This is a genomic window from Psychrobacter sp. PAMC 21119 (assembly GCF_000247495.1).
Lineage (GTDB): Bacteria > Pseudomonadota > Gammaproteobacteria > Pseudomonadales > Moraxellaceae > Psychrobacter > Psychrobacter glaciei.
In genome coordinates, this window is the sequence record NZ_AHVZ01000011.1 from 115,343 (window position 1) to 173,013 (window position 57,671).

The 57,671-nt window shown below is 44.2% G+C and carries 39 protein-coding genes, 2 tRNA genes and 3 rRNA genes; 20 read left to right on the forward strand and 24 right to left on the reverse strand.

What is annotated here, in order from left to right; genetic code table 11:
* Window positions 1–93: 93 nt before the first annotated feature.
* The 6 genes from rrf to RH96_RS04425 all read right to left on the reverse strand — a co-directional run bounded on the left by rrf (window position 94) and on the right by RH96_RS04425 (window position 6,810).
* A 5S ribosomal RNA gene (gene rrf / locus RH96_RS04400) occupies window positions 94–208 on the reverse strand.
* Between the two features lie 189 nt (window positions 209–397).
* A 23S ribosomal RNA gene (locus RH96_RS04405) occupies window positions 398–3,256 on the reverse strand.
* A 357-nt stretch (window positions 3,257–3,613) separates the two neighbouring features.
* Window positions 3,614–3,689 (reverse strand) — tRNA-Ala (locus RH96_RS04410).
* A 9-nt stretch (window positions 3,690–3,698) separates the two neighbouring features.
* Window positions 3,699–3,775 (reverse strand) — tRNA-Ile (locus RH96_RS04415).
* 92 nt (window positions 3,776–3,867) lie between these two features.
* Window positions 3,868–5,407, reverse strand: a 16S ribosomal RNA gene (locus RH96_RS04420).
* Together the 16S, 23S and 5S rRNA genes with 2 tRNA genes alongside form the textbook arrangement of a ribosomal RNA operon.
* A gap of 737 nt (window positions 5,408–6,144) precedes the next feature.
* Complete coding sequence (locus RH96_RS04425) at window positions 6,145–6,810, reverse strand: DNA glycosylase (protein ID WP_051000712.1); 666 nt, start codon at window positions 6,808–6,810, stop codon at window positions 6,145–6,147.
* A 303-nt stretch (window positions 6,811–7,113) separates the two neighbouring features.
* On the opposite strand from RH96_RS04425, the gene upp reads away from it, so the two are divergent.
* Window positions 7,114–7,773, forward strand: a complete 660-nt coding sequence (gene upp, locus RH96_RS04430; protein ID WP_010197794.1) for a uracil phosphoribosyltransferase — start codon at window positions 7,114–7,116, stop codon at window positions 7,771–7,773.
* A 131-nt stretch (window positions 7,774–7,904) separates the two neighbouring features.
* Complete coding sequence (locus RH96_RS04435; protein ID WP_010197796.1) at window positions 7,905–8,657, forward strand: SDR family NAD(P)-dependent oxidoreductase; 753 nt, start codon at window positions 7,905–7,907, stop codon at window positions 8,655–8,657.
* Window positions 8,658–8,681: 24 nt separating this feature from the next.
* On the opposite strand, the gene RH96_RS04440 is transcribed toward RH96_RS04435, so the two are convergent.
* Window positions 8,682–9,350, reverse strand: coding sequence for a hypothetical protein (locus RH96_RS04440; RefSeq protein ID WP_010197798.1), 669 nt, complete (start codon window positions 9,348–9,350; stop codon window positions 8,682–8,684).
* A gap of 236 nt (window positions 9,351–9,586) precedes the next feature.
* Here RH96_RS04440 and RH96_RS04445 point away from each other — a divergent pair, with 236 nt between their 5' ends.
* Together RH96_RS04445 and RH96_RS04450 are read left to right on the forward strand one after the other, a co-directional pair.
* On the forward strand, window positions 9,587–10,558 hold the full coding sequence (locus RH96_RS04445; RefSeq protein ID WP_010197800.1) for an alpha/beta fold hydrolase: 972 nt from the start codon (window positions 9,587–9,589) through the stop codon (window positions 10,556–10,558).
* Window positions 10,559–10,735: 177 nt separating this feature from the next.
* Window positions 10,736–11,572, forward strand: a complete 837-nt coding sequence (locus tag RH96_RS04450) for an alpha/beta fold hydrolase (RefSeq protein WP_010197801.1) — start codon at window positions 10,736–10,738, stop codon at window positions 11,570–11,572.
* 98 nt (window positions 11,573–11,670) lie between these two features.
* On the opposite strand, the gene RH96_RS04455 is transcribed toward RH96_RS04450, so the two are convergent.
* The 3 genes from RH96_RS04455 to tyrS form a co-directional block, all read right to left on the reverse strand.
* The gene (locus RH96_RS04455) at window positions 11,671–11,910 is read right to left on the reverse strand and encodes a DUF1653 domain-containing protein (RefSeq protein WP_010197803.1); all 240 of its coding nucleotides are present in this window, start codon (window positions 11,908–11,910) and stop codon (window positions 11,671–11,673) included.
* A 31-nt stretch (window positions 11,911–11,941) separates the two neighbouring features.
* Complete coding sequence (locus RH96_RS04460) at window positions 11,942–12,520, reverse strand: GNAT family N-acetyltransferase (RefSeq protein ID WP_010197805.1); 579 nt, start codon at window positions 12,518–12,520, stop codon at window positions 11,942–11,944.
* 86 nt (window positions 12,521–12,606) lie between these two features.
* Window positions 12,607–13,818: a tyrosine--tRNA ligase gene (gene tyrS / locus RH96_RS04465; RefSeq protein WP_010197807.1), complete on the reverse strand. Its 1,212-nt coding sequence runs from the start codon at window positions 13,816–13,818 to the stop codon at window positions 12,607–12,609.
* Window positions 13,819–13,935: 117 nt separating this feature from the next.
* Between tyrS and RH96_RS04470 the strand changes: the two genes are divergently transcribed.
* The 3 genes from RH96_RS04470 to RH96_RS04480 all read left to right on the forward strand — a co-directional run bounded on the left by RH96_RS04470 (window position 13,936) and on the right by RH96_RS04480 (window position 17,760).
* Entirely contained in the window at window positions 13,936–15,312 is a 1,377-nt protein-coding gene (locus tag RH96_RS04470; protein WP_010197809.1) for an anhydro-N-acetylmuramic acid kinase, read from the forward strand.
* A gap of 94 nt (window positions 15,313–15,406) precedes the next feature.
* A complete protein-coding gene (fabF, locus tag RH96_RS04475; RefSeq protein WP_010197811.1) occupies window positions 15,407–16,783 on the forward strand; it encodes a beta-ketoacyl-ACP synthase II in 1,377 nt (458 codons plus the stop codon).
* A gap of 116 nt (window positions 16,784–16,899) precedes the next feature.
* Window positions 16,900–17,760 carry a hypothetical protein gene (locus RH96_RS04480; RefSeq protein WP_010197813.1) on the forward strand — a complete coding sequence of 287 codons (861 nt, stop codon included), beginning with the start codon at window positions 16,900–16,902 and terminating at the stop codon, window positions 17,758–17,760.
* A gap of 88 nt (window positions 17,761–17,848) precedes the next feature.
* On the opposite strand, the gene RH96_RS04485 is transcribed toward RH96_RS04480, so the two are convergent.
* The 5 genes from RH96_RS04485 to RH96_RS04505 all read right to left on the reverse strand — a co-directional run bounded on the left by RH96_RS04485 (window position 17,849) and on the right by RH96_RS04505 (window position 25,448).
* A complete protein-coding gene (locus tag RH96_RS04485) occupies window positions 17,849–19,666 on the reverse strand; it encodes an aminopeptidase P family protein (RefSeq protein ID WP_010197814.1) in 1,818 nt (605 codons plus the stop codon).
* 347 nt (window positions 19,667–20,013) lie between these two features.
* Entirely contained in the window at window positions 20,014–21,582 is a 1,569-nt protein-coding gene (locus RH96_RS04490; RefSeq protein WP_010197817.1) for a peptide MFS transporter, read from the reverse strand.
* Window positions 21,583–21,879: 297 nt separating this feature from the next.
* Entirely contained in the window at window positions 21,880–22,317 is a 438-nt protein-coding gene (locus tag RH96_RS04495) for a hypothetical protein (RefSeq protein ID WP_010197819.1), read from the reverse strand.
* A 138-nt stretch (window positions 22,318–22,455) separates the two neighbouring features.
* A complete protein-coding gene (lnt, locus tag RH96_RS04500; RefSeq protein ID WP_010197821.1) occupies window positions 22,456–24,030 on the reverse strand; it encodes an apolipoprotein N-acyltransferase in 1,575 nt (524 codons plus the stop codon).
* A gap of 518 nt (window positions 24,031–24,548) precedes the next feature.
* Entirely contained in the window at window positions 24,549–25,448 is a 900-nt protein-coding gene (locus tag RH96_RS04505) for a CBS domain-containing protein (RefSeq protein WP_026037131.1), read from the reverse strand.
* A gap of 322 nt (window positions 25,449–25,770) precedes the next feature.
* Between RH96_RS04505 and RH96_RS04510 the strand changes: the two genes are divergently transcribed.
* Window positions 25,771–27,105, forward strand: coding sequence for a DUF4105 domain-containing protein (locus tag RH96_RS04510; RefSeq protein WP_010197823.1), 1,335 nt, complete (start codon window positions 25,771–25,773; stop codon window positions 27,103–27,105).
* A gap of 7 nt (window positions 27,106–27,112) precedes the next feature.
* Here RH96_RS04510 and RH96_RS04515 read toward each other — a convergent pair whose 3' ends face one another.
* Window positions 27,113–27,709 carry a YcgN family cysteine cluster protein gene (locus RH96_RS04515; RefSeq protein ID WP_010197824.1) on the reverse strand — a complete coding sequence of 199 codons (597 nt, stop codon included), beginning with the start codon at window positions 27,707–27,709 and terminating at the stop codon, window positions 27,113–27,115.
* 161 nt (window positions 27,710–27,870) lie between these two features.
* Between RH96_RS04515 and RH96_RS04520 the strand changes: the two genes are divergently transcribed.
* The 5 genes from RH96_RS04520 (at window position 27,871) to mutY (ending at window position 35,906) form a co-directional block, all read left to right on the forward strand.
* Window positions 27,871–28,608 carry a dienelactone hydrolase family protein gene (locus tag RH96_RS04520; protein ID WP_010197825.1) on the forward strand — a complete coding sequence of 246 codons (738 nt, stop codon included), beginning with the start codon at window positions 27,871–27,873 and terminating at the stop codon, window positions 28,606–28,608.
* A gap of 172 nt (window positions 28,609–28,780) precedes the next feature.
* The gene (locus tag RH96_RS04525; protein ID WP_010197826.1) at window positions 28,781–31,927 is read left to right on the forward strand and encodes a DUF2339 domain-containing protein; all 3,147 of its coding nucleotides are present in this window, start codon (window positions 28,781–28,783) and stop codon (window positions 31,925–31,927) included.
* A gap of 131 nt (window positions 31,928–32,058) precedes the next feature.
* Complete coding sequence (ylqF, locus tag RH96_RS04530; RefSeq protein WP_010197827.1) at window positions 32,059–33,015, forward strand: ribosome biogenesis GTPase YlqF; 957 nt, start codon at window positions 32,059–32,061, stop codon at window positions 33,013–33,015.
* Window positions 33,016–33,152: 137 nt separating this feature from the next.
* Window positions 33,153–34,556 carry a hypothetical protein gene (locus RH96_RS04535; protein WP_010197829.1) on the forward strand — a complete coding sequence of 468 codons (1,404 nt, stop codon included), beginning with the start codon at window positions 33,153–33,155 and terminating at the stop codon, window positions 34,554–34,556.
* Window positions 34,557–34,637: 81 nt separating this feature from the next.
* A complete protein-coding gene (gene mutY / locus RH96_RS04540; protein WP_010197835.1) occupies window positions 34,638–35,906 on the forward strand; it encodes an A/G-specific adenine glycosylase in 1,269 nt (422 codons plus the stop codon).
* A 134-nt stretch (window positions 35,907–36,040) separates the two neighbouring features.
* Here the strand turns inward: mutY and RH96_RS04545 are convergent, their stop codons facing one another.
* Window positions 36,041–36,943 (reverse strand): acyl-CoA thioesterase, encoded by a 903-nt coding sequence (locus RH96_RS04545; RefSeq protein ID WP_010197837.1) that lies wholly within the window; start codon window positions 36,941–36,943, stop codon window positions 36,041–36,043.
* A 387-nt stretch (window positions 36,944–37,330) separates the two neighbouring features.
* Window positions 37,331–40,219, reverse strand: coding sequence for an RNA polymerase-associated protein RapA (gene rapA, locus RH96_RS04550; protein WP_010197841.1), 2,889 nt, complete (start codon window positions 40,217–40,219; stop codon window positions 37,331–37,333).
* An 827-nt stretch (window positions 40,220–41,046) separates the two neighbouring features.
* On the opposite strand from rapA, the gene RH96_RS04555 reads away from it, so the two are divergent.
* The 3 genes from RH96_RS04555 (at window position 41,047) to RH96_RS04565 (ending at window position 45,524) form a co-directional block, all read left to right on the forward strand.
* Window positions 41,047–43,359: a sensor histidine kinase gene (locus tag RH96_RS04555; RefSeq protein WP_010197843.1), complete on the forward strand. Its 2,313-nt coding sequence runs from the start codon at window positions 41,047–41,049 to the stop codon at window positions 43,357–43,359.
* A gap of 79 nt (window positions 43,360–43,438) precedes the next feature.
* A complete protein-coding gene (locus RH96_RS04560) occupies window positions 43,439–44,395 on the forward strand; it encodes a response regulator (RefSeq protein ID WP_010197845.1) in 957 nt (318 codons plus the stop codon).
* Between the two features lie 172 nt (window positions 44,396–44,567).
* Window positions 44,568–45,524, forward strand: coding sequence for a D-2-hydroxyacid dehydrogenase (locus RH96_RS04565; RefSeq protein ID WP_010197847.1), 957 nt, complete (start codon window positions 44,568–44,570; stop codon window positions 45,522–45,524).
* Here RH96_RS04565 and RH96_RS04570 read toward each other — a convergent pair.
* Together RH96_RS04570 and RH96_RS04575 are read right to left on the reverse strand one after the other, a co-directional pair.
* Window positions 45,514–47,097: a flavin-containing monooxygenase gene (locus RH96_RS04570; protein WP_010197849.1), complete on the reverse strand. Its 1,584-nt coding sequence runs from the start codon at window positions 47,095–47,097 to the stop codon at window positions 45,514–45,516. The two genes, RH96_RS04565 and RH96_RS04570, sit on opposite strands and share 11 nt — an antisense overlap.
* A gap of 93 nt (window positions 47,098–47,190) precedes the next feature.
* Entirely contained in the window at window positions 47,191–47,904 is a 714-nt protein-coding gene (locus tag RH96_RS04575) for an RluA family pseudouridine synthase (RefSeq protein ID WP_010197851.1), read from the reverse strand.
* Window positions 47,905–48,313: 409 nt separating this feature from the next.
* Between RH96_RS04575 and trxA the strand changes: the two genes are divergently transcribed.
* From trxA to RH96_RS04590, 3 genes are all read left to right on the forward strand, one after another.
* On the forward strand, window positions 48,314–48,640 hold the full coding sequence (trxA, locus tag RH96_RS04580; protein WP_010197853.1) for a thioredoxin: 327 nt from the start codon (window positions 48,314–48,316) through the stop codon (window positions 48,638–48,640).
* A 535-nt stretch (window positions 48,641–49,175) separates the two neighbouring features.
* Entirely contained in the window at window positions 49,176–50,444 is a 1,269-nt protein-coding gene (gene rho / locus RH96_RS04585; RefSeq protein WP_010197854.1) for a transcription termination factor Rho, read from the forward strand.
* Window positions 50,445–50,926: 482 nt separating this feature from the next.
* A complete protein-coding gene (locus tag RH96_RS04590) occupies window positions 50,927–51,166 on the forward strand; it encodes a hypothetical protein (protein ID WP_010197855.1) in 240 nt (79 codons plus the stop codon).
* 134 nt (window positions 51,167–51,300) lie between these two features.
* Here the strand turns inward: RH96_RS04590 and RH96_RS04595 are convergent, their stop codons facing one another.
* On the reverse strand, window positions 51,301–52,188 hold the full coding sequence (locus tag RH96_RS04595) for a neutral zinc metallopeptidase (protein WP_010197856.1): 888 nt from the start codon (window positions 52,186–52,188) through the stop codon (window positions 51,301–51,303).
* Window positions 52,189–52,699: 511 nt separating this feature from the next.
* Here RH96_RS04595 and RH96_RS04600 point away from each other — a divergent pair.
* Window positions 52,700–53,056 (forward strand): hypothetical protein, encoded by a 357-nt coding sequence (locus RH96_RS04600; RefSeq protein WP_010197857.1) that lies wholly within the window; start codon window positions 52,700–52,702, stop codon window positions 53,054–53,056.
* Between the two features lie 220 nt (window positions 53,057–53,276).
* Here RH96_RS04600 and RH96_RS04605 read toward each other — a convergent pair whose 3' ends face one another.
* The 3 genes from RH96_RS04605 to pheS all read right to left on the reverse strand — a co-directional run bounded on the left by RH96_RS04605 (window position 53,277) and on the right by pheS (window position 57,374).
* Window positions 53,277–53,576 (reverse strand): integration host factor subunit alpha, encoded by a 300-nt coding sequence (locus tag RH96_RS04605; protein ID WP_010197859.1) that lies wholly within the window; start codon window positions 53,574–53,576, stop codon window positions 53,277–53,279.
* 245 nt (window positions 53,577–53,821) lie between these two features.
* Entirely contained in the window at window positions 53,822–56,236 is a 2,415-nt protein-coding gene (gene pheT / locus RH96_RS04610; RefSeq protein ID WP_010197861.1) for a phenylalanine--tRNA ligase subunit beta, read from the reverse strand.
* Window positions 56,237–56,318: 82 nt separating this feature from the next.
* Window positions 56,319–57,374, reverse strand: a complete 1,056-nt coding sequence (pheS, locus tag RH96_RS04615; RefSeq protein ID WP_010197863.1) for a phenylalanine--tRNA ligase subunit alpha — start codon at window positions 57,372–57,374, stop codon at window positions 56,319–56,321.
* Window positions 57,375–57,671: the final 297 nt, after the last annotated feature.

Below are 57,671 nucleotides of genomic sequence, written 5' to 3' on the forward strand. Positions count from 1 at the left end.
ATGTTCTAAACAACGAATGTTTGTAAAGAAGCAAACCGCGCACGAAAGAAAAGCCCCTCAACTTAATTGTTGAGGGGCTTTTCAGGAATAGAGAGCTGACGATGACCTACTCTCACATGGACGAATCCACACTACCATTGGCGCTACGATGTTTCACTTCTGAGTTCGGGAAGGGATCAGGTGGGGCCATCGCGCTATTGTCGTCAGCAAAGGGGGTTAGATATGAGTCTGTTGTTTTTATTGTTTGACTATAAATGTTTAGTTTATGGTCGATCAACTTGTAACCTAACTGAATCAAGGTTAAAGGTGATATCGAAATATTCTTTCTTTTATTCTAAAGCTTTCGCTTTACAAGATAGATTAATTAGAGCTTTGATACAAACCACTTGGGTGTTGTATGGTCAAGCCAAACGAGCAATTAGTACAGGTTAGCTACACACATCGCTGTGCTTCCACACCCTGCCTATCAACGTCGTAGTCTTCAACGGCTCTTTAGGGAAATCTAATCTTGAGGTGGGCTTCCCGCTTAGATGCTTTCAGCGGTTATCCCATCCGAACGTAGCTACCGGGCAATGCCACTGGCGTGACAACCCGAACACCAGAGGTTCGTCCACTCTGGTCCTCTCGTACTAGGAGCAGATCCTCTCAAATTTCCAACGCCCACGGTAGATAGGGACCGAACTGTCTCACGACGTTCTAAACCCAGCTCGCGTACCTCTTTAAATGGCGAACAGCCATACCCTTAGGACCTGCTTCAGCCCTAGGATGAGATGAGCCGACATCGAGGTGCCAAACACCGCCGTCGATATGAACTCTTGGGCGGTATCAGCCTGTTATCCCCAGAGTACCTTTTATCCGTTGAGCGATGGCCCTTCCATACAGAACCACCGGATCACTAAGACCTACTTTCGTACCTGCTCGACTTGTGGGTCTCGCAGTTAAGCGCGCTTTTGCCTTTATACTCTACGACCGATTTCCGACCGGTCTGAGCGCACCTTCGTACTCCTCCGTTACTCTTTAGGAGGAGACCGCCCCAGTCAAACTACCCACCATACATTGTCCTCGGTATTGTTATACCTGAGTTAGAACCCCAACATGACCAGGGTGGTATTTCAAGATTGGCTCCACAAACACTAGCGTGTCTGCTTCAAAGCCTCCCACCTATCCTGCACAAGTCAGGTCAAAGTTCAATGTAAAGCTGTAGTAAAGGTTCACGGGGTCTTTCCGTCTAGCCGCGGGTACACAGCATCTTCACTGCGATTTCGATTTCACTGAGTCTCTGCTGGAGACAGCGCTGCCATCATTATGCCATTCGTGCAGGTCGGAACTTACCCGACAAGGAATTTCGCTACCTTAGGACCGTTATAGTTACGGCCGCCGTTTACTGGGGCTTCGATCAAGAGCTTCGCTTACGCTAACCCCATCAATTAACCTTCCAGCACCGGGCAGGCATCACACCCTATACGTCCACTTTCGTGTTTGCAGAGTGCTGTGTTTTTAATAAACAGTTGCAGCAGCCTGGTATCTGCGACTGTCAACAGCTCAAGGAGCAAGTCCTATCACCATCAACAGCGTACCTTCTCCCGAAGTTACGGTACCATTTTGCCTAGTTCCTTCAGCAGAGTTCTCTCAAGCGCCTTGGTATTCTCTACCTGATCACCTGTGTCGGTTTAGGGTACGATTCGTTTATAACTATTGCTTAGAAGCTTTTCCTGGAAGCATGGTATTTGCCACTTCGCTGTACAAGTACAGCTTGCTATCAGATCTCAGCCATATAACAACCCGGATTTACCTAAGTTGTAAGCCTACATCCTTTCACCTGGACAACCAACGCCAGGCTGACATAACCTTCTCCGTCCCTCCATCGCATTATAAACAAGTATCAGAATATTAACTGATTTCCCACCGACTACGCCTTTCGGCCTCGCCTTAGGGGTCGACTCACCCAGCCCCGATTAACGTTGGACTGGAACCCTTGATCTTCCGGCGTGCGAGCTTTTCACTCGCATTATCGTTACTCACGTCAGCATTCGCTCTTGTGATACCTCCAGCATGCCTTACGACACACCTTCACAGGCTTACACAACGCTCCCCTACCACTTGAAAACAATTCAAATCCGCAGCTTCGGCTCCCAGTTTGAGCCCCGTTACATCTTCCGCGCGGGCCGACTCGACTAGTGAGCTATTACGCTTTCTTTAAAGGATGGCTGCTTCTAAGCCAACCTCCTAGCTGTCTATGCCTTCCCACCTCGTTTCCCACTTAACTAGGAATTTGGGGCCTTAGCTGGCGGTCTGGGTTGTTTCCCTCTCCACAATGGACGTTAGCACCCACTGTGTGTCTCCCGGATATCACTCATCGGTATTCGGAGTTTGCATCGGTTTGGTAAGTCGGTATGACCCCCTAGCCGAAACAGTGCTCTACCCCCAATGGTGTTCGTCCGAGGCGCTACCTAAATAGCTTTCGGGGAGAACCAGCTATCACCGAGTTTGATTAGCCTTTCACCCCTATCCACAAGTCATCCCCTGGCTTTTCAACGACAGTGGGTTCGGTCCTCCGGTTGATGTTACTCAACTTTCAACCTGCTTATGGATAGATCACTCGGCTTCGGGTCTATGCCCTGCAACTAAACGCCCTATTAAGACTCGGTTTCCCTACGGCTCCCCTAAACGGTTACCTTGCTACAGAACATAAGTCGCTGACCCATTATACAAAAGGTACGCGGTCACCCTAATAAATTAAGGCTCCCACTGCTTGTACGCACACGGTTTCAGGTTCTATTTCACTCCCCTCACAGGGGTTCTTTTCGCCTTTCCCTCACGGTACTGGTTCACTATCGGTCAGTCAGGAGTATTTAGCCTTGGAGGATGGTCCCCCCATCTTCAAACAGGATTTCTCGTGCCCCGCTCTACTTAATATGTTAACGCTAATGTTTCGAATACAGGACTATCACCTACTACGGTCAGCTTTCCCACGCTGTCTTCTACATTAGCACTAATCGGCTTCTCCCCGTTCGCTCGCCGCTACTTGGGGAATCTCATTTGATGTCTATTCCTAAGGGTACTGAGATGTTTCACTTCCCCTCGTTCGCTTCTCGTACAAGTACGAGATACCTACCTTATGGTAAGTGGGTTTCCCCATTCAGAAATCTCCGGATCACAGGATATTGCCGCCTCCCCGAAGCTTATCGCAGGCTGTCACGTCTTTCATCGCCTCTGACTGCCAAGGCATCCACCATGTGCGCTTCATTACTTGACCATACAACCCCAAGTAGTCTTAACTTATAAATAAGTTTTAACTTCAAAGTGTCATAAAGTCTAATTATGATAACGATATCAGCTAATTTTATACGCTTGATTCAGTTCTCTTTACTTTTTTAATAACTCACTACTGGGATAACAACTGATGTCGTTAAGTAGTGAGTTATTAAGGTTAGAAACAACGCGTGAACACGTGTTCCTAACCCAGACTCATATCTATGTTTTTAAATAGTTCTTACGCTCTCGTCGAGTCATAAGTTCTGTATAAAACAGAAAGAAATAATCGTATGATGTAATATCTGAATTATTTGTTTCTGTTTATGCTCGTTTAATATATCTACTATCGTATTTATTATGGTGGAGCCAAACGGAGTCGAACCGTTGACCTCCTGCGTGCAAGGCAGGCGCTCTACCAACTGAGCTATGGCCCCGTAAATAAATGGTAGGCCTGGGCAGACTTGAACTGCCGACCCCCGCGTTATCAACACGGTGCTCTAACCAGCTGAGCTACAGGCCTGTGTCTGCCTGTAAAGGCAAAGCGCTAATAATAAATACTAGCTAAACTAAAGAACAACTTGTTGTGAATTCTTGCTGACCGAATGCCATCTATAAGGAGGTGATCCAGCCGCAGGTTCCCCTACGGCTACCTTGTTACGACTTCACCCCAGTCATCAACCACACCGTGGTGAACGCCTCCCCGAAGGTTAAGCTATCCACTTCTGGTGCAATCAACTCCCATGGTGTGACGGGCGGTGTGTACAAGGCCCGGGAACGTATTCACCGCGGCATTCTGATCCGCGATTACTAGCGATTCCTACTTCATGGAGTCGAGTTGCAGACTCCAATCTGGACTACGATAGGCTTTTTGAGATTCGCATCACATCGCTGTGTAGCTGCCCTCTGTACCTACCATTGTAGCACGTGTGTAGCCCTGGTCGTAAGGGCCATGATGACTTGACGTCGTCCCCGCCTCCCTCCAGTTTGTCACTGGCAGTATCCTTACGAGTTCCCGGCTTAACCCGCTGGTAACTAAGGACAAGGGTTGCGCTCGTGCGGACGTTAACCCAACCATCTCACGACACGAGCTGACGACAGCCATGCAGCACCTGTATTCTAATTCCCGAAGGCACTCCCGCATCTCTGCAGGATTCTAGATATGTCAAGACCAGGTAAGGTTCTTCGCGTTGCATCGAATTAAACCACATGCTCCACCGCTTGTGCGGGCCCCCGTCAATTCATTTGAGTTTTAACCTTGCGGCCGTACTCCCCAGGCGGTCTACTTATTGCGTTAGCTGCGTCACTAAGTCCTCAAGGGACCCAACGACTAGTAGACATCGTTTACGGCGTGGACTACCAGGGTATCTAATCCTGTTTGCTACCCACGCTTTCGAGCCTCAGTGTCAGTATTATGCCAGAAGGCTGCCTTCGCCATCGGTATTCCTCCAGATCTCTACGCATTTCACCGCTACACCTGGAATTCTACCTTCCTCTCACATACTCTAGCTCAACAGTATCAGATGCAGTTCCCAGGTTGAGCCCGGGGATTTCACATCTGACTTATCGAGCCACCTACGCTCCCTTTACGCCCAGTAATTCCGATTAACGCTTGCACCCTCTGTATTACCGCGGCTGCTGGCACAGAGTTAGCCGGTGCTTATTCTGCAGCTAATGTCATCGTCCACGGGTATTAACCGAGGAGTCTTCTTCACTGCTTAAAGTGCTTTACAACCAAAAGGCCTTCTTCACACACGCGGCATGGCTGGATCAGGGTTTCCCCCATTGTCCAATATTCCCCACTGCTGCCTCCCGTAGGAGTCCGGGCCGTGTCTCAGTCCCGGTGTGGCTGATCATCCTCTCAGACCAGCTACAGATCGTCGCCATGGTAGGCCTTTACCCCACCATCTAGCTAATCCGACTTAGGCTCATCTAATAGCGAGAGCAGTAAACTGCCCCCTTTCTCCCGTAGGTCGTATGCGGTATTAATACGAGTTTCCCCGTGCTATCCCCCACTACTAGGTAGATTCCTAAGTATTACTCACCCGTCCGCCGCTCGACGCCTGATAGCAAGCTATCATCGTTTCCGCTCGACTTGCATGTGTTAAGCCTGCCGCCAGCGTTCAATCTGAGCCATGATCAAACTCTTCAGTTTAATCTTGCTATGTAACCCTTTAAAGAGGCTACTAAACTTGGCTCATCTAATCTGGCAAAATCGCTAAAAATTATGTTCGTAATGAATTAACTTTGAGTTTTTTTACTGTCTTAAATGATAATTTTTATAGTTAGAATGAACTCCGAAAAGGAGCTAAAACCAACTTTATTTTTTAGCATTCTGAATCAGCAAAAATCCACACAAGTTGTTCTTTAGTTATGCTTTTAAATAGTGCTCAATCACTGTCGTCCAGTAACTGATATATTGGGTAACTCTCTTGCTGTTTAGACTTAATCCCTTGCGGGTTAAGCTATCTAGCGAGCCGACTATCTTATCATAATGATTTGAATTGTCAAGCTGTTTTATAATTTGTTTCATCAGGTTAACTGGGTTATTAATGTGTAATCTACACACTAGTTACTTCCAGCTCGTCTTGATGAGGGCGTATTATAGACGCTTTAAATTCTGTGTCAAGAGGTAATTTCTATTTAGTTTGAAGTAAATGTCTCATCACTCATTCTAAACAGCCTTCCCTTTCAACTAGGGCGCATTATACGGGGTTTTAAGACTGGGTCAAGGGGTTTGTCTGCTATTTTGGGGACTATCTAATTTTATAATTAATACCATCTATTTATCAGTTGGTTAGGGCTAAAAATAGTTTTGCCTTTATCAAGAATAACTCTTTTCCTTAAATTTAGTCGGAGCTTCTATATAGAATTCTTCTATATATGATGCTTTTATAGCTTACCTATCTTTTTAAAGAAGTCTTTATAGGCCGCGACTTTTTTATCTAAGGCTAAAGGATAGGCACGTGAGGTTGAAGGCAACCTATATAAGGTAAGATTATTTACATTCACTTTTTGATTGTTATCGTTTTGCCATTGATAGGGATAATCCATATTTTGATTGGTCTTAGGATATTTGGACTTGGCTGGTGGTTCGGCCAATAAGTTAAGCAGTACTTCAGTTGCCTTACCACCTGTGGTAAACAACGTATGAACCTTTGGCACTTGTGGCAAAATATTATCTAGGTCGACAGTGGTCACAACCGTTAAATTTTTATCTGACGCATTACCGGTTTCACGAATCGCTTGTTTTACTGTGGGGCAAGAAGCGATACCACGCTCAAACATAAAGTCGCGGATACGCTCAGGATCAAAGCGCTTCTCGTCCCCTACTCTAAAATAATCTGCATCATCAAAAAATACGCGACCATAGATACGCCACATATCATTATAAAAGTTCGGATAGTGAAAACTCATTGCCCATTTATCGGCAGTCGGAGGAAAGGTGCCCATCATCATCACGGTGGCATCTGGCGGTAACACAGGAGCGAACGGATGGGTTTCTATTTCTACAGCCTTCGTTGTGGATAAGGCGCTAGCACTATTGGCATTATTCATTACATCTTCAGTGTTCGCTGGTTGATTGTTCATAAGATTCTTCATCAGAAAAGCAGTTTTTTTGGTATCATAGCAGGCCTAAACACTACTTCGTATTTAACCATAGTATATAGTCGGCTTAGATAGGCAAATGATAAGTTAATTGGCTTAAACCATCTTTGCTTTGATTGCGATTATGGAAACGCTAAGCTTATGATTACTGTGTTACCTATAGGGTTGAAGTGTAGTAAGTGTTTGTATCTTTTATACTAATAGCAAACGCAGTGACTGCGCAAGCATCAGACCAAAACCAAGAGAGTATTTATGAGCGACTTAAATAGCGGTTTAGAAATTACGGTAATCGATCATCCACTAGTCCGTCATAAACTCAGTTTAATGCGCGAAAAAGACTGTAGTACTTATAAGTTTCGTACGTTGACCAAAGAGCTTGCACGCTTGATGGCGTATGAAGCGAGCCGCGATTTTGAGATTGAAACGTTCCCAATGAAAGGCTGGTGTGGTGAAATCACTGGTGAGCAAATTATCGGTAAAACAGCAACGATTGTACCGATTTTACGTGCAGGTATTGGCATGTTGGACGGTGTGCTCGATTTGATTCCTACTGCTAAGATTTCTGTGGTTGGTTTACAGCGTGATGAAGAAACCTTACAGCCAGTACCTTTCTTTGAAAAATTCGTCAGCCACATGGACAAACGCCCTGCCCTGATCATTGATCCAATGCTAGCCACTGGTGGCTCAATGGTTGCGACCATCGAGATGCTAAAGAAAAATGGCTGCACCAATATCAAAGCGTTGGTATTGGTTGCCGCACCTGAAGGCGTGCGTGTGGTCAATGAAGCACATCCCGACGTAACCATTTATACCGCTGCATTAGACAGTCATTTGGATGAACACGGTTATATTATTCCAGGTCTTGGCGATGCAGGTGATAAGATATTTGGTAAACAGTTAGCTAATAAGTAACTGCCTGATAAATAAGTAACCGTAGTTGCGACAATTATGGTTAATGCAAGTAAATCAAAACATATACGCTAAGACAAACAGTCGTCTTAAAAATCAGGATACAAACACAGCATCAACGATAAGGATAGATAATGAACGTATTGATTACAGGAGCAAGCGCCGGTTTTGGTAAAGCGCTGGCAGAGCGTCTGATCGCTAATGGTCATCGTGTGATTGGTTGTGCTAGACGCCTTGATAAGCTGAACGCTCTAGCAGATACATTGGGCGAATCATTCTTACCTGTGGTGATGGATGTGAGCGATACGGCTTCTATTCCACAAATCATTGCTGAATTGCCGGATGGTTTTAGGCAAATCGATGTGCTCGTTAATAATGCGGGATTGGCACTCGGTACTGAGCCTGCCCAAAGTAGCAGCCTTGATGACTGGATGCGTATGACTGATACCAATATAAAAGGTCTCATGGCGCTGACTCACGCGGTCTTGCCAGCGATGGTCGCGCGCGATAGCGGTTATATTATCAATGTCGGCTCGATTGCTGGCAGTTGGCCGTACTTTGGTGGGAACGTCTATGGCGCGACCAAAGCATTCGTCAAGCAATTCAGTCTAAATCTGCGCGCGGATTTAATCGGTACCCAAGTGCGCGTGACCAATCTTGAACCGGGTAATGTCGCAGGCACTGAGTTTTCAAACGTCCGCTATCATGGCGATGATGATAAAGCCGCCAAGGTTTATGATGGCTTTAAAACCATGACGGGTGAGGATATCGGCGACATCTTATTGTGGCTGATTGAATCGCCGGCTCACATCAATGTCAATCGCTTGGAAGTGATGCCAGTTGCGCAAACTTATAACGGGTTGACGATTGCTAAGAAAGATTCTTGAACGTTTAGCCGAGCGTTTGGCTCATTAACGTAATTCGTAATATCGAAGCAACATAGTCTCATCTATGTTGCTTTTTTTTATGTCTTCAATAGTTAGCTCATTGACCAAGCGCAACTCCTGAAAATCTAAAATCAATACTTCATTGCGCGTGCGCTCACTAGTACGCCTATTATGACGTATGGGAAATCCCATCACTTGCCTGCCGACGACGGTTATCTGATTAATAACTGCTACTGAACGATTCATAGCAGATTTTTTATGGGCTTGCTGTGCGTTAAAGACTGCTGTGGCAGGATTCACAGTAGTGGTTAATAGCTTATCGAAACGAGCGATTTTGGGCATATCTCCTGCCAAAAACAACGTTTGCGCAAGCGGTAAATACTGAGCATGACGTATGAGCTCTCGGCGAAACAACGCTGGCATATCTGTATTAAAGCTGTCTTCTGTCTGCCGGTAAAAAGCAATGAAGTGACGCTGCAAATAACTGCCAAATACCGTAAAGTTAATCCACTGTTGATAAGTATCATTGGCCAGTAATTGCCTAGTGAAAGCATCGGAAAAAGCCTTGGCATCTGTCTTAATGTTGCCCGTTAACATCGCTATCAATAAGCTGTGCGCATCATTAAATATCTGCTGCTCCCAAACTTGTGGGTAAAGGCTGCGATCCAGTGACGCTAGTGTCGGTGTGCTCATAAGCATCGCCCTTTTATTCTTTTATTTCAAGTTTAGGATAATGGCTGTTAATCACAAGCGTCACTTACTGTCTATACATTTTATGCTATGGTCAGCTTAGCTGTGTTTGATTAATACAAGTTTTATTAGCACAGATTTTACTATAACAAGCTCTCATCGATAAGATAAAAATATTTTATGATGAATGTTCAACATGCCCTAATTAATTACAATATATATGACGGAAATACGACGCTATGATGACCAATTTAATGACGTTGCCCAATCGCTACCAGTCGCGTTATCATTTGAAAACGCTGACGGTTACTGCTACTGACGGTACGTCTCTGCCGGTTTCAGTCATTGGTCAAGGCACGCCAGTGCTAATGCTGCATGCTTATGGTATGGACGCACGCGAGTTCTTGCCTTTTATCTTAGCATTGACAGGTAAATATACATTTTATTTGCCGCATCTGCGTGGTTTTGGCGCTGCAAAAGCTCTCACGATGGAACAGTTTGATTTTGTCCGTCAATATGCGGATGATGCCAACGCTGTGATTGAGAAAATTTGTGAATGGCGTCAAATAGAGGCTTTGCCAGTGGCGGCTATTTCGATGGGCGCGCAAGTCATGTGGTCTTATTTTGAGCGTTTTGGCGCATCAAGGGTCAGTCGCTATCTTAATATTGATCAAAATCCAGCGATTCATAATCAAGACGATTGGCAAGGGGGTCTATTTGGCACGCGGCAGCAAGAAGTGTTCGATATCTTTCAAGAAGTAATCGATCTGACCTTACCTTATGCGGACTCTAATAGCTTTGCCCATCTGCCTTTTGCGCTCAAGCGCCGTGCAACCGATGTCGAAAGGCTGTTTTCTTTGTTATCCGTCAATCGCACGCGTTCAAAAGCTTTTATACAAGCGATGACTCATAAAAACGACCACACACTCGCGCTTTACGACCACGGCATTTGGCATCAAAAAATGCGCTGCTTGCAAGCCTATTTGATCTTACCTTACGATTTTCGCGGTGCCATAGATAAAGTGACTATTCCTGTGGTCAATCTCATCGGTGGTCGCTCTAAGCTTTATGACGCCAAATGGCAGCAGAAAGTGACCCACATGCTGCCTAACGCTACTGAAGTTATTTTGCCACGTGCAGGTCATGCCATTCCTTTGGATGAGCCGATTAGATTTTATAAAGTGTTAAAAGATTTTTTGCAGAATCGCTAGCTCAGTGCAACTTACTGTGATGTCACAGAACCACTCTATAATCGACACTGTCACTGTACAACCCGTCATAGTAATCGCTCTATCCACCTTTTATACTAAAAACCTGACGTTAGCTGTGTAAGCGCATTAACGTTAAAATAAAATACTTTTTAATAATAATTCTAAAAGGAAAAACTTATGCCTTACGTTAACGTTGCACAGCAAGATGAACAATCTGTCGACCTATATTACGAAGTCCAAGGTACTGGCAAACCTGTAGTATTAATCCATGGCTGGCCGCTGAGTGGACGCGCTTGGGAGGCACAACTTCCTGCACTGGTCGAAGCAGGCTATCAAGTGATAGCCTATGATAGACGTGGCTTTGGTCAATCCTCTAAACCATGGAATGGCTATGACTACGATACATTGGCACAAGATCTAAAAGCCTTGATGGATGAGCTGGATTTGACAGATGCTACTATCGTTGGCTTCTCTATGGGTGGCGGTGAAGTCGCTCGCTATCTGGGAACATTTGGTTCCGAGCGTATCAGCAAAGCGGTACTCGCCTCTGCCGTTCCGCCTTATCTGTTTAAAGCTGATGACAATCCTGATGGTGCGTTAGCAGAAGCAGATATCCAAGAATTCCTAGACGGAGTCAGCGGCGATCGTATTGCCTTCTTGAACGACTTTACCAAGAATTTCTTTACGCCAGCAGATGGTAAGCTATTAGTCAGCAAACCAATGCGCTTATATAATCGCGATATCGCCTCGTTTGCTTCAGCGAAAGCGACTTATGATTGCGTTAAATCCTTTGCTTATACCGACTTCCGTGATGATCTGAAAAAATTCGATGTGCCAACCTTAGTCATTCATGGCAATGCTGATCAAATCGTCCCATTCGAGGCTAGCGGTCAACGCTCGCACGATATGATTGCCGACAGTCAGTTGCATATTGTCGAAAGTGGTCCACACGGTATCAATGTGACCCATGCGAAAGAATTTAATGACACATTGATTGCGTTTTTGAACAGCTAATGATTATTTAACAGACATAAAAAAGGCGACCTTAACGGGTCGCCTTTTATTTGGACAATGGATTTTTTTGGGCAATGGATTTTAACGAAGTTGATTCATTAATCCGCTAATGATTTAATAAGCTCAAAGCGTGGTATTACTTTGCCATCGACTTCAACGGTTTCCGCAAACATGGCTAACGGTCTTACCCAAACGCCATACTCACCGTATAAACAGCGGTACACGACTAGTGATTCTTCGGTTTCTGAATGTTGAGCGGTATGCAACACTTGGTAAAGGCTGCCTTTATAATGGCGGTAGATACCTTGGGCGACAATGGATTTATTTTTTTGAGACATAAATAGCTCATTCATATTGATAATTAAAGGATTAATAAACGCTTTGTAATTTTCCTGCTAGATTGGGCTTTATCTGTGACCATTCAGAACTGACCATACTATACATGACTGTATCTGAAATAATGCCATCACGGCGTACACGATTGCCTCGAATCACGCCATCTTTTTTAGCACCTAAGCGCTCAATGGCTTGTTGTGAGCGATCATTGTCAATATCTGTACGCCAACCTACGGTTTGATACTTCAAGGTTTCAAATATATAGGTTAGCAGCATAAGCTTACAAGTCGTATTAACATGCGTTCGCCAATACGACTTAGCATACCAAGTATAGCCAATCTCTAAGCGTTTGCTGGTTGGTAAAATATCATGAAAACTCGTTGTACCAATCACCTTACCATTTGATTCATTGATGACCACAAAAGCCTGTCTGTCAGACATTGAATCTGCGGCATTGATATAGTCGATGACCTTGTCTGGCTCAGGTACCGACGTCTCGTTTATTTTCCATAGCTCACCATCTTGGCAAGCTTCAGCTAAGTCAGTCGCATGACTGAGCATCAGTGGCTTAAGGGTAATACCGTTACTTGATAATGTCGGTAAATCTAGCATTTCTTTTTCCTTAAGCCACTATTAGTTTAGGCAGTAGTCACTTAAGCAATGGTCTCTTAAGCAACCGTCACTTAAGCAACAGCCACTTAGGCAACCGTCACTTTCGCATAAGCCTTTTTGCCTGCTTGGATAACGACTGTCTGACCAGACGTTAGACTAAATCCACCATCAACCACATCGCCATCTACTTTTACCACACCACGTTTTACCATATCTTTAGCAGATGAGCTGTTTTTAGCAAGCCCAGATTGGTTGAGTACTTGAGTAATAAACAGTGCATCCTGCCCTTCTAACTCTAACGTTACTTCTGGCAAATCGATTGGCAATTCGCCATCAGCCAACACATTGCCTACTGATTTGTGCGCATTGGCAGCGGCATCAGCATCATGGAAACGCTCGATTAACTCTTCGGCTAAAATACGTTTGATTTCTTGTGGATTGCGACCATTTTCCATTTCTGCCAATAAACCTTCGACTTCATCCATTGGTTTAAAGCTTAAAAATTCAAAATAACGGCGAATTAGCGTATCTGGCATAGATAAGATTTTTTGGTACATGGTGCCCGGTGCATCATAAATGGCCACGTAGTTGTTTAAGGACTTAGACATTTTATTAACGCCGTCTAACCCTTCCAAAATTGGTACGGTTATACATACTTGCTGCTCTTGACCATAGCGGCCTTGCAACGTACGACCCATCAATAGGTTAAAGGTCTGATCGGTACCGCCAAGCTCAACATCCGCTTTTAGCGCGATAGAATCATAGCCTTGCACGAGCGGATACAAAAACTCATGGATAGAGATTGGGGTCTGTGAGGCATAGCGTTTAGAGAAATCATCACGCTCAAGCATACGCGAAACCGTTTGCTGACTGGCAAGCTGAATCATATCAGCGGCGCTCATGTCATTGAACCACTCAGAGTTAAAGACCACACGGGTTTTTTCTTTGTCCAAAATTTTAAATACTTGCTCAGCATAGGTCGTGGCATTGGCTTTGATTTGCTCATCAGTCAATGGCGGACGCGTGCTGTTTTTGCCAGAAGGATCACCAATTTTGGCCGTATAATCACCGATTAAGAAATAAATCTCATGACCCAAATCTTGAAAATGCTTGAGCTTATTGATTAGCACGGTATGACCTAAATGCAGGTCAGGTGCGGTGGGATCAAAGCCCGCCTTGATACGCAATGGACGGTTTAGCTTAAGCTTCGCCACTAAATCCTCTTCAGATAGGATTTCTTGAGTACCTCGTTGGATAAGGGCAAGTTGTTCTTCTAGGGTGTAAGTTTGCGTGGTCATGATGATCTCTTTATTGTCTTTATTAAGGGTTAAACGTTTGAGCGATTTAGAATCTCGTCGCTGTCAAAAGATGTTAGAATTTGACGGATATACTAGCGTTTTTTAAGGTAAATTACCATGACCAACCCCGCATCGACTGCTGATACTCTTCACAATACTCATCCAGATTTAGAGATGGACAGTGATTTGGATAATAGCTTGGAAAATATTGACGATTTAAATTATGCCACACTTACTGAGGCACTTGAGCAAACAGTGTTTGAAAACTTCGATGATGGCTTATATATCGGCATGATGTCGGGCACCAGTTTGGACGGTATGGATGCCGTTCTTTGTCAATTCAGTATAGATATTAGTAATGAAGAAGAAACGCAGCAGCCCATGCGCTTGTTAGCTTCTTATAGCCAAGACTTCCCACCGCGACTGCGTGAAGTATTATTAGCATTATGTCAGCCCAATGGTGTTCAGACATTAACACCCACGGCTGACGAACCAAACAGCGAGCTTGACTGGTTCGGCTGGGCAAGCCGCGAGTATGGTGAGTTTGCGAGTGAGGTGGTCAATACGTTATTAACGCAAGCCGATACCGATGTAGAGTTGGTGCTAGCCATTGGCTGTCATGGTCAGACTGTACGCCATCGTCCGCAGATGGGGTTTAGCTTGCAGTTGCTCGATGCCAATATCATCGCTGAGCATACAGGTATCAGCGTGGTTAGCGATTTTCGACGCCGTGATATGGCAGTCGGTGGTCAAGGTGCACCACTGGTTCCAGCCTTTCATCAAGCGTTGTTTGCCACACCTGATAGTACTCGCGTGTTATTAAACTTGGGCGGTATTGCTAATGTCACCGTCTTGCCAGCGACTTCTGATAACTCATCAAATCAACCAGACGATGTTCTAGGTAATGTTGTTGTGGGTTACGACACGGGTCCTGCCAATTTATTATTGGACGCGTGGACCGCATTGCATACGGATAAAGGTTATGATGCGGGTGGTGCATGGGCGCAGTCCGGTCAAGTCATTGAGCCATTACTCAACCAACTGTTAGAACATCCATTTTTTGCAAAACCTTATCCTAAAAGTACGGGCCGTGAAGACTTTAATTTGGCATGGCTGCAAGACGAGCTACAAGAACTCGAACAGGCATCTGCGGTCATTCGTTATTCATCAGCAGATGTACAAGCCACACTCACTGAACTGACAGCCATCAGTGCGAGTGCGCAAATTAATAAATTTATCGACGCTAATAAAAACACTTCGGTATACGTCTGCGGTGGTGGTGCCTTAAATGACTACTTGATGACGCGTTTGCAGGCACATCTCCCGCATTGCACGGTAGAAACCACTGCGAGCTTAGGATTAGATCCAACATGGGTAGAAGCTGTTGCTTTTGCATGGCTAGCGAGACAGACATTGATGGGTGAAACAGGTAATTTGCCAGCAGTGACAGGTGCAAGTAAAAACGTGGTGCTGGGTCAAGTGTGCTTTGCCTAGTCCATTAATTTTAGTTTACATACGTGCACCTATGTGTTTTATAATGACTTCCGAAACAACATCCTCTTAGGACCGTAAGTACAGGATATATCGCATGAGCCAACACAGCAATTCAACCACCTCACAAGCCGATCAGGTTAGCGCAACCTCGGCGCACAAACCGCGCCATAAACCACCTCACTACGAGCGCTCTGATGAGTTGCGCGTGGTGATCACTGGCATGGGTGCCATTACACCACTGGGTCTAGACGTTGATAGCTCGTGGAAGAAACTGCTCAATGGCGAGAGTGGTATCGCACCGATTACCCATTTTGATGCTGCCGAATATCGTGCGAAAATCGCGGGTGTGGTCAAAGACTTTGATGCCAAACAATATATGAATGCCAAAGACGCACGTCGCTATGATGAATTTATTCATTATGGTATCGCTGCCTCTAGCATGGCACTACAGAACGCGGGCTTTATCGACCAAATAAGCGCGGCTGATGCGCCTGTACAAGGCGTTGACCAAGAGCGTTTTGGTATTATTTTAGGCTCAGGGATTGGCGGTATTCAAACCATTGAAAACAGCCGCGATACCCTGCGTGAAAAAGGCGCGCTGAAAGTTTCGCCGTTTATTATTCCAGGCTCTATTATAAATATGGCGGCTGGATTGGTGGCGATTAAGCACACCTTAAAAGGCCCCAACCTCGCAACATCGACTGCCTGTACAACAGCCACTCACGCGATCGGACTTGCAGCACGCCTGATTGCTTATGGTGATGCCGATGTGATGCTGGCCGGTGGGAGTGAAAAAGGCTCAAGCCCGCTTGGCATATCAGGGTTTGGTGCTATGCATGCACTCTCGACTCGCAATGATGAACCAACCAAAGCCTCGCGTCCATTTGATAAAGCTCGCGATGGTTTTGTACTCGGTGATGGCTCTGGTATGGTCGTGCTCGAAAGTTTGGCTCATGCCAAGGCACGCGGCGCGACCATACTGGCTGAATTGGTGGGTTTCGGTATGAGTGATGATGCAGGTCACATTACTGCACCACCAGAAGATGGCAATGGTGCCGCACGCGCAATGAGAAATGCCTTGCACGATGCTGGTATTGAGCCATCGAGTGTTGGTTATGTTAATGCTCATGGTACCAGCACGCCTGCTGGTGATGTCGCTGAATCAATCGCCATTGAAACCGTATTCGCCCCAGTAAAAGACAGTATTCTAGTCAGCTCAACCAAGTCAATGACTGGTCACTTGCTGGGTGCCGCTGGTGGTGTCGAAGCCATATTTACAGTGCTTTCCCTACAGCATCAACACGTACCACCAACCATTAACTTGGATAATGTGGAAGACAACTGTAACCTCGATTATGTCGCTAATCAATCACGTAAAGTCGAAAATCTACAGTACGCTGTCTCGAATAGCTTTGGCTTTGGTGGCACCAATGGCTCATTAGTCTTTGCACGTTGGCCTAGCAATGACTAGAGCATAAAAGCATACAACACGCGTTGTTGTAACCTTGGTGTCAGATTTGCTACGTTTGTCCACTTGCAGCCCCTTATCGTACTTGCGTATGATAAGGGGTAATTTTTGGAACATTTATGGAAGATACCATGTCAAGCTACTCATTTTCCCATCAGTTTTATCAGCGCTGGACGTGTGCGCCTGAGCCTATACGCGCAGCAATCACCCAAGAACTAAAAGATATCACCACTTTATTGCAAAGCGATACACCCTTTGAGAGCTTTGAATTTCAAACCCATGATTTAGACGCTCATATCGATGAGCTCTATGAAAACCACGAAGCTGAGCAAGCCATTGCCAAAGCGATCACGGAAAAACAAGAACAAGCACGCGCCACTGCTGAAAAAGAACGTCTCGAAGAAGAAGAAAAAGTAAAAGCAGCAGCGGATGCCAAGCTCCAAGAAGAAGCTAAATTAAAAGAAGAGGCCAAACTGCGCGAAGAAGCAGAAGCCGCGCAAAAAGAACAAGAAAAGAATGCGATGCTAGCTGCTGATAAGCGCAATGATGACAAGTCAGTAGCAGCGATCGAGACAAATATTGCGGACAAAGCAAACGTTAATAGTAGTGCCACTGATAACTCTGAAAAAAATAATACCCAAAGTGTGGCTACTGAAAATCCTACGGCGAACCATAAAACCATCAACGAACATGCAAACACTGCTGAAGATAATACGAGCAATAATGATAGCAGTGTTAAAAACGATAACGCTATTAAAGCCATTAATGATACAGCCAGTACTGCCATCAAGTTAGCATTAAAAGACGCAAAACTGAGCGCGACGCATCAAGAATTAATCCGCGAGTTGGAAATGCAGATTGATGACTACCTAAGCGATCAGATGATGCTCATGTCTGAAAACCTAAAATCTTGGCTACGTGCAGAGGTCACTCAGCATTTAAGTGAGCAGGATAAATTAGAGATTAGTAAAAAGTCATAAGAAAACTAAATGATGCTGTTTAGAAAAAAATCCCCGTAAAATTTACGGGGATTTTTTTATTTTAAATGCGCAGATATAGGCTTTTACTTTAGATAGCCTGAGTACGCTCGGTCAGCCACTCAAGTGCTGCGCCATCGACACGGTCTTTTAGCTCCGCATAAACTTGGCTGTGATAGTCGTTGAGCCAATCAATCTCTACTTGATTCAACAATGACGACTCGATCAAACGCGTATCAATCGGGCAGTAAGTAACAGTTTCAAAGTTTAAGAATTTACCAAACTCTGTCTCGGTAGGGCTTGCCACTGGTGTATTAACCATTAGGTTTTCTATGCGAATGCCCCATTTTCCTTCACGGTATAGACCTGGCTCATTGCTCGAAATCATACCGACTTTCATCGCACGCTCTTTTGGCGTGCTGGCGCTATAAGCAATGACTTGTGGGCCTTCATGGACGTTTAAGAAGTAACCAACGCCATGACCAGTACCATGACCATAGTCCATCTGTGCTTGCCATAATGGCGCACGGCAAATGGCATCAATTAATGGTGAGGCGATACCATCAGGGAAATGCGCTTTTGCCAATGCAATATGGGCTTTGAGCACGGTGGTAAAGTCACTTTTATGCTCAGAGCTTACTTGTCCGATACCGACCACACGAGTGATATCAGTCGTGCCGTTTTGATATTGCGCACCTGAGTCAATCAGTAATAATCCGCCCTCGCCCTCGGCCACATCAAGGTAGCTGAACTTCTCAGGAGTTGCGCGGTAATGTGGCAACGCACCGTTTTCATTAAAACCTGCAATCGTTGGAAAGCTTGGTGATACATAGTATGGCTGCTGACTACGTACTTCGATTAGCATGCTATCAACATCTAGCTCACTTAAACGCTCACCGTTTGCTAAGCGCTGCTCAAATGTCGCAAAAAACTCAGCTAAGGCAGCACCATCTTGACGCATGGCTTCACGCACGTGATCGATATCAGCATCAGATTTAACAGATTTGAGTAATGTACTTGGCGCCATTTTCTCAATAAAGCCAACATCGTCTGCCATCTTCGATAGCGTACCGACTGCAACCTTACTTGGATCTAATAACAATAAATCTTCTGGCGTAAGCGTACTCAATGCTTGTTGTACCGCATCATAATCAGCAATCGTAATGCCACTATCTTTTAGGGCTGTGGCGATATCAGCACTGACTTTATTGTTATCGACAAACAACGTCGCGTCATTTTCACTGATGAGCATGTGTGATAAAAACACAGGGTTATAGTCAACATCAGCACCACGTAAGTTGGTCAACCATGCGATGTCATCTAAACTTGAGAGTAAATGATGCGTCGCTCCTGCCTCTGCCATACCTGCACGTACAGCAGCAAGTTTTGAGGTAGCAGACTGTGCCACAAACTGCGCGTCATGTTGATACAAATTGGCAGCGGGTAGCGCTGGACGATCTGACCAGATTTCTGTCAACACGTCACGCTCAGTGATCAAAGTAATGTCATTGACATCAAATGCATTTAGCAGTCGATCTTGTTCCGCGATAGACAGCACATTGCCATCGACGGCGACACTATCGCCTTCTTGTAAATGATCTGCTAGCCAATCGATATGATTTGGCTGACCTGGAGCAAGCTTCTCTAAAGTGATACCCGTGCCTTCCAACTGATCAGCGGCGTGTACCCAATAGCGACTATCCGTCCATAATCCGGCAAAATCAGCAGTCACAACGAGCGTACCGACTGAACCGGTAAATCCTGATAGCCATAAACGTGATTGCCAGTATTCTGGTAAATATTCAGATAAATGCGGGTCAGCAGAGGGTACGATGATCGCAGTGAGATCCTGCGTCGCTAGGCTTTTACGTAAGCTGTCGATACGGTCATGAATGATTTGTTTATTCATTAGATGTGTCCTTATTAGAGGTAGAGCAATTGATTTTGGAGAAATTAGAGTTGAAAAAACACTACTGTGAGGCGACTATGGATAGCCGTCTTATTTGGGTGATTAGAATGGTTTCATGTATCAGTTAAATATAGAAAACAACTGGTTTAATAGAATAATAAAAACGTGCTACCGATAATGGTAACACGTCTCATCATACGTCACTTGTGCTGTTATTATTCACAAATGTACATCAGCCTATAGTTAACCCAAAATAATATCGATACAAGGAAACCGAGTGCAAGCTATACATTCGTATGGTTAGCGAGGTTGACACTGTAGCGGTTTTATAGTGGATTAACTATACCTTATTGCTTGGCTAGCTGTTTCTCACGCTCGCTATCTTTAAGCATTTTATTGATAGGTTTTGCTAATACCAATAACAATACAGCGGTAGCCACCAAAAATATGGTCATGGTTGTAAATAAAGCCGGTAACCCTTCAATTTTATCAGCAGATACATGACCACCAAAGAAAGCGGCAACCAAGTTACCCATGGCGATAGAGGCAAAGAAAAGTCCCATCATTTGGCCTTGCATGCCCTCTGGTGCCAGCTTCGTCATTGCAGACAAACCAACTGGGCTTAGTGCCAACTCACCCAACGTCAATAATAATAAACTACCTACCAGCCATAACGGTGACGCCAAGCCAGCTTCATTGGTTAGGATGCTTTTTGACGCAAAAATCATCAACGCAAAACCTGCTGCCGCAAGTAACATACCAAGTGCAAACTTAGCCATACTGCTCGGCTCAAGACCTCGGTTAGCCATCTTGACCCAGATAATACTGACGATTGGCGCTAAGATAAGAATAAATAAAGGGTTCAATGACTGGAACCAAATACTTGGTACCTCAAATCCTAAGACATTAAGGTCAGTATAGCGATCAGCAAATAAGTTAAAAGACGTTGGCTGCTGCTCAAAACTTGACCAGAATAACGTTGAACCAATAATTAAGATAAAGCAGATCAATAGACGTAACTTATCCGTCTTATCTAAACGCGGTGAGATAAACATAATAGCAAAGTACAGTATCACCACGGCTGCAATGATATAAGTCATGTACTGCGCGACCATCTCAGGATTGAACGGCATGATACCCGTAGACACCAAAACGATAACCGCAACCAACAATGCTAAAAACCCTGCAACCCAGCGACCGATATTTTTATAACGACCGTTGGCATGTTCCCATTCAGCACTGATGCCTTTGGCCTTTGCGTAGCGTGTTAGATTTTTTTGCGCCGCAAAGCGGTAGATGAGTAACGACACCAGCATCCCAAGACCACCGACACCAAAGCCGACATGCCACATGCCTTTTTCTTTAAAGATCCCGACGATAAGTGCCGCTAGTAGCGCACCAATATTGATGCCCATATAGAACAAGGTAAAGCCACCATCACGGCGTACATCACCCTTGGTATATAGAGCGCCAACCATCACTGAAATACAAGTCTTAAATAACCCTGAACCCAGAACAATGCACATCAGACCGACAAAAAACAACGTCATGCCAAATAACGCAGAGAGCGCAATGCATAAATGACCGAGCGCAATAATAATACTGCCCCACCAAAGAGCGCGCTCTTGCCCCAACCAGTTATCTGCTAGCCAACCGCCCGGTACTGCCGCTAAGTACAATGAACCAGCAAAAATACCATAGATAGCAGATGCAGTGACCTCATCAAAACCAAAGCCACCACTGCCTACCGTTGCTACCATAAACAGGACTAATAAAGGACGGATACTATAATAAGAAAAACGTTCCCACATTTCCGTAAAAAATAGCGAGCGTAATGGCTTGGGATGCCCCATAAAGCCGTTGTCTAGCGCTTCCAATTCAGCCGCGCTAGCTCCTGATTGTGTTTCTATGCCCATAACTTTATTCCTTTAAAGATCATATTAGTAATGACCAAACCCCCAATTATTTAGATGAACGGTCATTATAGGCGGAATATTGTTTCACTTGGTTATGGCCAAGTAAAGAAAAAGTTGGCTATAAATTACACAAATACCCATAAAAAAACTCGTTCTCATCAGATGAGAACGAGTTTTTCTTTTTAATCTTGACAGCAGTACTATCCTATTGATATCACTGCCGATAAAGACGCCATAATGCCACTCATTTTAGCGCAGAGTGTCACTATTTGGCTATTTAAACGACCATGTTACAGACTACTGTACTGCTGCCGTATTATCAGCGGCATTGCCCGCATCTAGATCACCATCTGCTTGTTCAGCTGTCAAATCAGCATCAGCCACTGCCGCTTGACTTACTGTGCCAGAGGCGGTCGCTGTACCTGCTTCCGCAGTGACGCCCGCACTATCCGCATCTGTCGCTGGTGTTACGGTTGCATCTGCAGCAGCAGGTGCCATCGCTTCTTCTGCGGTTGCGGCGTCTGTCTCAGCTGGCGCGGCATCTTCAGCAGCCACCGCTTCTGCTTCATGAGCAGCGGCTGAGCTTTCTGTCGTGTCAGCCGTAATATGCTCTCCTGCTGGACGCAAGAATGCTGAGACACCAATGAGTAATACAATCGCTAAAAATAAGCCAACGCCGCCTAAAGCATACAACAGCTCTTTTTTTGGATTGTTGTTGACGATATCTTCTGACATACCTTATCCACCTTGCACAGAATATTTGAAATATTTGGCTATTATATCGCAATTTATGCCCATTTGTTAAAACCCTTAACTATTTAAAGGGTTTATTATCGAAAAATTGCGAAACTTAGCATGTATCATTCTAATTAATTAGCTCATCGAACGGCCTCGAGGAGTCTCGCGCTTGCCAAGATAGCTCAATAATAACAAGAGCGCAATAATGAGCAAAATCGGATAATTACCAAAGCGCATAAAGGGTGTGTTACCTACCCGTGCCTGAACATCACCGCGTAATACGGTACGTTCAAACTGCGGTGCACGCTCGACGATACGCCCTTTATGATCGATAATAGCCGTCACGCCAGTGTTGGTCGCCCGCATAAACCAGCGACCGTTCTCAAGCGCGCGCATTTGTACCATTTGTAGATGTTGCAGTGGACCTGCCGATGTGCCAAACCATGCATCGTTTGAGATAGTTAATAAAAAGTCTGTTCCAATCGCGTTTTTACGCGTGGTATCAGGATAAGCAACTTCATAGCAGATAGCTGCACCCAAATTATGCCCGCGTACACGTAATGGTGACTGCTGATCACTACCACGGCTATAGCTCATGATGTCTTGGCTACCAGCTAAGTTAGGCAGGATATCGAGCAGGCCTTCAAATGGAATATATTCACCGAATGGCACGAGGCGTTGCTTCTTATACAATCCTTCTGCCTGTGCACCCAATGCAACCACGCTATTATAAAATGGTGGATATTTATCTGTACTAGCATCAAATGCCGCTTCATCCTTATAAGGGATGCCTGTGACCCATGTGGTATCAGTCTCTTTGGCCATTTTGACCATTTCGTTGATAAAGCCAACGGCTTCGGTCTGAAACATTGGAATCGAGGATTCAGGCCATAAAACAATGTCACGCCCCCACTCGGTACGCGTCAAGGTTGCATAGATTTTTAAGGTTTCTACTTGATATTCGGTCAGCCATTTTAGGTCTTGCGGGATATTGCCTTGGATCAGCGATACCGATAAATCAGGCGTGCCCTTTGGTTTCGTCCATTGCGGATTAATCAGCCATAATGAGACACTCACCACAAGTAATGCGGCAGTCGCAATCATATAACCACCACGACGACGCAAGAGCTCAACAGCACTTGCAGCCAACAGGATGGCAACGAAAGAAACCGCAAAAACGCCAGCAACAGGTGCTAATGACGACAGCCAATACTGCTCAGTAAAGGCATAGCCCACGAACAGCCATGGAAAACCAGTAAATAACCACGTTTTCATCCACTCTTGCAACACCCAAAGTGCCGCAAAAGCCAAGGGCTGCTTACCGACCATGCGATTAAAAACCAACGCCAAAAGTCCGTGGAACAAGCCCATACCAAGACCCATCAGCGCAATCATAATCAGCGCCAGCCATGCAGGCGTCGCACCATAGACATGGATAGAGGTATACAGCCAAAATGCACCCACGCACCACAACCCCGTACCGTACGCTTGACCGATAATAAAGGCGCGGCGACCTGTCATATCAGGCATCAATAGCGCGTATAAAATCGCTGGCGATACCAGTGCTACTGGCCAAATACCATAAGGCGCAAGCGCAAAGATAAAGATTGCCCCTGCCAACCAAGCAATTAATATGGCCAGCCCCATAGGCAAACCCTTCGGTTTTTCGGGGTTCAGACGTTTTTGCAAATCAACAGTAGACAGACGCATAGCAGTTATCCAAAACCATATTATCTAAAATGTTACATGTTTAGTATTCAGTCGATATTTAACTTGAAGCTGGCTCAATGGTTATAAACGCCCTATCTTTTCAATAGTATTTTCTTATAAGCACTATCTTCTTATAAATACCATCCTCTTATAAGCACCATCGTCTTATAAATATAGTCAAAATATCCCAAAAACGCGACGATACTGCTGATATAAATTTTTTGTAGCTTCTATCTGCACAGGCACAGCAAGCAAGAAAAACTGATACCAGCAGTGCGTGATGTATCGATATTACTTTTCACTGACTATATAAGATTGGTATAAATACAGCGTCTAAAAATCAAACCCGCCCATGATACCAGTCTGCACCAACCAATGGGTAAATTTGCGTAGTAAAAAAAGTGACTGCTAAAAGTGGCTATTGAAAGTGACAGACAGACAGACAGACAGCAAAAAACACGATCGCAATCGTGTTTTTCTTATATTTCTCGATAAGCTTTTAGATGACTAACACCAGATCAATGACTGCCTATCAAAACTTGCTGATTAACATCCGTTTTGGTCAACTCTAGATTCTGGATAAAACGTCCTTCCACATCGGTAATGGTAATTTGCCAGTCGTCTATCATTACGCTCTCGCCTTCTAGGTCACCTACATAACCCAGCGCCTGCATGACCAGACCGCCCATGGTATCGACATCGGTATCATCAAAACGACTGCCAAGCTCATCATTGCAGTCTTCAATGACCGTCGATGCTTGCACGCGCCAAGTATTTGGTTTGTCGGGATCAGCGATGATATTATTGATATCACTGTCTTCATCGAAGTCATCATGCTCATCGACGATGTCACCGACGATTTCCTCGAGCAAATCTTCCATAGTAACCACACCGCCAAAGTTACCGAACTCATCGACCACAATCGCCATATGTACTTGGGTACGCTGTAGTGAGCGCAACAAGGTATCAGAACGCGCAGTCTCACTAATATAAAGTGGCTGACGTACCAAATCTTTTAGACGCTTGCTATCGATTTTATCTTCTTGGTCACGCACCATATGGACGAGAATAGGAATCAAATCCTTGGCCAATAAGATACCAATGACCGCATCATCATCTTGACTGTCAAAGACGGGATAGCGCGAATGGGTGGTTTCAAGGATGATATCCATCACTTCAGCAAGGCTGGTGCTTTCGTGGATACCAATCACTTGCGGGCGCGGCGTCATGATCTCGCGCACTTGTGTCGCAGGCAGATCGAGCACGCCCTCTAGCATGTCCACAGTATCAGGCTCTAAGAACTGGCGCGAATCCTGTACCAAACGAATCAGTTCATCACGGGTTTCGGGGGCGGTCGATAGCCAGCGTTTTAAGCCGCGCATCGACCAACTACTCGGGCTGGGAGTGTCGTCAGACATGGTGGTGTGATTTAACCTCTTTAGTTAATGGTAATTAATATCGTAAAAACATTAATATCGTAAAAACATTAATATCGTAAAAACATTAATATCGTAAAAACATTAATATCGTAAAAACATTAATATCGTAAAAATGTAGATGGGGATTAAAGTACTAAATAAAACCAGTCGTTTATGATTAATAAATACATAGACCAGTTTAAATTAGCTTCACTTTATCGCAAGGCTCAAAGACATTCAACGACAAATTCACTCAAATTGTACTGTCAGTGTGTTATAAACTTTGCTATGGTCAAAGCCTTTACTCATCAAAAAAAATCCTATGTCGCTACGTTCCCTTTTTTCTCGCTTACTCTCGATTGGTTCGGACAGCTCTGCGGCAAACAGTCGTCTTGCAAATCATGACTTAGAGAAGGCATCATCAGACAGTAAGCCGCCAAAACATAAGTGGCGACATCGTCTTGTGCGGTTTTTTATCGCCGTCACACTGCTGCTATCAGCAGTCTGGCTACTACTGGCGATTTGGTATCAGTTTGGCGCGCGCTCAGCTATAACGTGGCTGGCAACTATCGTCATTATTGGCGTGCTTAGCGCTTTGTTTTTTATGCGTTATTGGACAATTGATGCTAAGCAAGCACCTCAGAATATAACGGCGGACAGACAAGCTAGCGGAAAAAAAACCACGACTCAGCAAACAAAGATCAAATGGCTAATCGGACTATACGCGGCGATTTGGTGCTTAGGTGTTGGTTGGTTTATGTCTATTGAACCCCAGCAACAACGCGAGTGGATGCCAGAAGTCAGCCAAAAAATCACTTATGAGCGTGACCCGAACAATCCCGATTTGATTACGCTCATCAATGTCCGCAACTTTGATTGGCATACCGAAGACGACGCGACGGCACGCTGGGAGACGCGGACGATTGATATGTCAAAATTGTCTGGCGTCGATGTGGCTAACTCTTATTGGATGGGGCCACTGATTGCCCATACTTTGGTGAGCTTTCGTTTTGAAGATGATAGACCGCTCGCTTTCTCGTTTGAGATTCGCAAAGAACAAGGCGAGTCTTTTTCGGCACTCGCAGGATTTTTTAAACGTTATGAGCTGAGCCTGATTGCGGCCGAAGAGCGCGATATTATCTATACGCGGACGAATAAACGCGGTGAGCAAGTTTATCTATTACCAGTTAGCCATTTGCAGCAACGCGAGGTCAAATCATTATTTGAGTCTTATCTAACCGCTGCCGATGAGCTAAATGCTAAGCCTGCGTGGTATAACACCTTGACCAGTAACTGTACCAATATTATCTTTTATATGGCGCGTCTGGTCAGCGGTGATCGTCTGCCGTGGGATTACCGAATTTGGGTCTCAGGCTGGCTACCAAACTATCTCTATGACGTCGGCATGCTCGATACCAACTCCCAATTAAATGAAGAACAGCAAGGCGAGCAAAACTGGTCGATGGAAACTTGGTACGAGCGCACCCATATTAATCCAAAAGTTCGTGGGTTTGACAATCAATCTAATCTAGAATCAGGTATGAACAGTCGCGAATTTTCTACGCAAATTCGCCAAGGCATTCCTATTCCGCCCTTGGCTGATTCGCAAGCAAGCGCTGAGGCACAAGCCCAATCTGCGGCTCAAGCGTCTAACTAATTATAGATTAAGGCTTGACCCAATTCACCACACGCGTTTCCATCTCTTCATCAGACATACCAATCTCCGACACACAGCGACCTGCTACGCCCACATTGACAGCGCGCATTTTCTGCTGAGTCTCTACTGCATTTTGGGTCAGTAACAGATGCCAACTCGGCAGGCTTTGTCCTTTATACAAGCGCTTGTAAGCACAGTGCGATGGTAGCCACATCATCTGCGGCAAATTCTCCATGGTCAGCTGAATACAATCGGGAACATGTTCTTGGCGCGTGTCATAGTGCTGACAATAGCCCGTCGCACAGTCCATCAGCTGGCAGGTGACATCGGTGTATTCGACCAACTCCTCGTCCACATCGCCATTCTCATCTTCATCGATATACTTAATCAAACAGCAACTGCCGCAGCCATCGCACAACGCCTCCCATTCGCTATGGTTTAACTCTGCCAGCGTAAAGCGTTCCCAAAATCGTGGGCGTAATGTCTCAGACGCTTCATCCGATTCGCTGTCAGGAAACAAGCTCACGATTGGGTCTGATTTCAGCGGCTGAACAGCATCAGCGTTTAAATTGGCAGCAGATTGATTTAACAAGTTGATAGTCATAGCATTGTAGTCGATTTTTTATAAAGAGACATTTTGATAAAGAGCGTTACAGTATTATAGCTGTTTTTACTGGATATGGGCGTTAAGGTAGTACAAGTCAGAAAAACGAACCCTCACAACGACGAATAAATAAAACTTACAACATAAAAAAGGACAATAATATGTCAATTAAGACTTTTGAATTAATCAGTACTACCGAAAATGGTGTGGAACTTATCAGCTATGTAGCACTACCGGAAAACGCTTCAGATGACAAACCAGTCGCAGGTATCTTAGTCGCACCAGAATGGTGGGGCGTGGTCGAACATCCAAAATCAGTGGTCGAGCGTTTGGCAGCTGCAGGTTATGCAGCAGTTGCTATGGATGTCTATGGCGAAGGCAAACTAACTACCGATGCAGCACAAGCTAACATGTGGATGGAGCAAGTACTGGCTGATCAAGACATGCTAATGGCACGCTGCCGTTTGATACTCAATGATTTCAGTGATCAACTGGCAGTCGATGGCGATAATTTAGCGGCAATCGGTTACTGCTTCGGTGGTAAAGTCGTCCTCGATATGGCACGTAACGGTATGCCACTAAAAGCAGTGGCAACCTTCCATGGCAACCCATCAGCGAAACAACCAGCAGACAAAAACTTCAAAGCCAAAGTATTAGTCGCTCATGGTCGTGATGACTCGATGGTATCCATGGAGGCAATCGAAGGTCTAAAATCAGAGCTAGATGCAGCAGACGTTGACTACACTATCGATGTCTATGACAATGCTAAGCACGGATTTACCAACCCACATGCCGATGAGCGCGCTGCTAAAAATGAAGTAGATCTTGGCTATAACGAAGCCGCTGCCAAGCAAAGCTGGGAAAACATGCTTGAGTTTATGAAAGCCAATTTAGCATAAGAAATATTTTGGTATAAAGATCATCAAAAAGGGCAGCTTAACTATTAAGCTGCCCTTTTATTTTGAGTCTCGTTTTATCCACTGTCTCTTAGATGAGTAATCAGACCAGTCTTGTACTTCTTAGCAAATCAGGTCATTATCACTTTACTATAAGCTGGATTGAGTGACGAGGATGTTATATCTATTAGTGACCCAGTTGGGGTGGCTGGCTTTTACAGTTTTATTGATTATGGTTGTCGCGTTATACACTAGAATAACTCGAAAAATCGAGCATTTGCGCCGTGATGTGATAAAGCTGCAAGAAGAGCTTGAGCAGCAAAAAGACCATAGTATGGCATCTTCATTGACTCGTTCGGCTGATGAAAGCGTTTATGCGCACGAGACTTCTCATGAAGACAGCACACCTAAGGATACAAGTTTTGCTTCACAAAATTTTTCTACCGATAGTACACCACCTCCATCGCCGCCCCCACTTCCCATGGTTACTGCAAGTCTCATCACACAGGCAACCCCAAACGTATCTGATAATAAACCTATAAATAGTTACGCCTCAATAACCACAAAAAACAACACAATGGCAGCGAAACCAAGCGCACCGATAGAGCCTGATGAACGCTCATTACCTATCGTTACTTCATTGATTCATTCAATCAAAAACTGGTTTTTTGGTGGTAATTTGGTCGTGCGTGTTGGCGTATTGGTATTACTAGTAGGTGTGGTGCTACTGCTACGCTTGCTGAGCGAGTATATAGAGATTTCGATTACTGCAAAGCTCATGACTATCGGCATCGCAGGACTGGGATTGGCAGGACTGGGGTTAAAGCTAACGGCGAAACGTTTCTCCTATGGTATTACTTTGCAAGGCGCGGGCTTAGCGATTGCTTATTTGAGCACCTTCTTTGCCTATAGCGTTTATCAGATTATGCCAAGTTTACCGAGCTTTATCGGGCTTGGATTATTATCCGCCATTACCATTGCCCTCGCCGTACGTCAAAACGCTTTTCCTCTGGCTTTGTTGGCCTTATCGGGCGGTTTTTTTGCGCCTATTTTGACTGGTAACGATACCGGCAGCTTAGTGACATTGTTCAGCTACTACCTATTATTAAACGTCACGATTGCGATTATCGCGCATTACCGCCCTTGGAAAATACTCAACCTATTCGGTGTGGTCGTGACATTTGGGCTGGCTTACTACTGGGGAATGAGTGGGGATTTGAGCGCTGTCATTGAAACGCAGCGTTGGTCATTGATGGTATTGGTTACCTTACATTTACTGCTTTACTTGTTTGTCGTCATTCGCTACGCACAGCAAATCATCGCCTATAACATTCTTAATGAAGAAAATTCCTCTCATACAGATAATGCAAACAATGCAGATAACGTGGGCAAAATCCATTCAAAAAATAACGGCTATGTATTTCCCATTGATACGGGCTTACTGTTTTCAGTACCGATATTGGCATTTGGCTTATTTGCTGCCTTATTAGATGACATTCCTAACGCTTTAACCATTACTAGCGCAGTTTTAGCAGTCATTTATTTGGGACTTGGCTGGGTGTTTGTCCAGCGCAGTCAGCGTTATGCTTTAATTACCGAGGGCATGTTGGCATTAGGCTTTGGCTTTTTGGCGTTGGTCATTCCGCTGGCATTCGATGCTGAATGGATTGCTTTTGGCTGGTCAGTACAAGGATTGGCATTGGTGTGGTTCGGACGACGCTCACTACGCGCATGGTCAGTGCTATTTGGTTTACTATTGCAGCTAATCAGTATAGGCATGTTGATGATAAAGGTGGTCTTCGCCGTTCAAGACTACCAAACATTGGCCTTAACCATTTCGGCTATGGCTTATCTAACCACTGTGTTTATTTTACGCGCTAGCAACTCGCCGGCTATTTTAAACGTCGGCTTAGATAGCGAATTAAATAGCAACTTAAATAGCAACTTAGCGCACTCTCAAGAACAAACCACCACGTCAGATTCGATAGTAACCTACGCCAATGCACTGGGTATTAGCACCCAAGCCGCGCAGCAATGGCTAACCTCAATCAATAGCCAAAGTAAAGTCTTCAACCTCGTGTGGCGCAGTCCTCTATTAATACGGCTTTTAACTTTTACTGCTATGGCTTGGCTGCTACAAGTATTGCTGCTCGATTTTAATCAATGGTTTACCAGTTGGCAGTTAGCAACGACGACTTTGATTGCAATCGCAGCACTGATCAGCTTAAGTACTTACTGGGTCATCAATCGTTATCGCTCGTGGGCAGAGATCAGACAGTTTAGTCACGGCTTATTAGTGGTGTTTTATCTAATGCTTGTCCTACAGCTACCGCAAAAATTCGAATTCCATTTAGCATGGCAAACAGCAGATTGGTTGTTATTTACTGGCCTAATCATTGGTGGGTTGGTCATCGGACAGTTGTGGTTAAAGACGTGGTACGAGCATGCAGAATTGTCACGCTACGACGGCGCGAGTTGGTTGGGCGCTGGAATTTTAGTCATCGCTGCCGCTGCTCATTATGGACTCGCAGATTCCGCTGGGGTGATGGCTATCTTGATTCCAGCCATTTTGATATTAGCAGGATTATGGTTCAGCTATCGTGATTCCGGTTATCGTCAGCAAAACACGCAAACGCATGAGGTGTTAAATCAAGGTTCGCTGTACTGGTTTGATTGGCAACAAGCGCTATTAAGCTGCGCTGCTATCTTCGCATCTATCGCCTTATTTTGGGTCGTCATTACCAACTGGTCTTACGATGGCGTGATCTGGGGACTGCCCTACTTCCCACTGCTAAATTTATACGACATTACCTCATGGCTCGCGCTATTCGTTGGTTGTAGTCTATATTACATGAGCCAACATCGCTACGACGAGGGGCGCATTGCATCAAATACCGATGTCAAATCCAAGCGTATATTCACCACTGATACTTTACTAACTGTGTTGGGGCTTATCAGTTTTTGGTTGATATCTAGCATGTTAGTCAGGACGCTACACGCCTTTATCGCTACACCGCTATGGAGCAGTGCTCAGGGCGGCGCATGGCAAAGCGAGCAAGTACAGACGGGGCTAACCATTTTATGGACGCTGTTGGCATTAGTCGCCACCATCATCGCCAGTCGCTACTGGCAGCGCGCGCTTTGGTTTATGGGCATCGGGCTACTGGGTATCGTTGTGCTTAAATTGGTATTAGTCGATTTGTCACAAACTGAGGCGATTTGGCGAGTGATATCCTTCCTTGGTGCAGGTAGCTTGATACTGTTAATTGGTTATCTTGCCCCATTACCACCCGCGCACGAGGAAACAGAAAACCAAAATTAGGCGTAATGACAAATCTGGTTAAGTGAAATTGTGCCGTGAGCAATGTGGTTCTGTAGTAAACTGGACACCATTAGAAAGTAAACGTTGATTGTTTTACTTTTAGCATTGTTTATAAAAGGTTATGAAAGCAGATGGATAAGAGAGTAAGTATTCAGTGGTTCCCTGGGCATATGAACAAAGCCCGTAACGAAATCAAAGAAATCATGCCGCAGATGGATTTGGTCATCGAGGTCATCGATGCGCGTATCCCTTATAGTAGTGAAAACCCAATGGTTGCGGCATTGCGCGGCGAAAAACCTGTCATCAAAATCCTGAACAAAGCCGACCTTGCTGATCCAGAATTGACCCAAGCGTGGATGGAATATCTTGAGCAGCAAAGCGGTGTCAAAGCCATTGCTTGCGATACCGAGAAAGCCAACGATGTGAAACGTATCATCGCCATCTGTAAACAACTCGTGCCCAATAAAGTCGGCACGGGTCGTCAGATTAAAGCCATGATTATGGGTATACCAAACGTTGGTAAATCCACTTTGATTAATACCTTAGCGGGACGCGCTGTCGCAAAGACAGGTGACGAGCCAGCCGTGACCAAATCGCAGCAGCTGATTAAGCTGGACGACGACATCATGCTCTATGATACCCCCGGAATGCTATGGCCAAAAGTCGAAAACGAACACTCTGGCTATCGTTTGGCAGCGACTGGTGGTATTCGTGATACGGCTTTTGACTTCGCTGATGTGGCCAGTTACACCGCTGAGTACTTGATGCATGCCTATCCTGAACTGCTAAAAACCCGCTATAAAATTGAAGAATTACCTAAGACAGATTGGGAGTTTTTTGAAGTGGCGGGACGTAATCGCGGCTGTGTACGTTCGGGTAATAAAGTCGATACGTACCGCATGTCTGAGATTCTCGTGAATGAATTACGTAGCGCTAAAATTGGGCGCATTACGTTAGAAACGCCAGAAATGACCGAGGCTGAAGAACTCGTGGTCGCTGAACAAAGACTCGCTACAGAAGAAAAAAGAATTGCTAAAGAAGAAGAGAAGCGTTTGCGTCGTTTGAAAACTCGAAAGAATCGGAAGTAGATTGAGAAGTAGTTAATTCTATTTTTCAATTATAGTTAGAATCTTATATGATACATAACCTAGCACACGAGCATGTTTTAGAGTTCATAAGATAAAATTTAGATAATAGTCAACAGTAATTATATTCAGAGCAAATTATGAGAGATTCCTTAGTAGCGATTGCAGATGAGGTGAAGCATCTAACAGATTCAGATATCGAAGAGTTGTATCAGCGATATCTGAATGGTGAAAAAAATTCTGCTTTGATAGCTGACTATGAAATCGATATTAACCCTAATAAACTAATTAAAGTACTACCTCCCCAGCAGCTACTTGATACTGTGTGCCCATACTGTCAAATCCCAATGTATGTAAAGCGTAAAAGTAAGAGCCACAGTTCTTGGAAGAACAATCCTATCGAATGTTATAAATGTACCCATAAAATTTTTGCTAGTAGCAATAGCTATTACCAAGAATACTGCGAATGCAGCAAATGTTTAGATTTAAAAAGACAGAAAGCTACTGATGATGTAAATAAAAAAAGAGAAGTTATTGCAGAATCACACTGCTTGCAAAAATTCTCTCCCATAGATTATGAGTGTTTAAACTTTACTGAAAAACTAATATTACTAACTTTATTTAGAATCCAGACCGATGAAGACTTTGGTCATATCCTATCTTTAGCTGATCCATTAAGAATAAGACTATTTACACCATCTAGTTCTATGGATGAAGATTATATCAACAGACTATATCGTTCAAATATCTTGTTGATAGACCCCCTTTCTTCAGTTGATGCTTTTCCAGATGAAAACCCAGCTAAAAGCTATTATCCAAGAAAAGTCCAATGGATAGTTAATGTGTCTCTTGATGGTGAAAATCGCAATCAATTAAGTGAAATTTACAATAAGATTTATTTTGATCTAAAAAATGATATTACGCCAGAATGGGAAGATGAACTATTTGAGCTTCTCCTGAAAATTAGTGTTGAAGAAGTATTACAGTATTTGTATATAAAAACTGAAGAACTAAACGTAACTTTCGTTGCTGAGAAGAAAACCAGAGAGATAACAGAACAGTTATTAATAGATTTCTCAGTAAGCGAAATCTATTATTTCGTAAAAAAGGCAGTTGAAGATGCTCATATTTTCTATACTAAAGGATTTGCAAGTAGTAGAAAACATGCAGGGAATATCATTCCTGGAAAAATGTTGTCTTTAGGTGAAAGAGCATTAAAAGAAAACTGGGAAACTTATCAATATAATCGCGATTCAAGGGCTCCTCGTTCCTATTTAAGTCAGATGGTTTTTGACTTCCTTTTGAATGGCGAGGATGCTGGGTTTAATAAAGCTGAGGATGCTGGGTTTAATAAAGCTATAGGTAAGTACTGGGAACAAGAAATTTCTCCTAAATATTTTTCTACTAATGAGAGTAACAAAGAAAATAGTTTATATTGCATAAACTGTAACTCTAAAAACGTTCAAATTAACATGAATGACTCTAAGCTGTCGCTTGACTGCAAAGACTGTGGATTTAAAAAAGGTTATACGTCTGAGGACTAGAGATAACTTATTTTTAGCTTTATTATTTTACTTATTTATATAAGTTATAATAACTTATATAAATCATACTAATATTCCTTTATGACTAAGATAGCTGCTAACTCAGAGATAAATCTCGAAGATAAACCTTCCAACTATATTGAAACAGAGCTAAACTCCTTCGCCCCACGTCTACTCGATTGGTTTGCCGAAAATGGTCGCCATGATCTGCCTTGGCAACAGCATCAAACCGATACGCCAAATCCTTATATCGTTTGGTTATCCGAAGTGATGCTTCAGCAAACACAAGTGACCACAGTACTGCCCTACTTTGCACGCTTTATGGAGTCATTTCCGACCGTGCAGGATTTGGCCACAGCAGAATGGGATACCGTAGCAGAGCATTGGGCAGGACTTGGCTATTATGCACGCGCACGTAATTTGCATAAAGGCGCGAAGCAATTGGTCGAAGTCATTGATAAAACGGGCGAGTTTCCGCAGACGCTAGCAGGTTGGGAAGCAATATCTGGCGTTGGCCCGTCTACCGCTGGCGCGATTATGGCAATGGGCTTACATCATTATGGCGTCATCTGCGATGGCAACGTTAAACGAGTAATCACACGTTGGGCAGCGATTGACGGCGATATTACCAAGTCAGCCACGACCAAAGATCTATGGGCATTAGCGGAACGTTTAACCCCTAGGGAAAACTCAGGATTATTTGCGCAAGCGATAATGGATATGGGCGCAACGTTGTGTACTCGTAGCAAACCTGCTTGTCTTTTATGTCCGTTAAAAGATGACTGCCTAGCCCATGCGCAAGGGCGCGAGACGGATTATCCAGTCAAAGCAAAAAAACAGCCTAAACCTAGCAAGTTTAGCAATGCACTGCTGATTAAAAATTCTGATGGCAATATATTGTGGCTACAACGTCCTGACAACGGCATTTGGGGCGGACTGTGGAGTTTGCCATTGCAGTTTGTTGAAAAAATTGACGGTAAAATAAGTGGCAAAACAACTGCTAAAAATTCAGAAGCCAGTGAGGATACACCATTAAAAGTTGCTAGCAATGAAAAAATTTATGAAACAGAATTTACCACTGCTGAGCAAATTATTAACGAGTGGTTAGATAAGCATAAATTGGCAGCAAAAGCAGTCAGTAAAAATTTATTAGATGATACCTCTATTAAGCATTCGCTGACCCATTTCCATTGGTATTTGACACCACATTCAGTGACTTTAAATGCTAAGCAAACTGCCGAAATAACCGAAGCCTTACAAGCAGCAGAGATTAATATTCATTGGTTAAATGCTGATGATGCGCAGGCAACGCTTGGATTGCCACGAGCGATGGTTAAGATTTTAGAATAATCATATAAGCTATATCTCCATTCCAATCATGCTCAGACCAACTGATTAAAGAACCACCTCATACACCATAAAAAAAGCGACTCATCATAAATAGTGAGTCGCTTTTTATTTAATGCTCATAAATACACAATAAGCTAAGACTTTGGCACTCGCAAGCGCATCAATCCTTCCTGCTGCACAGTGGCAACCAGCTTACCATCTTGCCAGAACTGCCCATGGTTTAAACCTTTGGCATTAGACGTGGTATCACTCCACATGTCGTACAATAGCCAATTATTTAAATCAAAATTGCGATGAAAATGCATCGAATGATCGATACTGGCCGCTTGTAAGCCGCTGGTCATAAAGCTGACACCGTGCGACATCAGGCCGGTTCCCACCAGATAAAAATCAGAAGAGAATGCCAATAGTGCTTGCTGGATAGCAATGGGCTGCTTACCCAGTTCACGAATGCGCAACCAGTTCGCCTGTTTAGGTTTCATCGGCTCTGGATGAATCGGATCGCGCGGTTTGACTGGCTTAATCTCAACATGACGACGACGCATAAAACGGGCTTTGAGCGCGTCTGGCACTTTACCGACATATTCTTCTTTTAAATCCTGCTCGGCGAGCAAATCTTCAGGCGGCGGATAAACTGGCATATCTTCTTGATACTCCAAGCCCTCTTCCATCGGTGAAAATGAAGCAATCATCGAAAATATCACTTGCTCAACTGGTGGCTTGCCACGCACTTCTTTATATTGAATCGCGGTTACTTCACGCGCAGACAGACTACGACCGTCACGTAAGCGGCGCACTTGATAAATGACGGGCTGAGTGATATCCCCACCGCGTAAAAAATACCCATGCAGTGAGTGACAGGGTTTGTCTTTATCTAGTGTATGCGCCGCTGCCATGATGGCTTGGGCAAGGACTTGTCCACCAAAAATACGACTGCCGACATAATCGTGGCTTTTACCCTCAAAGACATCAGGGGTAACCTCGATAAGCGCCACCGTAGTCAGCAGCTCATCAATCAGTTGCGAATAATCGGACATGACGATATGTTTCCTTATTTTTATCAAAAACGCTAAGCATCTAAAAATGAGCATCTAAAAACATGCATCCAACGATATCAATATGATATCGCGCAAGATCCTTTGCGGTTGAATGTAAAATAATATGAAATCACTTGCTGAAAATACACAAGAGAGATTTTAGAACAAAAAATACCGATGAAGTATCGCGATGATTAAACATTCATTATTCGGCAAGAAGGTCAACATCTTACCCAAAATTGCGAGCTTTGACTAGATAATGGCGATGTATCCACCAGTATCCTTCTAACGCACTAACTTAGCGACTAAAGCACATAATATCAATTATGATAAATGAACAAAAAAACGAGACGATTAAACACCTCGTTTTTATATCAGACTTTTAACTTATGGTTTTACTGCCACTAGCACGCGGATAGAATCTGGCACTAGCGATAAATTACTCAAGGCTTGCTCGCCTTGGGCTTTTAGTTGCTCAAGACGCTCAATCTCTGCAGGACGGACGTTAGGATTGATGGTTTGTAGGTGCTTTAAGCGTTTGATTTCACGTGACCACTGTTGGCTAAAGCGGGCGCTCGCCTGCTCACCGATCTCAGCAAGCTGCTGGCGGGCAATGTCTTCGGCTTCATAATAACGCTGCTCAATCACATCGCCACGTACTTTAATCACTTGGCGGGCACGGTTTTTATCCAGACGCTCAATATGCGGCATGATCATATCGGCACTGATACGGGCGGATAAATCACTGCCTTGCTCACTGATAAACACACGGATATTTTGTGTCGTCAATGTCGCTGGCAAATTGAGCAATCTCGGCGCAATCGCTTCGACGCGGAAATTCACTTCGAGCAGTACCATACCTTGTGGCACAGCAGAACTTTTTAGCATCGCAACCGTGGTATTACCAAAGGTGCTGGTACTCGCCAGCTCATAGATAGCGCGCATCAATGGATGCTCATGAGTGATGAATTCGATATCTTCGCGCTGTAGTGCTTGCTCACGCTCAAAGGTCAAGGTCATACCGTCTTCATCACCAAGTGGCAAGCCATCGATATAATCACTAATCTCGGTGCTATCAATCGGGGCAATCACCCACGAGCCATCGCGCTGGATATTATGATCAATATTGGCTGAGGCAAAAAAGCGCTCGATAAACTGCGGCAATAGATTATGACCATCAAAATCACGCATGGCGTCCGCGATACGACCAGCGACACGGGGACGGCACGAGTTATATTCTAATAGGCGATCACGACCCGCTTGTAGCTGCGCCTCTAGCCCCAATCGCGTCTGTTGTGCTTCTTCAATAATACTTTGTAGAATTGTACGATTAGCATCGGTATCCGCGCCTTCAAGCATCGGCTTAAGCTCTTGGATATACTGCTCTTGCACGCTCTGCGCGGTCGGTGAAATCTGATTAAACATATTCAGCGCATCGTGATACCAATGATACAATCGCTCTTGCGCTGTGCCCTGTACATAAGGCACGTGCAGCATAATTTGTTGTGTTTGCCCGATACGATCTAAGCGACCGATACGCTGCTCCAAAGTATCTGGATTGGCGGGTAAATCCCATAGTATCAGCTGGCTGGCAAACTGGAAATTACGACCTTCCGAGCCAATCTCCGAGCACAATAGTATCTGTGCGCCTTCACTATCGGCAAAGAATGCCGCTGCTTGGTCACGCTCAAGCAATGTCATCTGCTCAGTAAAGATAGCCGTCTTAATGCCTGCATGCAGACGTAATACCGCCTCCAAGCTCTCAACGGTCGCGCCACTACGGGCAATCAGTAATACTTTTTTGTGCTTAAGCTCACCGCGCAAAATCTCGATCAACCATGGCACACGTGGATCGTCTTCTAGCCAGCCACCATCAGGTTGATTTTCTTCGCCCCATAGCTGTTCGCGCAATTTGCCATTGGTTTGATAGCTGTCTATCCATGCAGCAGGTAATGCCAGTGGATACGGCTGGCTGCTACGCCCATAAAACCCTTTGACACTCTCACGAGTATTACGGAATAAAATACGGCCTGTACCATGACGATCTAATAGCTCATTGAGCGCATGTGTGCGCAATTTTTCATCATCATTAATCGTTGCCAACTCATTCATGCTGATGTCTAGCAAACTGCTTAACGCGGTAATTTGACTGTCGCTCAAAGGCTTATCTTCAATTAACACACCAGCGACAGCAGCCGTTTCAGCAAAGGCTTCTTGACCATCGATAAATTCATCCAAATCATCAAAACGATCTGGATCGAGCAAACGCAAACGAGCAAAGTGACTTTGTGCCCCAAGCTGTTCAGGCGTCGCTGTCAGTAGCATAACCCCTGGCGTCTCTTCGGCAAAGTCAGCAATCAAGTCATATTTATCGTTGCCGCCTTGCACCTCGTCCCAATGCAGATGATGCGCCTCATCGACCACCAATAAATCAAACCCTGCATCCATCGCTTGATCATACAAGTCAGGATGGTCGAGCAATAGATCCATACCAGCAATGATACATTGCTCAGTCGCAAAGACATTTTGTTCAGGATCGTGTTCTTTAATGGCTGCCGCACGTACCAAATCAAACAGCGCAAAATTTAAGTTAAAGCGACGACGCAGCTCAATCATCCACTGATATTGTAGACTGTCTGGCACTAGGATAAGCACACGCTCAGCTTTGCCCGTTAACAACTGCTGATGAATAATCAAACCCGCTTCGATGGTTTTGCCCAGACCCACTTCGTCAGCGAGCAACACACGCGGTGCAATACGTTTTCCAACTTCGTGAGCGATATAGAGCTGATGCTCAATGATATCGACACGTGCGCCCATCATGCCTTTGAGTGGATGACCAGCCAGCGCCGATTGCATACGCAAGATATCTTGACGCAGCTCGTACCAATCACCGCGCTCAATACGACCAGCTAGCAGACGCTCAAGCGGCTTAGCCAAAGTGATATTGGCAGCGAGACGAGTTTCCATGATGCCGCGCTCGTGTTCATCGACACCGTATTTGAGCACGCCCATCACTTCATCAACCGCATTGACCAGATAGCACTTGCCGTCTTGGTCATAAATGCTATCGCCAACTTTGAACACCACGCGTGATAATGGCGCGGAGTTTTTCGCATAGACGCGCGTCTCTTCACTTTGCGGAAATAAAATATGTACACATCGGTCGTCTACATCGATGACCACACCTAAGCCCAACTCGGACTCCGTATCAGATAAATAACGTTGACCAACGGCGAATTCGGTGCTGTGCAATGAAGCGATAGAGATAGTCATAAGGCGATGTCTTTTTGTACTCAGATGATAAGAAAATAGGTAGATAGCAATGGTGGCTAGTAATGCTGGCAAAGGTTACTCACTCACGCCGCTACCCGTCAAAAAACGTCAGTGCAAAGCAGCCACATAAATCAAGCCAACGTTTTGGCCGAACCATTATATAACGTTAGCGGCTAGATGAGTGCGTTAAGTTGACTTTTCAAGAGCAGATTCATGCAAGATTACTTCAATGCCAAGCATAAGTTGGTCATATAAAATAATAAGATAACGACTCGTAAGTAAAGAAAAAATATTGTCATTATAAAATTGCTTCTGTATTGTTAACAAATGCAATAGAACATCTCCCTTTTCTTACCTGAACGACCTAAATTGTCCAAACGCTCACTTAAACATACCAATTAACTAGGGCGTGTCATCAATTAGCACATTGATACATTTAGTGGTCTTAAAATGGCTAAATTTTGCCAAACATCGTCAGAAATCTTGTCAATATGTTCATATTTACGGCAATTTCTTCCTTGTTTGGCTGCAATTTTCCTCATTTTAAGCCTAACAACCTAAATGATGACACGCCCTAGCCAATATCTGTGATTGATTATCTTTCAGGATTTATGGGCAAAGTATGGTCTTTTATAGTCCTTTAAGTTATAAGAGCATCAATACTTAAGTCGGTTAAGTTATAAGATTAAAGTAGTACTTTTAATTTTTTGCCATTATGTACAGACTATTTTAACTAATATTACGCATTACCACCTGATCGATTGCCACCAATATATAGCATTGGCACTCTTCTTCGTGGTCACTATTATCCAAGGACTATCACCATCATGAGTGCCTCCAAAAAAGTTGGCTTTTTCAATCAAGTCAGTACCCAAGTAACCACTATTTTATTTATTGCTTTTGCAGTCGTACTAGCAGTCGTCGTTTATGTTGTTGATAAAGAAGGCTATGAAAAAATCCGTCTTGAATCTGCAAAGCTGGTGGCGGAACGTGGTAATACGGCAGTCAATAGCATCTCTGCTGATATCAATCGAGTAATGCGTAGTGCGTTACTGCTACAACAGAGCGCGCAAACGTTGCCGCCAGAAGAAGCGATTTTACAAGCCAGTACTGCCAATGCCTTTGATAAGCGTGATTATAGCCTGTTGGGTAGTGGTGGTATTTGGCCTGATAATGGGGCACTTGGGGCAAACACCGCCACCCATCCTTTCTTGATGGTACGTCAAAATGGTGACTATCAAGCGGTGTTGAGCGACCCAAATCCAGCCAACCCTTACTATCAAGAAGATTGGTTTAGCGTCTTAAAGCTGCTCAAACCTGAGAGCTGTATCTGGAACCATGTCCGCGCCAGCCAAACCAAAGGCGAGCTTGCGATGAGCTGCGGCGTCGCTATTGAGCGTGACAATCAGTTTTGGGGTGCCAGTACCGTCAACTTCACCCTTAACCAGCTACAAGAAAACATCGTAAAGTTAAGCGAAAGCTCGGGCTCAGGCTACATTTTATTATTGGATAATAGTGATAAAGTTATCGCGTCCTCTAACCCTGAACGCTTAAGCTATATTGACGAAGAGACCGGTACGCCGCTTGATATCAAACAAGTCATTAACTCAGACCCTGCTTGGCAACCGGTGCTTGATTTCTTAGATGTCCAACGTAACGAGACCATCGAGCAAGTTGCTGCTAACGTCTCACCGCAAATTCAACAAGTATTGACCACGCTTGATAAAGCAGAAACCGGTACGGCAAAGGGTTATTATCTCGTCAACTACGCTGCTTATCTAAATAACGGTGAGAACAAGCAGAACGCCATGGACAGTCGCTTGTTACAGAGCTTTGCGCTGGCGAAAGACAGCTACTACAATGGCAGCCAAGCGTACGTTTTTGAGATTCCTGAAACCTATTGGAAGCTTATCGTTGTCCAGCCTGATGCTGAAATTAACGCCATCGCCGATAATCTTAGTGAAAACTTGATTAACTGGATTGCATTGGCGCTACTCATCACAGCGGGCGTGATTTACTTTATGCTGACATTTTTGGCATTCAAACCACTAAAAGAAACCACTGATAAAATTTCGCAAGCGGAAAACCTGATTAACGACAAGCAATACAATAAGCTGAGCGAAGTTAAATTTGCTGAAGGTCGCAACGAGATTGGACTGGTAAACGGCTCTATTAATGATCTTTTAGATCGTATCCAATCTAATGAAGGTAAGCTCGCAAATATCAACCAACAGTTAGAGATTAAAGTCGAAGAACGTACTGCTGAGCTACAAGACACGCTAAAAGAGCTGAAAAACTCCCAGCTGCAATTGATTCGTTCAGAGAAAATGGCCACTCTAGGTCAAATGGTGGCAGGCGTCGCCCATGAAGTGAATACACCCTTATCTTATGTGCAAAACAATTTGGAAATTATCGGTCAGTTGACGGAGCAATACGAAGAGCTGATTGAACTGGTACAAGGATTAAAAGGCGTTAAGTCTGAGGCAGCATCTGATGGCAAAATTGACAAGTTACTAGCAGATATTGTCCGTGCGTCTGATGAAATCCAAGAAGACGACCTGTCTTCTGAGCTAAAAGAGCTGATTAAAGACTCACTCTTTGGCGTTGAGCAAATCACGGAGATGGTGTTAAATCTACGTAACTTTGCCCGTCTTGATGAATCAAAAGTAAAAACCATCGATGTGCGCGAATGTATCGAAGCCTCGCTCAAAATCGCTGGTAACTCTATCAGACATCAAGAGATTGTCACTGATTTTGCGCCCACGCCTGAAGTAAAATGCTCACCGTCGCAGATTAACCAAGTATTGGTGAACTTGCTCAATAACGCCGCGCAAGCCATGGGAGAAAAACCGGATGGCAAAATCGAAGTGCGGACGCACGCCGATGATAGCAATGTTTATATCGATGTCAGCGATAACGGTAAAGGCATGAGCCCAGAGATCCTTAATCAAATATTCGAGCCGTTTTTTACGACCAAAGGCGCAGGCGAAGGTACAGGACTTGGTATGGCCATCAGTCAGCAGATTATGGAGCAACATAATGGCGATATCAAAGTCGTATCGACAGAAGGCATGGGCACCACTTTTACCTTAACGCTACCGATTAATAATGACTTAACAGAGCAAAGCCTAGTTGCGTAAGCGCTGGGTCAACTGCTCTGTTACGTAGAACATATTTAGATATTTAACGACTACTATTCATCATCATAAGGATATCATCATGAATGAATTAGAAAATGACTTAACCACAGTTGAAAGCAGCGCTGAGTCAAAGCCGAAGTTGGCCTTTATCGACGACGAACAACGCATTTTACGGTCTATGAAACTGCTGTTTCGTAAGACCCATGACGTCTTTATCACCACCGACCCGACTGAGTATATCGACTATATTAAAAACAATCATGTACACGTCGCGGTCAGTGACCAACGTATGCCTGAGCGAGTCGGTGTGGATATCTTACGCGAAGTAAAAGACATCTCTCCGTCTACCATGCGCATTTTATTGACGGGCTATGCCGATTTAAACGCCATTATTGGCTCTATTAACGATGGTGAGATTTATCGTTATTTAACCAAGCCGTGCAAATCTGAAGAGCTACTGGCCGTCATTGGCCGCGCCACCGAAATCGCCTTGACCTATAATCCAGACGAAGATGCCGACCAATTTGATAGCTCCGGTAATAAGCAAACACTGTTGGTGATTGATGAGACCAACGAGCTGATTGAGCAGATACGCAAGCAGTTCTCTAACAGCTATAAAGTACTGCACGCTGAAGGCTTAGAAGAGGCCTATGATTATCTGGCGAACGAAGATATTGGTGTTTGTATCACCGATATTAATGTCAGCGGCGAAAATATCGCACCCATTATTTTTACCTTAAAACAAGATGCGCCGCACTTGGTGGTTTTAGTACAGACCGAATTCCAAGATGCAGGCTTGCTGATTGATTTGATTAATAAGGGTCAAGTCTATCGCTGCTTACCGAAGCCAATGCGCGCCAGCCTACTTGAGATTAGTGTCAATCGTGCATTCCAACATCATACAAAACTGAAAGCCAGTCCAGAGTTGGTGAAGCGTTATGAAGTCGAACATGACCCTGAAAACGATGTGCGCATTGATTTAAGCAGTCGCGTACGTAGTCTAATTGGCAAATTGCGCAAACGTTTCTCTTTATAAGCGTAAAAACGACATAAGCACAAAAACTCCTGTCGCAAAGTAAAAAACCTCTATTTCAATATTGAAGTAGAGGTTTTTTACTTTGCGGTTTTTGACTAAAATCACCAACGTGCTACATTAAGCCGATAATCATGCAAACCCATTTACAATAACAATGAGATAAGGAATAGCCATGCAAGCGGTTTTTTTAGATAAAGGTACATTTTCTGATGGCGTCGACTTGCCAGCACCGACAGGCATCAGTGATTATGTGACTTATGATGACACGCCAAAAGACAATGAAGTCATTTTGGCGCGCTGCAAAGACGCTGATATTATCATCACTAATAAAGTCCAAATTGACGCTGACGTAATAAGCAAACTCCCCAACCTGAAGTTTATCCAGCTGACAGCGACCGGTATGAATAACGTCGACCAAGAGGCTTGTGTTGAGCATAATGTCGCGCTATATAACGTCGCAGGTTACGCGGTCAAGAGCGTGCCTGAGCATACCTTTATGCTCATGCTGACGGCTATGCGTGCCGGTATTTATTATCATCAAAAAGTCGCTGACGGCACATGGCAGGCAAACGGTAATTTTTGCCTGCTTGATATTCCACTGATAGATTTGGAAGATAAAACGCTAGGAATTATTGGGGTCGGCACTATCGGCAAACGCGTCACCGAGATTGCTCGTGCTTTTGGCATGACGGTATTGTGGGCAGAACATCAAGCACAGGCACCACGTAATGACGATTATACCGCGTTTGACGAGGTGCTTGCCCGCGCTGATGTGTTGAGCTTACATTGCCCATTAAACGAGCAAACCCAACATCTCATTAATAAAGACACCTTGGCAAAAATGACCAAGCAACCACTTATCGTCAATGTGGCTCGCGGCGGCGTTGTCGATAGCCAAGCACTGACCGATGCCATCAATAATGAGCAAATCATCGGCTACGCCAGCGACGTGTTTGAGCAAGAGCCGATTGTCCAAGACGACCCTTTATTGACCCTTGCTAATCATCCACGGGTCATATTTAGTCCGCACAATGCGTGGGGCAGCAAGAGTGCGCAAGAAACCTTATGGCAAATGCTAAGCAACCAAGTCGCTGACTTTATTGATGGCCACCAAAATGCTAACGGCTAAAACGTAACCAATCATCTTTTATTTTACGGTGTTTGAGCATGATGCGGTCGCTGACATAATTATTCGTCACATGCCAAGGGTAGCGATCGCCTTGCTTAGGTAACTCGTCCTGAGCTCGCTTAATGTAACCCGCCGATAGCGCACCCATCACCGTATCTGACTGAACTTGTACCTTTTCACGCTTGGTCTCAGCTTGTGGCACAGCGACCTGATAACGATGGGTCTGCATATAATCAAGCAGCCGTACGACATACTGAGAGGCTAAATCTACCTTTAATGTCCACGAAGCATTGATATAACCGAACATCACAGCCATATTGGGCACATCCTCAACTAGGACTGCTTTATAGGTCATACGTGCACCCACTTTGACTGGCTGACCATCAATATACAATGATGCGCCGCCGAGCATTTGCAGCTTCAATCCCGTTGCGGTGACAATAATATCAGCATCAAGATGCTTGCCCGACTCAAGCATGATGCCCGTTTTAGTAAAGTGGCTGATTTGGTCAGTGACCACCCCTGCTCTTTTGCTGTGCAAGGTATTGAATAAGTCACCATCTGGCACCGCACAGAGTCGCTCATCCCATGGATTGTAAGCAGGAACAAAATGATCAACAGCGACACCACTACCTTTTAACTCTCTTTTCACGCCATAGGTTAATAGCGCTTTTAACACTTTCGGTGCGTGGGCAGCAAACTGATAAACACCTTGCTGTCTTAAGACGTTACGCGCCCGCAGCAGCGTATAAGCTTGCTGTTTTGATAAAGGCGAGAATTTAGCAGATAGCCAGTCAAGCGCATAATCATTGCCAGGTACGCTTGCCACATAAGTCGGCGAACGTTGCAACATCGTAACGTGCTGCACGCATTGACCGTCGTCTTCATTGACCATCGCAGGCAACAACGTCATCGCTGTGGCACCGCTACCAATAATGACCACTTTTTTATCATGATAATCAACGTCGTGCCAATGCTGCGGATGGACGATTTGACCTTGGAAATCTTCTTCCTTTTCAAAATGCGGTTGATAACCCTGCTCATAGTCATAATAGCCGGTTGCCCCGACGACGAAGTTTGCGGTCAACGTAGACACCTCACCGCTCAGATGATTTTTGATCGTGGCTGACCACTGTTGATCACGGCTTGACCATGACAGCTGCTGCACCTCATGCTGATAGCGAATATGTTCAGTAATGCCAAATTCACGTGCCGTATCAGCGATATAACTCTTAATGTCCTCACCTGCTGCCAGCATTCGATGATCCAACCACGGTCTAAAACTATAGCCAAAGGTCAAGGCATCAGAGTCAGAGCGAATACCAGGATACGTGAATAAATCCCAAGTACCACCTAGATCCGAGCGCTTTTCTAATACGATAAATGGTGGCGTTTTTGCCTGCTTACTCACTTTCTTTTTTGACTTGCGTTGTTGTAATTGACAGGCCATCCCGATACCGGCAAGCCCTGCACCAACGATAAGCACATCACAATCTACTGGTGGCACTGCTGGTGATTTTTTGTGTTTAAAGCGCTTCTTGATGGCTTGTCTGGTCGCTGTGATATTAAGCATAATTTTATCCCTATAGTTAGCTTACTTATTTTTTATCCCATAACACAATATTGGTAATAATGTTTAAACAACCTATAGCGCAAAGCAGACGCCTTAAAAAGGGCTGGGACTCTCCCAGTCCATCCACGCGCCTAGTACCGGATGTTTGAGACGCAGTTGCTGCGCATGCAGATTGAGCCGTGGTGCAATTGTCAATGCATTCCCTTCAGCATAAATGGGATCGCCTATCATGACGTGACCGACGTGCACCATATGGACGCGCAACTGATGACTGCGCCCAGTGACTGGTTTTAACATCACTCGCGTGACCATTTGACCGTTGCAGTCTTCATGCGCAAGCACTTCATACAAGGTTAGCGCGTGCTTTGACCAGTCGTGGTCAACGATGTGGCGCGGTTTGGTGCTTGGCTCATAGCGTACTGGCACTGAAATTTCACCTTTTGCACCCACGCTCTCCCATGCGCCAAAAACCCGTGCTTGATACTTTTTTTGCGGCAGACGTTCAATAAACTGCTTACTGATATTGGTTTGCGCAGCGGCATTTTTTGCAAAAATCAATAAACCAGAGGTATCCATATCCAGTCGGTGAATCAACTTAACCGCAGGATTGGCACGCTCTAGTCGCGCCAGCAAACTCACCTTTAGCGTTTTGCCATCGACACTCAGCAGTCCTGCTGGCTTATCGACCACCCAGATATCTTCATCCTCGTAAACGGTAACGTCTTTCGCGAATTCTTTGAAGAACTCAAGCGGATAGGCGCTTTCTTGGGCGTTAAGGGTTAGGATTTTTTCATCAGTAAAAGGCATAAAAGAAGCTACTTATATTGTTGAGCTTGAGAATAAATACTGTCATGCATTAAAAATGCTAAGCCGAAGATTGCATCTAAACGGACCTATCGACATAAGGTTTATTGCTAAAAGTTGAGACTGAACCAAACCATGAGAACCACGTCCGAGCACAGAGCTAAAACGACAGTAGATGGCAAAGGTGACAGGTAAAACAGTACTTGTGTCGTTATGTGTTGATTTATTGTGCTAATAGTAATTGTTGAGCAATTTAACCGGCCTGTATCTGTCAAATCTGGGCAAACATGTTAATATAATGGCACATTTTCACCACTTCTTAACGCTTCTTTAGCTACTGACCAATCTATTATTAAACCAATATGCATGTCGATGAGTAGCGATAGAAATAATAAAACAAGAGAGAAAAACTATGTCAGACCTTATTGTTAATACCACCGATGCAAATTTTGACCAAGACGTTTTACAATCAGATGTACCAGTATTGGTAGATTTTTGGGCAACGTGGTGTGGTCCTTGTAAAGCAATTGCCCCTATTCTAGAAGACCTAGCATCTGAGTATCAAGGCAAAATCAAAATCGTCAAAGTTGATGTTGACAACAACCCACAAGCAGCCAGCCGTTTTGGTATTCGTAACATCCCAACGTTATTTGTATTCAAAGATGGCGAAAAAGTTGACTCAGTAATGGGTTTACAACCAAAAGCTGAATTGGCTAAAGTAATAGATAAGCATCTATAAGTGATACTGCTGGTTTTAACTCATTTAAATACCCGCACATGCACAGAAAGCCAGATTAATCGAAAAAGCCATTATCTTGTATAGGTAATGGCTTTTTTGCTTGTTTTTTATGCAAAAAGCGCAATTATATGACTTTTTTAGCAAAAATTATTGACAATGCCATTATGAAAACCGTATAGTCTGCTGACAAGAGAAAACTAACGGTTTTCCTAAGTATCTTGTCGCTATTCTCCTCGTGTTTATCAACAAAAACACAATCGTCATTATAAACACCATTACTGAACGAAATGACTAAACACAATTACTGATACTGAGTTTTTGACGCAGACTCTTATGTGGCCTTCTTTATCTTCATTTCTTATGACCTTGCAGCAAAACCCGCAACGCGTACGTAAGCTGACACATAAAATTTTTACTACATAAATCCAGCTCTGTGCCCACACCCTCTATCGCCCTACAATCGTTGTTTTAATCAATATCGTGATTCGTGCTGCTAATGGCATCTCTCATCTGACCAATTGCTAATGACCTATCTATGAATCTAACTGAATTAAAGAAAAACTCAATCGCCGAGCTATTGGCCATCGCCAAAGAAATGGGTCTTGATAATATGGCGCGTAGCCGTAAACAAGACATCATCTTTGCTATCCTAAAAACCCATGCTCGTAACGGTGAAGCCATCTACGGTGATGGTGTACTTGAGGTTCTCCCTGATGGTTTTGGTTTTTTACGCTCATCAGAAGGCTCTTATTTAGCAGGCCCTGATGATATCTATGTCAGCCCCAGCCAAATTCGTCGCTTTAGCCTAAAGACTGGCGATAGTATCGCTGGTACCATTCGCCCACCAAAAGATTCTGAGCGTTATTTTGCGCTATTGAAAGTTGGTGAAATTAACTTTGATACCCCAGATCGCTCACGTCATAAGCTTATTTTTGAGAACTTGACTCCCCTATTCCCAACCGAGCAATTAAAGCTCGAGCTAGGTAACGGTACTACTGAGGATTTGACTGGTCGTATCATCGACCTGATTGCTCCGATTGGTAAAGGTCAGCGCTCTATTATCGTCGCACCGCCAAAAGCCGGTAAAACGATGTTGCTACAGACCATTGCCCAATCCATCACTCGTAACAATCCTGAGTGCTATCTAATCGTGCTACTGATCGATGAGCGTCCAGAAGAAGTCACCGAGATGGTACGTACGGTACGCGGTGAAGTCGTTGCTTCGACCTTTGATGAGCCACCTCAGCGCCATGTACAGGTTGCCGAAATGGTCATCGAAAAAGCCAAGCGTTTGGTCGAGCACAAGCAAGACGTGGTTATCCTATTGGATTCTATTACTCGTCTCGCCCGTGCCTACAACACCGTCATTCCTTCATCGGGTAAAGTATTGACTGGTGGTCTGGATGCCAATGCACTGGAACGTCCAAAACGTTTCTTCGGTGCCGCACGTAATGTTGAAGAAGGTGGTAGCTTAACGATTATTGCCAGCGCCCTTATCGATACTGGTAGTAAGATGGACAGCGTTATCTTTGAAGAATTTAAAGGTACCGGTAACCAAGAGATTACGCTTGAGCGTGATTTGGCTGAAAAACGTGTCTTCCCTGCGATCAATATCAAAAAATCTGGTACTCGCCGCGAAGAGCGCCTGCTTGATGAAGATAAATTGCGCAAAGTTTGGATTTTACGTAAATTGCTACAGCCGATGGATGGCGTACAAGCCACTGAATTCTTATTGGATCGCTTAAAAGAAGCTAAGACCAATGATGAATTCTTTGAGCAAATGAAGCGTAAATCACAAAACTAATTTCCGATTATCTTGTCAGATGTATTTAGCTTTGATTCAATATTAAGACCACCAATAGGTGGTCTTTTTTATTTACAAGACTAGGGCGTGTCCTCAATTCAATCGATGAATATCTAAATGGGCTAAAAATGGCTAAACTTCGTCAAACAGCTGGGTAATATCAAGATATTAACTGCGCTATTTTCCTTGTTTGACTGCAATTTATCTCATTTCTATCACCATTTTTAAAATGAGGACACGCCCTAAAATATCCATTATCTAATGATTAGAAATTTGCTATTCAATATAAGCTATAGGTACTGCCTATGACACAGTGTGGCAACATCGCTTACACCGCATTTGCAAAGATTAGCGTTTTTACTACGACTATATGATTAGCAACCGACTATCATGATAGATAGTAGGAATATATTTGAAAATAATCTGGACGCCTTCTTTTAAGGATCTGGTATTTTAAACTTGATGAATCTATAGGTAATCATATGAAATTTGCTAAAACAATCGTAATGACGGCAATCACTAGTTCTGCTCTTATCATGAGTGGTTGTGCTAACACTGGATATACCAGTGGCTTAAGCAACACGACTAAAGGTGCTGCTGCTGGTGCTGCTGCTGGTGCACTTATTAAAAGTGGCGGCGATAGCAAAGACATCGCTCGTGGCGCACTTGGTGGTGCTGCAATAGGTGGTGCTGGTGCTTATATTTTAAATAACAGCAGATAAGCTCTAATTAGGTTAACTGCTGTTATTCTGTATACGCATAACTCTGCTTAGAATGCTAAACACAAAAAAGCCTGCAATCAATTGCAGGCTTTTTTGTGTTTAGCATTTGGTTTATTGGTCAAAAGCCAGTGCGTCTATAACGCCCCACTAAAGGTATCACAGGTCTGCACATTGCCGCTCTCCAAACCAAGAGTGAACCATTGAACACGCTGTTGACTGGTACCATGGGTAAAGTTATCAGGGACTACCGCGCCTCCACTCGCACGCGCCAAACGATCGTCACCAATTTGGCTGGCTGCATTGATGGCTTCATCTATATCACCCGCTTCTAAGAACTGGACACGTTCTTGATTACGCTGCGCCCATACACCCGCGAAGCAATCAGCTTGTAGCTCTTGTAACACGGAGAGCTTATTGGCTTCTGCACGCGTGACTTGGCGACTCGCCTCATTGACCTGCTGACTAATACCTAATAGCGTCTGCACATGATGACCAACTTCATGCGAGATCACATAAGCTTGCGCAAAATCTCCCGCTTTTCCTTGGTTTTCGCTATTACCTGATCCTTGTTGATCACCCGTAATACCAAGGTTTTGCCGCATTTCTACAAAGAAAGAAGTATCTAGATAGACCGTCTGGTCTCCTGGACAATAGAATGGACCCGTTGCAGAGCTGGCACTACCGCAAGCCGAGCTGACTTGTCCATTAAAGAGTATCAATGACGGCTCTTGATAAGTACTACCACCTTCATTAAATATTTGATGCCACACTTCTTCTGTGTCGGCTAACACTACTTTTACAAACTGCGTATCACGATCGTCACTGGTCGCCGGCTCAGTTGAGGTATTGCTACCGCCACCTGCTACTACTTGGCCCGTTTGTAAAGCGGTCATGGGGTTAACGCCAAATACTAACCACAAAATACCCGCGATAATAATACCGCCGATACCACCGCCAATCATTTTGCCACCACCGCTACTCGTGCGTACGTTGGAGCTACCTCGTCTGCCTTGCCATTTCATATTCTTACTCCCGAAACATACGATACACCCTGCCATGCGCATGGGTAGTTATTTACATTGCTTGTTTGTTGACTCGATTTGCTATTAATCATGCTTAATAGATGCCTCACCTACCCGCTGTTTTTCTAGTCTTTGACTATCCTTCCATTCTAATAAGTAATTAACCTGTTACCTGCTTTATTTAATAAAACTTGTTTAATAGAATCTATTTAAGAGGCAACGCTACACCATCATGTTCGCCAATTGGTTACGAAAATGGCTAGATTTGCATTAATTATACGTCGATTCATTGAGGTTGTTGTATTAAAAATTATATTAGATAAGCTATGTAAAATACTTTCTACAATTTTATTGTTACTCAATTGTACAGGGTCTTTTCATTTGAAAAGAAAACATATAGAATGCGTGGAAGCTGAGTAGCTGTGACTAAGACTAGTTGAATTCTGAGACATCTCGGACATTCAACCTTTGTTGCTGCTACTGCTCATTTCATTTTCCCGGAGAAAACCTTATGAAACTTAAATTACTTGCTCTAGCTGGTATCATGACTGCAACTATGGGCCTAACTGCCTGTGACAGCAACAAAGAAAACGCTGCTGAAGATTTATCTGACGCGCAAGAAGAAGTGCAAGACGCTTCAGAAGAGCTAAACGAAGCTGCTGCTGAAGGCGAAATGACTGCTGACGCTGAAGCTGCTGTTGCCGGCGCTGAAGCTGATATCGCTGATGCACAAGCTGCAACTGCTACTGACGAAATGGACGCTGAAGTTCCTGTAGACGGTACTACTACTAGCGTAGATATGGCTAGCGAAACTGATACTGCTGTTGCAGCATCTGACGAAGTTGTTGTTGAAGAACCAGCTCAGTAATTTTATCGTTCCGACGATAGACATACTGTAGTAAAAAAAGAGAGCCTATGCTCTCTTTTTTTATGCCTATTATTTAATATGTTTGATAATGGCTTAGAACATTTAACGCTTATTGTCCACTGTGTATTGACAGCTGTAGACAACGCATAATGATTTTGAAAAATCATCGCGACATCATAAGATCTTTCACTGGTCAGTATTTTATAGAGATGAGTGACAGCTATTCATCAAATAGACGCTCATCAACCTGTTGACGAAATTTTTGCCCCGTTTTAAAGGTGACCACACGGCGTGCTGATACAGCCACGGGCTCTCCTGTCTTGGGGTTGCGTCCTGGACGGCTGCTTTTATCTTTGAGCTCGAAGTTGCCAAAGCCTGAAAGCTTGACCTCGTTGCCATCAATCAAACTCTCTGACAACTCATCAAAAAAATTCTCTACCAAACAGCGGCCTTCTTGGCGTGTCAGGTTAAGGTGACTCATCAAATGCTCAATCATGTCAGATTTGGTTAAGGTGCTCACAGTACGACTCCTATGCTATGTCGTGATGTCGAATATCATGGTTTAGCGGTATGAGGGTTAAGCTTAGTTAGTATAAAGGTTTTTTGTTATTCTTTTAATAAAGTCTGAATTAAAATCCTTTGTTAATAACCACTTAACTTTTTTTATGAAATTTTATCTAAGATAACAATCTTTATAAATAGCAATGCTCTATAGCCTCATAACAAGAAAGGCTACAGAGCATAGGCTATTATGAATATTATGTGTTAGCTGTCACGCAGTTTTGCAGCATGTTGCTCAGTTAGTGCTTGTACCACCTTATCAGTCGCCGTTTTCACGGCTTCATCAGACAAGGTCTGCGACCTATCCTGCCATACCAATGCAAATGCCAATGAACGCTGACCTGCTGGTACTTTGTCGCCTTGGTAAACATCGAATAACCATAGATCAGTCAATAGCTCACCTGCAGCAGCACGAATCGTCGACTCTAATGCCTGTAAACTGATCTCGCTATCTATTAAGATGGCAATATCGCGGCGTACTTGTGGGAATTTACTTGGCGTGGTAATCGCCTGCTGTTCACGAGCCAGTGTTAGCAAAGGTGCAAGGGATAATTGGGCGACCCAAGTAGCCGGTAAGTCTAGCTGTTTGGCCGTATTAGGATGCAATTGACCAAGCCAACCGACATACGCATCATCGATGTATAATTTGGCGCTTTGACCCGGATGTAAGAAGGCAAGTTCACTACGCTCGTAGCGGATACGCATGCTATCGATTTGCGCTGGTAGCAGTTGCTCGATATCGTGCTTAAGGTCATAAAAGTCTAGCGCACGGTTTTGATAAGCCTGCTCATCCCAAATATCACCGACTGCGACCAAGGCAATACTTGGCGTCTGTACCAAATCGCTAATACTTTGACCAACAAAGCTAAGACCTGTTTCAAAGAAACGTACGCGTGGCTGCTGACGATTGAGGTTGTATTGTACACAAGGCAATAAACTTGATAGTAAAGTACGGCGCATCACTGCTAAATCACTAGAGATAGGATTGGCTAATGCCAATACTTCTCCTAATGCCTCATCATCAAGTAACGCTTCTATTTTTGCGTCACTAAAGCTAAAGCTGATCGCTTCCATATAGCCATTATCGACCAGTGCTAGCTTCATCTCGTGCGTCAAGTCTGCCGTATCATCATAATCCATGCTTACCTGCAAGTGCGGCAGGACGCTTGGAATATTGTCATAGCCATAGATACGAGCGATTTCTTCGATGAGATCTTCTTTGATACTCATATCAAAACGATAAGATGGCGGTGTGCAAATAAGGCTATCCGCTTGCTGCTCTACTTCGAACCCTAATTGGGTTAAGATACGCACCATAACCGCTGGCTCAATCTCAATACCGATAACATCACGGACTTTAGCGATTGGCAAAGTGATTGGTGCACGGGCTGGCAAGTGCTCAGTATTTTCTGCTTTGACTATAAAACCTGCCTGACCACCAGTAACGCTAGTAATCAAATCAACAGCACGCGCCAGTGCCAGCGCTGGTAATTCAAAATCTACCCCACGCTCAAAGCGTTGTGAGGCATCAGTATGCAAACCAAAACGGCGTGCACGTGCAGCAATAGCAAGCTGACCAAAGAAAGCGCTTTCTACAATAATATTGGTCGTGCTATCAGTCACACTACTACGCTGACCACCCATGATACCAGCAAGCGCAAGAGCGCCTTTATCATCAGCTATCACCAACTCATCGCCCGTTAAGGTAATGATTTGCTCATTTAGCAAGGTAATGGTCTCAGCAGGCTGTGCCAAACGTACCACGACATCACCAACAATGGTATCGGCATCAAAAGCATGTAGCGGTTGACCCAATTCCATCAATACATAGTTGGTCACATCAACCAAAAAGTTGTGCGAGCGTAGTCCTGACTGAACCAGCGCATCTTGCATCCACTTTGGTGTCTCAATGCTACGATCAATATTACTGATTGATTGTAGTAAATAGCGCGGGCACGCTTCAATTGCACTGACCGTTACCGCTGGCGTAGCAGTATCAGCACCGTTATCAGTAACTACCACATTGGTAGGAATCTCAGGCATCTGTACAGGCAAGTCGTTAATGACAGATATCTCACGCGCAATACCACGCACACTAAAACAATCACCACGGTTTGGTGTGATAGAGATATCCAGTATTTGGTTATCTAGACCTAAATATTCACGGATATCTGTACCAATCGGTGCATCAGCTGGTAGCTCAAGAAGACCATCAATGCTATCGGTTAAATCAATTTCAGAAGCACCGCAGAGCATACCGTTAGAGTCGACGCCGCGTAGGTTGCCATTTTTAATTTTAAAGCCTTTCTTGTCATCGCTTGGGAGCACTGCACCAACGGTCGCAACAGGTGCTTTCATACCGACGGTGACATTAGGCGCACCGCATACGATTTGTAGCAGCTCAGCTTCACCGATATTTACCTGCGTAACTCGCAGTTTATCAGCATCTGGATGTTGCTCGACGCTGACGACTTCACCGACGACCACACCACTAAAGGCACGGGCGACCGCATAGCGATCATCAATCTCTAGCCCTGCCATGGTGAGTTGTTCGGCCAACTGCTCACTGGTATTGTTGGGGTTTACCCATTGACGTAGCCACTGCTCACTAATTTTCATAAATATCTCGGATCAGAATTTTATAATAAAGATTTTAGAATAAAGGGTGACGTATTAACCTGTTATATCAACGAGGGAAACGCTAGCCAAACTGTTTTAAGAAGCGTACGTCGTTTTGGAAAAACAGGCGCAAATCATCAATACCATAATAGAGCATCGCAAAGCGCTCAATACCCATACCAAAGGCAAAGCCCGTATATTTTTCGGCATCAATACCGCAGTTGGTCAGCACTTGTGGATGCACCATACCGCAGCCCATGACTTCAAGCCATTTGCCATTGTCATCTAAAATATCTACTTCAGCAGAAGGCTCAGTGAATGGGAAAAATGACGGACGGAAACGAACGGTTAATTCTTTGGCAAAGAAAGCTTCTAAGAACTCACTAATCAAGCCTTTTAGCTCAGCAAAGGTACTCGACTCAGTAACCATCAGCCCTTCTAACTGATGGAACATCGGCGAATGGGTTTGGTCTGAATCGTTGCGATAGACGCGACCGGGACAAATAATACGAATTGGTGGCTCATTCTTTTCCATGGTGCGAATTTGCACTGGACTGGTGTGCGTACGCAACAAATAATGCGCATCAAAGTAGAATGTATCGTGCATCGCGCGTGCAGGATGATGCGATGGGATATTTAGTGCTTCAAAGTTATAGTAATCGCTCTCAACTTCAGGGCCGGTGGCGACGTTAAAACCTGCTTGTATAAAATACTGCTGCATACGCTGGGTAATCATGGTCATTGGATGCAAATGGCCTTTTTGACCACCGCGAGCAGGCAACGTAATATCAATGCTCTCGCTTGCAAGCTTGGCGTTTAATGCCGCGACTTCCAGCTGCTGCTGCTGATTGGTCAACGATTCTTGAATACGGCTCCGCACTTGATGTAACCAGCCGCCGTAAGTTTTTTTATCATCAGCACTGAGCTTACCCATCTGCTTCGACCAGCCGGTTAATGGGCTCTTTTTGCCAGTCAATTGCACACGCAACTCTTGCAGCACACGCGCATCAGTTACTTGTAAGATTAAAGATTCAGCAGCACTGGCAAATTCAGTTAGCTGAGCTTCATTAAGCTCATTGAGCTCTGAAGACAAGGTCGGTAGCGCCGACAAATCGTTGGTGGCAACAGGGGTAGTCATAAGACGCATCATTCCTGATTTAAACAGACTATTAATTGTAGGGATTTGACCAAATATTGCAAATCATTTACCCAGTTACTTTTTTTTAGTTATTCGTATTTAGTTACTTTCAATTAGTTACTTTTAATTAGTTATTTTTAATTAACTACTTTTGTTTCGCTAATTGTACCTAACTACTTTCGAATAACAAAAAATAAATACCAGTTATATGAATGGCTTGAATATTTAGACGATTAAATGTGCAATATCACGAAAAGCACAAGAAGCTTAAGCATTAATAAAATTAGCCGTAAAATA

Excerpts from the sequence above, each read along its gene's own strand:
- RH96_RS04455 (WP_010197803.1), bottom strand. The coding sequence starts at position 11,910 with ATGTCTCAAAAAAATAAATCCATTGTCGCCCAAGGTATCTACCGCCAT.
- upp (WP_010197794.1), top strand. The coding sequence starts at position 7,114 with ATGAGCGACTTAAATAGCGGTTTAGAAATTACGGTAATCGATCATCCA.
- RH96_RS04520 (WP_010197825.1), top strand. The coding sequence starts at position 27,871 with ATGTCAATTAAGACTTTTGAATTAATCAGTACTACCGAAAATGGTGTG.
- RH96_RS04535 (WP_010197829.1), top strand. The coding sequence starts at position 33,153 with ATGAGAGATTCCTTAGTAGCGATTGCAGATGAGGTGAAGCATCTAACA.
- RH96_RS04575 (WP_010197851.1), bottom strand. The coding sequence starts at position 47,904 with ATGCCTTTTACTGATGAAAAAATCCTAACCCTTAACGCCCAAGAAAGC.
- RH96_RS04450 (WP_010197801.1), top strand. The coding sequence starts at position 10,736 with ATGCCTTACGTTAACGTTGCACAGCAAGATGAACAATCTGTCGACCTA.
- RH96_RS04490 (WP_010197817.1), bottom strand. The coding sequence starts at position 21,582 with ATGGGCATAGAAACACAATCAGGAGCTAGCGCGGCTGAATTGGAAGCG.
- RH96_RS04545 (WP_010197837.1), bottom strand. The coding sequence starts at position 36,943 with ATGTCCGATTATTCGCAACTGATTGATGAGCTGCTGACTACGGTGGCG.
- RH96_RS04495 (WP_010197819.1), bottom strand. The coding sequence starts at position 22,317 with ATGTCAGAAGATATCGTCAACAACAATCCAAAAAAAGAGCTGTTGTAT.
- RH96_RS04600 (WP_010197857.1), top strand. The coding sequence starts at position 52,700 with ATGAAACTTAAATTACTTGCTCTAGCTGGTATCATGACTGCAACTATG.
- RH96_RS04505 (WP_026037131.1), bottom strand. The coding sequence starts at position 25,448 with ATGTCTGACGACACTCCCAGCCCGAGTAGTTGGTCGATGCGCGGCTTA.
- RH96_RS04470 (WP_010197809.1), top strand. The coding sequence starts at position 13,936 with ATGACCAACCCCGCATCGACTGCTGATACTCTTCACAATACTCATCCA.
- RH96_RS04515 (WP_010197824.1), bottom strand. The coding sequence starts at position 27,709 with ATGACTATCAACTTGTTAAATCAATCTGCTGCCAATTTAAACGCTGAT.
- tyrS (WP_010197807.1), bottom strand. The coding sequence starts at position 13,818 with ATGACCACGCAAACTTACACCCTAGAAGAACAACTTGCCCTTATCCAA.
- trxA (WP_010197853.1), top strand. The coding sequence starts at position 48,314 with ATGTCAGACCTTATTGTTAATACCACCGATGCAAATTTTGACCAAGAC.
- RH96_RS04480 (WP_010197813.1), top strand. The coding sequence starts at position 16,900 with ATGGAAGATACCATGTCAAGCTACTCATTTTCCCATCAGTTTTATCAG.
- RH96_RS04425 (WP_051000712.1), bottom strand. The coding sequence starts at position 6,810 with ATGAATAATGCCAATAGTGCTAGCGCCTTATCCACAACGAAGGCTGTA.
- ylqF (WP_010197827.1), top strand. The coding sequence starts at position 32,059 with ATGGATAAGAGAGTAAGTATTCAGTGGTTCCCTGGGCATATGAACAAA.
- RH96_RS04510 (WP_010197823.1), top strand. The coding sequence starts at position 25,771 with ATGTCGCTACGTTCCCTTTTTTCTCGCTTACTCTCGATTGGTTCGGAC.
- rapA (WP_010197841.1), bottom strand. The coding sequence starts at position 40,219 with ATGACTATCTCTATCGCTTCATTGCACAGCACCGAATTCGCCGTTGGT.
- RH96_RS04445 (WP_010197800.1), top strand. The coding sequence starts at position 9,587 with ATGATGACCAATTTAATGACGTTGCCCAATCGCTACCAGTCGCGTTAT.
- lnt (WP_010197821.1), bottom strand. The coding sequence starts at position 24,030 with ATGCGTCTGTCTACTGTTGATTTGCAAAAACGTCTGAACCCCGAAAAA.
- RH96_RS04460 (WP_010197805.1), bottom strand. The coding sequence starts at position 12,520 with ATGCTAGATTTACCGACATTATCAAGTAACGGTATTACCCTTAAGCCA.
- rho (WP_010197854.1), top strand. The coding sequence starts at position 49,176 with ATGAATCTAACTGAATTAAAGAAAAACTCAATCGCCGAGCTATTGGCC.
- RH96_RS04565 (WP_010197847.1), top strand. The coding sequence starts at position 44,568 with ATGCAAGCGGTTTTTTTAGATAAAGGTACATTTTCTGATGGCGTCGAC.
- RH96_RS04525 (WP_010197826.1), top strand. The coding sequence starts at position 28,781 with ATGTTATATCTATTAGTGACCCAGTTGGGGTGGCTGGCTTTTACAGTT.
- RH96_RS04435 (WP_010197796.1), top strand. The coding sequence starts at position 7,905 with ATGAACGTATTGATTACAGGAGCAAGCGCCGGTTTTGGTAAAGCGCTG.
- mutY (WP_010197835.1), top strand. The coding sequence starts at position 34,638 with ATGACTAAGATAGCTGCTAACTCAGAGATAAATCTCGAAGATAAACCT.
- RH96_RS04570 (WP_010197849.1), bottom strand. The coding sequence starts at position 47,097 with ATGCTTAATATCACAGCGACCAGACAAGCCATCAAGAAGCGCTTTAAA.
- RH96_RS04440 (WP_010197798.1), bottom strand. The coding sequence starts at position 9,350 with ATGAGCACACCGACACTAGCGTCACTGGATCGCAGCCTTTACCCACAA.
- pheS (WP_010197863.1), bottom strand. The coding sequence starts at position 57,374 with ATGACTACCCCTGTTGCCACCAACGATTTGTCGGCGCTACCGACCTTG.
- RH96_RS04590 (WP_010197855.1), top strand. The coding sequence starts at position 50,927 with ATGAAATTTGCTAAAACAATCGTAATGACGGCAATCACTAGTTCTGCT.
- pheT (WP_010197861.1), bottom strand. The coding sequence starts at position 56,236 with ATGAAAATTAGTGAGCAGTGGCTACGTCAATGGGTAAACCCCAACAAT.
- RH96_RS04485 (WP_010197814.1), bottom strand. The coding sequence starts at position 19,666 with ATGAATAAACAAATCATTCATGACCGTATCGACAGCTTACGTAAAAGC.
- fabF (WP_010197811.1), top strand. The coding sequence starts at position 15,407 with ATGAGCCAACACAGCAATTCAACCACCTCACAAGCCGATCAGGTTAGC.
- RH96_RS04560 (WP_010197845.1), top strand. The coding sequence starts at position 43,439 with ATGAATGAATTAGAAAATGACTTAACCACAGTTGAAAGCAGCGCTGAG.
- RH96_RS04595 (WP_010197856.1), bottom strand. The coding sequence starts at position 52,188 with ATGAAATGGCAAGGCAGACGAGGTAGCTCCAACGTACGCACGAGTAGC.
- RH96_RS04555 (WP_010197843.1), top strand. The coding sequence starts at position 41,047 with ATGAGTGCCTCCAAAAAAGTTGGCTTTTTCAATCAAGTCAGTACCCAA.